The organism is Actinomadura madurae (genome assembly GCF_900115095.1).
GTDB classification, from domain to species: domain Bacteria; phylum Actinomycetota; class Actinomycetes; order Streptosporangiales; family Streptosporangiaceae; genus Spirillospora; species Spirillospora madurae.
This window is the reverse complement of record NZ_FOVH01000008.1, coordinates 1-55677: the sequence shown is the minus strand read 5'-3', so window position 1 is coordinate 55677 and position 55677 is coordinate 1. Positions and strand designations below refer to the sequence as shown.

The following is a 55677-nucleotide window of genomic DNA, read 5'->3' as shown; positions in this document are numbered from 1 at the left end:
GACACCAGCAGCCCGATGACGGCGGCGGCGGACGCGGCGACGCCCGCGGCGGCGCCGAAGCCCTTGGACACCCCGGCGGACAGCCCGCGCTTCGGGCGGTCCTCGGCCCGCGGGCCGATCACGACGAGCGGGCTCGGCGCGGAGACGCTCGGCAGCGGCCGGGTGGCCTCCGCCTCGCAGGCGGCGAGGACCTGCGCGCGCAGCCAGCGCGGCGCGCGGGACGGGGCCGTCCCGGCGAGCAGCCGCGGCAGCCTGCCCTTCTCGAACGCGGTGATGAGGTCGAGCCGCGGCTGCGCGGTGCCGCGCATCAGGATGTCGAGGACGGCCCGCTCCAGCCGCGTGCGGGCGGCGTTGAGCAGCTGCGCCACGGTGTCGGGCGCGACGCCGAGGACGCGGGCGATGTCGTGCGGTTCGAGCCACTCGCCCGCCCACAGCAGCAGGACCTCGCGGTGGTCGGAGCGCAGGGCGGCGGCGGCGCGCAGCAGCGGGTCGGAGCCGGCGAACAGCGGGCCGCCGCGGCCGTCGACCGTGGGCCCGCCGAGCTCGCCGGTGAACGCGCCGCGCTCGGCGCACGTCGTCCGGGCGAGCGAGTAGAGCCACAGCACGCTGTCGCCGCGCGGCGGCTGGTGCACGGCCGCGCTGAAGGTGTCGGCGATGGCCGCCGCCGCGTGCCGGTCTCCGACGAGCGACCAGCAGTACGCGTAGAGGCGGTCGGCGTGGGCGTCGTAGAGCGAGTCCAGGTCCCCGCGCATGTGACCTCCCGTTCCCCGTCCGGGTTCGCCAGCAGTCCGACAAATGGTGCATACCGCTGGCTGTCGGGACTCTAGCGCCTCAGATCAACCGGTGAGAAGTCTGGGATCGGACGTGACGTCGAATAGCACGGAAGGTAGCCGAGACAAGGGCGGACAGTGACGTTCACGGAGATTTAAGAAAGTTCACGAAAAGCGGCGGATATCTGATCCGGTTCAGCAGGGAAGGATTCGAACCCGTGATCGATTCACGTGAGGAGTCAACGGTGACCCGGCTGACGGTGGACGGCGTCTACCAGCACATTCGCGGTGTCTGCTTCAAGACGGGCCCACCCGGGACGGTCGGCGCCGAGACCGAGTGGTTCGTGGTCGATACCGCCGACCCCGCCGCGTACGTGCCGCGCGAGCGGGTGCGCACGCTCGTGGACGAGGCCGGGCCGCCGTCCGGCGGAAGCAGGATCACCTACGAGCCGGGCGGGCAGCTCGAACTCAGCTCCGCCCCGTTCGGCACGCTGGGCGCCCTGCACGCCGCGCTCGGCGGCGACATCGCCCACGTCCAGGACGCCCTCGCACCGGCCGGGCTCGCGCTCGCCGGGCACGGCGTCGACCCCGTCCGGCGGCCCCGGTTCCAGGCCGACCATCCCCGCTACGCCTGCATGCGCGACTACTTCCGCGCGGGGGGCTTTCGCGACGCGGGCCTGGCGATGATGTGCTCGACCGCGTCGGTCCAGGTGAACCTGGACATCGGCGCCGACGCCCGGGACGCGGCCCGCCGCTGGCGGCTCGTGCACGCGCTCGGGCCGGTGCTCGTCGCCGCGTTCGCCAACTCGCCGCTGCGGGCCGGCCGCCGCACCGGGATGCGCTCGTCCCGGCAGGCCATCTGGACCGAGCTGGACCCGTGCCGCACCCTGCCCGTCCTGCGGGACGGGGCGGACGGCGACCCGGCCGAGGCGTGGACGCGGTACGCGCTCGACGCCCAGGTCATGCTCGTCCACACCGCCGAGGGCGAGTGGGTGTCGGACCCCGGGATGTCGTTCCTGGAGTGGCTCGACAAGGGCGAGCCCGGCGAGGACGACCTGACCTACCACCTGTCCACGCTGTTCCCGCCCGTCCGCCCGCGCGGCTGGCTGGAGCTGCGCATGATCGACGCGCTGCCCGGCCCGTACTGGCCGGTCCCCGTAGCGGTCGCCACCGCCCTGCTGGAGGACCCGGCCGCGTCGCGCGCCGCCGAGGCCGCCGCCGAACCGGTGGCGCACCTGTGGGCGGAGGCGGCCCGGTGCGGGCTGTCCGACGCGTCGCTGGCCGCCGCCGCGGCGGCGTGCTTCGCGGCGGCGCTGGAGGCGCTGCCGCGGCTCGGCGCGCCCGGCCTCGTCCCGCTGGTCGAGGAGTACGCCCACCGGTACGTCGAGCGGGGACGCTGCCCCGCCGACGACCGCCCGTCTCTCTCCTTGGAGGATCCGACATGAGCTCGCCGACCGCCGACGAGGCGGCCTTGAAAGAACTGATCGCGGGCGAGCTCGGCGCCGTCCGGGATCGCAGCTTCGGCCTCACCACCGACGTCCTCGCCGAGGACGACCTCACCGCGCAGGTGTCGCCGCTGATGTCGCCGCTCGTGTGGGACCTCGCGCACGTCGGCAACTACGAAGAGCTGTGGCTGCTCCGCGCGGCCACCGGCCAGGAGGCGATGCGCCCGGAGATCGACGACCTGTACGACGCGTTCGAGCATCCGCGCTCGGAACGGCCGACCCTGCCGCTCCTGCCGCCGGAGGAGGCCCGCGCCTACATCGGGACGGTCCGCTCCAAGGTGCTCGACTCCCTGTCGTCCGTGCGGTTCGACACGGCGAACCCGCTGACGTCGGGCGGGTTCGTGTACGGGATGGTCGTCCAGCACGAGCACATGCACGACGAGACCATGCTTGCCACGCACCAGCTCCGCAAGGGCGCCCCCGCCCTGCTCGACCCCGTCGCGGAACCTTTGCAGACGCCGGGCGAGGGCACCGGAGCGCAGGAGGTGCTGATCGACGCGGGCCCGTTCCAGATGGGCACCTCGGACGAACCGTGGGCGTACGACAACGAGCGTCCGGTGCACATCGTCGATCTGCCCGCGTACTACATCGACGTCGAGCCGGTGACCAACGCGGCCTACATCGCGTTCATCGAGGCAGGCGGATACGACGAGCCGCGCTGGTGGGACCCCGCCGGATGGGAGTGGCGCAACCGCAGCGGCAAGCGCGCCCCCGCCTTCTGGGACCGCGAAGGGGGGCAGTGGGTGCGGCGCCGGTTCGGACGGACGGAACCCGTCCCGCCCGGCGAGCCCGTCCAGCACGTGTGCTGGTACGAGGCGGACGCCTACGCGCGGTGGGCCGGGAAGAGGCTCCCGACCGAGGCCGAGTGGGAGAAGGCCGCCCGCTGGGACCCCGCCACGGAGCGGTCACGCCGCTACCCGTGGGGCGACGTGTTCGAGGAGGGGCGCGCCAACCTCGGGCAGAAGGCGCTGCGACCGTCGGAGACCGGCTCCTACGCGTCGGGTGCTTCCGCGTACGGGGTGAGGCGTCTCCTAGGGGACGTGTGGGAGTGGACGTCGTCGGACTTCCACGGCTATCCCGGCTTCCGTTCGTTCCCTTACAAGGAGTACTCGGAAGTCTTCTTTGGGCCCGACTACAAGGTGCTGAGGGGCGGCTCCTGGGCGACGCACCCCCTCGCCATACGCGGATCGTTCCGCAACTGGGACTACCCCATCCGGCGGCAGATCTTCTCCGGCTTCAGGTGTGCCCGCACTCCTGGGGAGGCGCGCTAGATGTGCCGCCATCTGGGCTACCTCGGGCCTGAACGGACGCTGCACTCGCTCGTCTACGAGGGGAAGTACTCGCTGGAGACCCAGGCGTACGCACCGCGCATGACCCAGGGGAACCTCCTCAACGCCGACGGGTACGGCGTCGGCTGGTACCAGGACGAGGCGGCTCCGGTGCGGTTCCGCCGCGCCCAGCCGATCTGGACGGACCAGTCGTTCCGCGAGGTCGCCGGAGCCGTCCGGGCGTCCTGCGCGGTCGCGGCGATCAGGTCGGCGACGGTCGGGTTCCCGGTGGACGAGTCGTGCGCCCAGCCGTTCCGCGCCGGGCCGTGGCTGTTCAGCCACAACGGGAGGATCGAGGGCTACGACGGTGTCGAGGCGAAGCTCCGGGACCTGGCCGGGGACGTCGCCGGCGTGCCCGACGCCCGCGCCCCGGTCGACTCGGCGCCGCTGTTCGCGCTCGCCGTCCGGCACTGGCGGGAGGGGCTCCCGCTCGGCGACGGCCTCGCCGCCTCCGTCGCCGCGGTCACCGCGCTCGCCCCCGGCCGCTACAACCTGCTCGCCTCCGACGGGACGTCCCTGGCCGCCACGACCTGGGGCGACTCCCTGTTCGTGCGCGAGGACGGGGACGCGATCCAGATCGCGTCCGAGCCGCTCGACGACGGCCCGGGCTGGCGCCCCGTCCCCGACCGCACGCTCGTCACCGCAGGGCTCGCCGCCGGCGTGCGCCTGGACCCGCTGTGAAGGAGAACCACGTGGACCGGTTCCTGACCGCCGACGACCTCGCCAAGACGCTCCGCCAGGACGTCCGGGACGGGCTCACCGGCACGCCCAAGACCCTGCCGCCCAAGTGGTTCTACGACGAGCGCGGCAGCGCGCTCTTCGAGGAGATCACGAAGCTGGAGGAGTACTACCCGACCCGGCGGGAGCGGGAGATCCTCGTCGCCCGGGCGCCCGACATCGCCGCGGTCACCGGCGCCCGGACGCTGCTGGAGCTCGGCGCCGGGTCGGGGGAGAAGACCCGGCTCCTCCTCGGCGCCCTGGCCGGCACGCTCCGCGCCTACGTGCCGGTGGACGTGAGCGGCGACTTCCTGGAGGAGGCCGCCGCGGGGATCGCCGCCGACCACCCGGACCTGACCGTCCGGACGGTCGTCGCCGACTACGAGCAGCACCTGCACCTGCTGCCCGGCGGGGACCGCCGCCTCATCGCCTTCCTCGGCGGGACCATCGGCAACATGCCGGCCGCCGAGCGGATCGGGTTCCTCGGCGGGCTGCGCGCCACCATGGCCGGCGGCGACTTCCTGCTGCTCGGCGCCGACCTCGTCAAGGACCCGGGACGGCTCGTCCGCGCCTACGACGACGCGGCCGGCGTCACCGCCGAGTTCAACCGCAACGTCCTGTACGTCATCAACCGGGAGCTCGGCGCCGACTTCGACCCGGAGGCGTTCGAGCATGTCGCGGTCTGGGACGCGGCCGAGGAGTGGATCGAGATGCGGCTGCGGTCCGTCCGCGACCAGGACGTCCGCGTCGGCGGCCTCGACCTGGAGGTGTCGTTCGCGGCGGGGGAGGAGATGCGCACCGAGATCTCCGCCAAGTTCCGGCGGGAGCGGATGGCGGCCGAGCTCGGCGCCGCGGGCATGGAGCTCGCCCGGTTCTGGACCGACGAGGCCGGCGACTTCTCCCTCACCCTCGCGCGGCCCGCGTCCGGCTGAGGTCGCCCGTCCGGCCGAGTCGGCGCGTCCGGCCGAGGGTCAGCCCTTGCGGACGGGGTGCGCGAGGCCCATCCGCTTGAGGTCCGCCGCCAGGCGGGTCGCCACGTACAGGTGGCCCGCCGGCGTCGGATGGGTGCGGTCCTTCTTGATGAGCCGCGGCGCGTTGCCCTGCCCGGTCACCAGGTCGCCGGTGATCCACTGCTCGCCGATCGGGTCGACGAACGGGACGCCGACCTGCCCGGCCAGGTTCTTCAGCGCGTCCCGGACCGCGACCGCGCCCGGCACCGGCGTGCCCGTCCCCCAGAGCGGGCCCATCAGCACGATGTGCGTGCCGGGCCAGCGCTGCCTCGCGCGCTGGAGCAGCAGGTGCGCCGCCGCGGCGACCTGCGGCGCCGGGGTCCGCCAGTCGTTGTGGCCGCCGGACACGATCAGCATGTCGGGCGCCGGACGCCAGCCGAGCTGGCTCTCGAACTGGCCGAGGAACGCGTACGGCGTGCGGCCCCGGACGACGAAGCCGGTGCCGGACCTCCCGCCCACCACGACCTGCCAGCCGAGCAGCCGCGCCGTCGCGGACGCGTACGTCGACTCCGGCTCGACGCCCCGGTCCCCGACCGTGTAGCTGTCGCCGAGGAACATCACCACCGAGGGGGCCTTGCGGGACGCGCCGTCCTTCTTCGGCCCGTCCGCCGCCGCCCGCTCGTGCACCGACTCCGCGAGCAGCGAGCAGCCCGCGAGCGCGGAGACCGCCACCAGGCTCAGGCACAGCACCAGGGTCGCCGCGCCGCGTCGGGTGCGGCGAGATGTCATGGAGAACCACCAAATATTCGGGAGACCATCCGCATCTTACTGACCCTCCGCCGCCGCCGTGGGCGATGTGCGATCGCGGCCTGGACGACATCCGCCGTTCACTTCGCGGCCCGGGACGGGCCACCCGGCGGCGAGAGGGTTCCGCGGTGACCCGACGGGAACGGCTGCGCGAACTCGATCTGCTGCGCTTCTTGGCGGCGCTGGCGGTGGTGCTCTATCACTTCACGGGATTCGGCGGCGCCGGCGCGTGGCCGGCCCCCGCACGGGAGGTGTTCCCCGAGATCGCCCCGGTCACACGGTTCGGCTACCTCGGCGTCGACCTGTTCTTCATGATCAGCGGGTTCGTGATCCTGATGAGCGCGTGGGGGCGCGGCCCAGGGGAGTTCGGCGTGTCCCGGCTGGTCCGGCTGATGCCCGCGTACTGGGTGAGCGTTCTGCTCGGCGGCGCCGTGTACGCGGTGTTCCGGCTGGGGCACGGCGTACCGGGGCTGGTCGTCCCGAACCTGACCATGCTGCAGGGCGGGCTCGGCCTGAAGAACGTCGACGCCGTCTACTGGACGCTCTGGGTCGAGCTGCACTTCTACGTCCTCGCCGCCGTCCTCGCCGCCATCGGCATCACCTACCGCTCCTGCCTGGTCTTCATGGCGGCCTGGCTGCTCGGCGGGATCTTCGCCGACGAGGCCGGCAGCGATCTGCTCCAGGTGATGCTGATCCCGACCTGGAGCTGCTACTTCATCGCGGGCATGGCGCTCTACATGATCCACCGGTTCGGGCCGACGCTGCTGCTCTGGGGCTACGTGGCCGTGTGCTACCTGATCGCGTTGCACTGGGGCGCCTGGCGCGCCGAGCACGTCTTCCGCGGCGCGAACGAGATGGCGGCCGGCGCCGTCATCACGGCGATCTTCGCGGTGATGATCCTCGTCGCGACCGGCCGGCTGCACCGGCTGCGCTGGCGGGGCCTCACCGTGCTGGGGGCGCTCACGTACCCGCTGTATCTGGTCCACTCGCAGTTCGCGCTTCCGCTGCTGGACGCGGTCTACCCGGAACTCGGCAGGTGGGCCGCGCTCGCGGTGACCGTCGGGGTCTCGCTGCTGGCCGCCTACGCGGTGCATCGCCTGGTCGAGCGTCCCGGCGCGGCGTGGATGCGCGCGCGCCTCAAGGCGTCGCTGGAGCCGATGCGCCCGCCCGCGCAAGCGTCTACCTTGGTCGGCCATGGCGATCGGGGTGGACGGGGCGATCGGGGTGGACGGGGCGGTCCTGGTGTCGACGGCGCTGAGCCTCGCGCTCGCACCCCGGTTGACGCGGGACACCACTGACCCTCCGCCCGGCTCCACCCGTGGCTGGGCTCGCCCAGAGGTCTTCCTTGGCCTGGTAGTGCTGCTGGTCTATGTGAACCAGGTGCTGTTCAACGTGTACGTGCTGCGCGTGCACGGCGGGGACGCCTCGTTCATCGCCAGATACCTGCCGGAGGGCTGGTTCGCGCTTGAGGACGGCCCTGCCATGCGCGGCCTGGCAGACCACTTTCCGCTGCCGGAGTTGCTGGCGCCGTCCGTACTGCGGGTGCAGGCGTTCCTTGAACTGCCCCTCGTCCTGCTGGCTTATTGCACGGTGCTGCGGTGGCTGGATCGGGGGCTCTACCGGCGCCTGGCCGGCTCGTGGCTGGTGTGGGCGGCGTCGATCTCGTACACCTCCGTCTTCTGCACGGTCGAGTGGGATCTGCACAACCCCTACACGGTGGACGACATCGTCATTCGGGTGTGCTCCGCCATAGCGACCCCACTGCTTCTTCAGTGGCTGGCCAGGCAGGAGGGCGCCGATTCCAGAACCCTGTCGTTCGCGCAGATGCTGCTCTTCGCGGTCTCCGTCGGGGCCTTGGGGCACCTGGTGCTGACCGTGTACGACACGGCCTTGCTCTACAACCTCGGCCATACGAGCGGACGCCTGCCGGGTGCGGCGAGCGCCTTGTGCGTTCTTGTGGGAGCGCGCTGGGCGTCGTCCAGGGTGAGCGCTAGCGAGTGCGGTGCGGCCCTGTCGTCCGTTGTCTTCGGGGTGCGCTGGGCGCTGCTGCTCTTCTTCGTCCCGGCGCTCGCCGTCCGGTACGGCGTGAACTTCGGCACCCCGCTCATCGCCGCGGCGGCCGGACTGGTCATCGCACTGGTCGCCGCGGTGTGCGCTCTCCGGGACGCGCTCGCCGGTGAAGCGAGGACCCGCATCGCGCTCTGGGCCGTCCAAGCCCTCGTCGCCGTTTTCGCCGGAGCGGCCACCGGCTACGCGGCCGTGCGCCTGGTGACCGACACCTACTACGAGGCGGGTCTCCTGCGAGGCGCCGCCACAAGCTTCGCCGTCGTCATCGCCGTGGCGGCCGTCACCGACCGGTGGTGCGCTCGCACGGCTCCGGCCGCCGCCCCGGTGACCGCTCCCCGCTCTCGGGGCGGTGTGACACATCCGAAGTGAGGGGCGCTGAGTGGGTATGGGCGTCCGGCCGATGTGAGCGGGCTTCGGCCGGGCGTGCTTCCCCCGGCGGGCCCATCTCCCCCGGTCGGGCCCGCCGGGGGCTCCACTCTCAGGCCGGGTCCGCCGGTGGCTGCAGCTCGTCGGTGTAGCTGACCGGCATCCGGCGCATCACGCCCGACGCGTCGATGGAGTACTGGCCGAGCCGGACGAGCGGCGGCGAGTAGGCGTGGATCGAGACGCTGGTGTCGTCCACCCCGGTGAGCCGGTGGATGTGCTCGGGGCCGAAGCAGAACGACCGCCCCTCATTGACGACGGTCCGCACGGGCTCGCCGCCGATGCGCGGGTTGTCCTCCTCGATGGCCCCGGCGACGACGCGGACGGCCCCGGACGAGACGTCGTGGTCGTGCCAGCCGGTGTCGTTCTGAGGCGTCCAGCACAGCAGCCAGACGTCCACGTGCTCGTCCCGGTACAGGGAGGCGTAGTGGCGCCGCCCCTCCGGGAACGCGACGTGCTGCCGCCACAGGCCGGGCTGCTCGGCCAGGGCGTCCACCAGCTCGCGCAACTCCCGCTTGTCGAGGGGGCGGCCGGGCAGGCTCTCGAAGCCGGTGGCGCGGGGCAGGACCTCGGAAGACACGGGTTCGCTCCTCTCCGAAACGGTCGTCGGTCGCGGTCCGCTTCGCTCGTGAATCCCCTGCGACATCGCCGGCAGGGGTACTGAACCGCATCAGTTAACCGTTTCAGTGAACCGGTTCAGCGATCATTAGTCAAGTACGGGTCCCCTGGTTCGTCGGTGGCGACCTCTAGGGTTGGAGGGATGTCGGAGAAGCGCAAGCGCGCGACCATCCGCGAAGTGGCGCAGGCGACCGGGCTGTCGCCCGCGGCGGTGTCGTACGCGCTGCGCGGCATCCAGACCTCGGAGGAGACGCAGGAGCGCGTCCGCGCGGCGGCCGAGGAGCTCGGGTACGAGGCCCATCCGATCGCCCGCGCCCTCGCCAGCGGCCGCACCGACCAGGTCGGGCTGCTGTGCGGCTCCCTGGAGGACTACTGGCAGCAGTCCCTCGCGGTCGGCATCGGCCGGGCGCTGCTCGCGCGCGACCGGTACGCCCTGATCGTGGACGCCGGCGGCGATCCCGAGCGGGAGCTGGCCCTCGCCCGGCGGCTGCGCGACCAGCGGGTGGACGGGCTCATCGTCCAGCCGCTCGACCCGTCCGCCGCGCTGTGGACCGAGCTCGCCGGGACGATCCCCGTGGTGTCCATCGGCGACGCCCTGCACGGCGGCCAGTCGCAGGGCGAGGTCGTGTTCGACAACCGGCGCGGCGTCACGCTCGCGCTGGAGCACCTGCGCGACCTCGGCCACCGCCGCGTCACCGTCTTCACGCCGACCCGTGCCAGCACCCCCGACCGTCCCGCCGACGTGCACGTCAACGCGGAGGCCGAGCGGCTCGGCCTGCGGGTCGACGTGGTCGTGGTGCCGCAGTCGCTCGGCGAGGCCACCGAGGTCGCCCTGGGCGTGCTCGGCGGATCCGACCGCCCCTCGGCCGTGTTCTGCTTCGCCGACTCGATCGCCTACGGCGTCTACGCCGCCACCCGCGAGCTCGGCCTGGCCGTCCCCGGCGACGTCGCCGTCTGCGGGTACGACAACCACCCGATGTCGGAGCTGCTCACCCCGCCGCTGACCAGCGTCGACTGGGACATGGACGGCATCGTGCACTCCGCCGTCCGGCTCGTCGTCGACGTCATCGACGGCAAGCCCCGCAAGCGCCGCGTCGTCCGCGAGCCGTCCCTGCGCGTGCGCGCGTCCACCGGCGAGCCCGAGCCGGCGGGCTGAGGGTCAGGGATGGAGCCGGGCCAGGTGGGGGAGCAGGTCCGCGGCGGCGGCGATGTCGGCGTCCAGCGGCCGGTCCTCGATGCGCGGGTCGAGGACCGACTCCGCGAGGTCGGCCGCCGACCGGAGCGGCCCGCCGGACGGCGCGCGCCCCTGCATCCGCAGCGCCCGGACGGCGGCGACCAGCTCGCAGCCCAGCCCGAGCCGGTAGGCGGCGACGGCGTCGGTCGTCGCGCGGGCCGACTGGGTGGAGAAGCCCGCGTGCTCCTCGACGCCGCGCGACAGCACCGCGCTGCCGAGCGCCGCCGGGGTCGCGAGGCGCCGGACGTCGGCGAGGCACGAGTGCGCCACGTACTCCAGGATCATGATCCCGGAGGACGCCTCGGTCTCCCCCTGGAACGGGTAGAGGCCGGTGAACGACGGCTCGGCGAGCGTCCCGAGGCGGGCGGCGGCGAGCGCCATCGTCTGGAACAGGGCGGCGCGGGCCGCGTCGAGGGCGAGGCCGGCGTAGGCGGTGTGGAAGTTGCCGTTGTGCCAGACCGTCCTGCCGGGGACGTCGACGAGGGGGTTCTCGGCGGCGGCGTTGATCTCGCGGGTGACGACCTCCTCGGCGTATCCCGCCGCCTCCAGCGCCGGCCCGTGCACCTGCGGGAACGCCCGGTACCCGTAGGGGTCCTGGATGCGCATCGGGGCCGGCCGGTCGAAGGCGAGCAGCGCCCGCATCGCCGCCGCGGCCTCCTGCTGGCCCGGGTGCGGGCACGCGTCCTGCACCGGCTGCGCGTACGGCTCCTCCGAGCCCCGGACGGCGAAGTGCGACAGCGCCGCGACGACCGTGGACGCGCGGAGCGCCTCCCGCAGGTCGGCGACCGCGAGCGCCGACTCCCCGAGCGTGGCCGCGTTGGAGCTGATGAACGCCAGCGCGTCGGCGGAGCGGAGCCGGTAGCCGGGGCCGCGCTCCTGGACGCCGTCCGGCCCGGCCAGCCACGACCGCTCGCCGAGCAGGCACAGCGCCGTGGAGGCCAGCGCCGTCAGGTCGCCGGTGCCGATCGCCCCGTACACCGGGACCGGGGGCAGCAGGCCCAGGTTGAGGACGTCCGCGAGGGCGCGCAGCACGCCCGGTTCCACCCCCGAGCCGCCCGCCGCGATCTGGTTCAGCCGGACGGTGAGCATCGCCCGGACGATCTCCGGCGCGACCAGCGGCCCGGCGCCCGCCGCGTGGCTGCGCAGGAGCCGCAGGCCGTGCGCGTCGGCGTCCTCCCACTCCACGTCGACGACGCGGTTGGCGCCGACACCGGTCGTCCGCCCGTACACCGGCTGCGACGCCGCGACCTCGCGGGCGACCCGCCACGCGGCGCGGGCCCGCTCGACGCCCTCGGGCGCGGTGAGGACCGTCACGTCCTCGCGGGCCGCGCGCACGACCAGCGCGCAGGTGAGATTCGTCCCATCGATAACGATTCGGCTGTTCTCCACGCCGCAACGCTACTTTCCCGGGTTTCCCGGTAGTTATGCTCCAGATCGGAAGTTTCCGGACATGCCGGGATGCTGAAATGACGGTACCCACTGGTTACGGTTGGGGAGAAGGCCGAATCGATCACCGGCGTCGCGGGCGCCCGACGAGGACGTGAATCGTTGATCACCTTTGAGGGCGTCACCAAGCGCTACCCGGGCGGCACCGTCGCGCTCGACGACGTCAGCCTCGAATGCCCCACCGGGCGCATCACCGTGTTCGTCGGCACGTCCGGCGGCGGCAAGACCACGGCGCTGCGGACCATCAACCGGATGGTGGAGCCCACGTCCGGGCGCGTGCTCATCGACGGGCGGGACGTGCGGGAGCGCAAGCCCGCGGAGCTGCGGCGCGGCATCGGCTACGTCATCCAGCACGCCGGGCTGTTCCCGCACCGCACCATCATCGACAACATCGCGACCGTCCCCTACCTGCTGTCCTGGAACAAGAAGGAGGCGCGGGACCGGGCGGCGGAGCTCATGAAGCGGGTCGGGCTCGACCCGTCCATGGGCAAGCGGTACCCGTTCCAGCTGTCCGGCGGCCAGCAGCAGCGCGTCGGCGTCGCCCGCGCGCTCGCGGCCGACCCGCCGATCATGCTGATGGACGAGCCGTTCAGCGCCGTCGACCCCGTCGTCCGCGCGGAGCTGCAGGACGAGTTCCTGCGCCTCCAGGACGAGCTGCACAAGACGATCGTGTTCGTCACCCACGACATCGACGAGGCCATCAAGCTCGGCGACCGGATCGCGGTGTTCCAGACCGGCGGCAGGCTCGTGCAGCTGGACAGCCCCGAGAACATCCTCGCCCACCCCGCCGACGACTTCGTCGCCGGCTTCATCGGCCAGAACCGCGGGATCCGAACCCTGTCCTTCGCGGGCACGGACGGGCTCCGGCTGAGCGACCACGCGATCCGCCCGGCGAGCGCCGGCGCGGCGGAGGCCGCCGGACTGGAGTGGGTGCTGGTCGTCGACGACGAGCGCAGGCCCCTCGGCTGGGTCCGCCCGGCGGAGGCCGCCGGGCCGCTCGGGGAGGCGCCGCTCAGCCCGGTCGGCCCCACCTTCCAGGTCGGCGCCGACTCGGTGCGGGTCGCGCTGGACGCGGCCGTCCTGTCCCCGTCCGGGCTGGCGGTCGGCGTCGACGCCACCGGCGCGGTGGCCGGCACCGCCGCGGGCACCGACCTGCTCGCCGTCCCCACCCACGGCGCCCGGACCGCGAACGGAGCCGCCGGGGACGACGCGGTTGCCGAGGACGACGCGGTTGCCGAGGACGACGACGGCGCGGAGGCGCCGTCGTTGTCGAAGGACCGCGGCTGATGGACATCGACTGGGGCTGGATCGGCGAGCACACCGACACCCTCACCGAGCACGCCCTCATCCACCTGCGGCTCGCGCTGCTGCCGGTCGTCTTCGGGCTGCTCATCTCGCTGCCGCTCGGCGTGCTGTGCCGCCGCTGGGGCTGGCTCTACCCGCCGACGCTGACGATCTCGAACGTGCTGTACGCGATCCCGTCGCTCGCGCTGTTCATGCTCTTCATCGACTACACCGGCCTCACCGCGGCCACGGTCATGATCCCGCTGACCCTCTACAGCCTGTCGGTGCTGGTGCCGAACGTGGTGGACGGCCTCGCGTCGGTGTCCGAGCCCGTCCGGCAGGCGGCCACCGCGATGGGCTTCGGGCCGCTGCGGCGCCTACTGCGGGTCGAGCTGCCGATCGCCGTGCCGATCGTCATCGCCGGGACGCGCGTCGCCGCCGTCTCGTCCATCAGCCTCGTGGCCGTCGGCCAGCTGATCGGCCAGGGCGGGCTCGGCGCCGACATCATCCGCGGCTACCAGCTCCAGTTCCAGACGCAGATCGTCGCCGCGACGGTCCTGATCATCCTGCTGGCCCTGGTCACGGACGCGATCCTGGTCGCCGTCCAGCGCCTGCTCACCCCCTGGGCCAGGGCGAGGAAGACCTCATGAACGACGTGTGGCACCAGATCGACCTGTTCTGGACGTGGCTGACCGCGTCGTCGCAGTGGCACGGCGGCGACGGCATCCCGCACCGACTGCTCCAGCACGTCTACTACAGCGGCGTGTCGCTGCTCTGCGCCGCCGTCATCGGGCTGGCGGTCGGCCTGCTCATCGGCCACACCGGCCGCGGCGGCTTCCTGGCGATCACGCTCGCGAACTTCGCCCGCGCGATCCCCACCTTCGGGCTCATCCTGTTCGTCGTCGTGATCGAGTACAGCATCACGCCGGTGCTGGTCGCGCTCGTGGCGCTGGCCGTCCCGCCGATCCTGGTCAACACGTTCGAGGGCGTCCGGGGCGTCGACGCCGACGCCAAGGACGCGGCCCGCGGCATGGGCATGACCGGCTGGGGCGTGCTGGGGCGGGTCGAGCTGCCGATGGCGCTGCCGCTGATCCTGCTCGGGCTCCGCACGTCGGCGATCCAGGTCGTCGCCACCGCCACCATCGCCGCCTACCCCGGGTTCGGCGGCCTCGGCCGCTACATCATCGACGGCCTGGCCCGCAACGACTACCAGCTCGTCGTCGGCGGCACGGTCCTGGTGGTGCTGCTCGCGGTCATCGTCCAGCTGGCCTTCGCGGCGCTGCGCCGCGTCGTCGTCTCGCCGGGCCTGCTCGGTTCCCCCCGTTCCTCCTGATCTAAGGAATAGAACAATGAAGAAACTCATCCGTGGCGCGGTCGTCGGCCTGGTGGCCGCACTGACGCTGTCCGCCTGCGGCGGCGGGGACTCCGGCGACGACGAGAACCCGCTCGCCGGGGGCGGCGGGAACGGCACCGTCACCGTCGGCGGCGCCAACTTCCCCGAGAGCAACCTGCTCGCCGAGCTGTACGCGCAGGCCCTGGAGGCCAAGGGCGTCAAGGTCACCCGCAAGTTCAACATCGGCGCCCGCGAGATCTACTACGACCAGGTCGTCAAGGGCGGCATCAGCGTGATGCCCGAGTACAACGGCGCCCTGCTGACCACGTCGGTCGACGAGAACAGCACCGCCGCCACCACCGACGCGATCAACACGGAGCTGAAGGCGAAGCTGCCGCCCTCCGTCGAGATCCTGAACTCGGCGCAGGCCGAGGACAAGGACTCGGTCACCGTCAACCCGCAGACGGCCGCGAAGTACAACCTGAAGTCCATCGCGGACCTGAAGCCGGTCGCGAAGGACCTCACCATCGCCGGCCCGTCCGAGTTCAAGACGCGGCAGCAGGGCCTCGTCGGCCTGAAGAAGGTCTACGGCCTCGAGTTCAAGAAGTTCCAGCCGTTCGACGCCGGCGCCCAGGCGACCCTGGTGAAGCTCCTCACCGAGAACAAGATCCAGGCCGCCGACCTGTTCACCACCGACCCGACGATCCAGGAGAACAAGCTGGTCGTCCTCGAAGACCCGGAGAACGTCTTCAGCGCCCAGAACGTCACGCCGCTCATCAACAAGTCCGCGGTGAACGAGGAGGCGAAGGCGGCTCTGAACGCCGTCTCCGCCAAGCTCACCACCCAGGACCTCCTCGACATGATGAAGCGGGTCGCCATCGACAAGGACGACCAGGAGAAGGTCGCCGAGGATTGGCTCAAGAAGGCCGGCCTCGTCTGACGCGCATGCTCGGGAAAGCCCGCCGCACGCCCGTGCGGCGGGCTTTCGCATGCTCGCCGCTCCGGCGTTGATCCGTAGGCGAGGCGGGCAGGGACACGGATGGCGGATCCGCACGGCACAGGGAGAGGGCATGTCACCGGACGAGTGGACGCTGGGCAAGGGCTTCGGCGGCACGCTGGGGGAGATCCGATGGGAGCGCCTGGGCGATCCGGACGCCGAGCCCGTCGTCCTGGTGCACGGCACGCCGTTCTCCTCGTTCATCTGGCGTGACGTCGCCCGCGCGCTGGCGGCCGCCCGCTCGGTGTACGTCTTCGACATGCCCGGCTACGGCGCCTCGTCCATGGCCGACGGGCAGGATCTCTCCCTGGACGCCCTGGCCGGTGCCTTCGCCGAACTCCTGGAGCACTGGGGACTGGCGCGTCCGGACGTCGTCGCGCACGACTCCGGCGGTGCGGTCGCGCTCGGCGCGCACGTGGACCGCGGCGTCGCCTACCGGCGGCTGGCCCTCGTCGACGCGGTGTCGCTGCCGCCGTGGGGGAGCGGGTTCTTCGCCGTGGTCGGCGAGCATGCCGGCGTGTTCCGGTCGCTGCCGGGGCCGCTGCACCGGGCCCTGCTCCGCGAGTACGTCGCCACGGCCAGCTCGCCCGGCCTGCACCCGGACGTGCTGGACGCCCTGACGGCCCCGTGGCTGGGCGCGGACGGTCAGGACGCCTTCTACCGGCAGCTCGTCCAGCGCCGCGACGACCCGTCCTACATCGACCGCATCCGGGCCGGCTACGCCGCCATCGACCTGCCGGTCCTGGTGTGCTGGGGCGCCGACGACGGGTGGGTCCCCGCCGACCGCGGCCGGGAACTCGCCGCCCTCATCCCCGGCGCGGGCCTGCGCGTCATCGGGGAGGCCGGGCACCTGCTGCCCGAGGACCGCCCGGCCCAGCTGACCGCGGCCCTGCTCGGCTTCCTGGCCTCGTGACGGTCAGGGGGAGATCTTGACCCGGGCGATCACCGGATGGTGGTCGGAGGCGTAGATCGCGCCGGCCCGGTACGGGTCGACCTCGGACCAGACCGTCCTGACCGGTCCCCGCGCGAGGATCCAGTCGATCCGCTCGCCGTCGCGCCGCGGGGGCAGGTAGTGGTTCTCGGTGCCGTACAGCGGGCCGCGCCGCTCGGCCGCCGTCCAGGTGTCGCGGAAGGCGTCCGGCCCGGTGAGGATCGAGTACACCGGCGACGCCCCGGCCGCCGCGTTGAAGTCGCCGGTGAGGATGACGGGCGCGCCCGCCTGGAAGTCGCGCACGCGGTCGAGGATCAGGCGGGCGCTCTTCACCCGGGACTCCGCGGACAGGTTGTCCAGATGCGTGTTGGCCTGGTAGAGCACCTTCCCGGTGCGCCGGTCGCGGAACTTGGCCCACGTCACCATCCGGACGTACCGGTTGCCCCAGGTGGCCGAGCCGATCACGGCGGGGGTGTCGGACAGCCAGAAGTGGTCGAAGTCCAGCACCTCGAACCGCTGCTTCCGGTAGAAGATCGACAGGAACTGGTCGCGGGTGCCGCCCTGGCTGCCCAGCCCGATCCACCCGTAGTCCGGCAGGAGGCGGGCGAGGTCGCGGATCTGCCGCCATCGCCCCTCCTGGACGCCGAGCAGGTCCGGGTCGTGCTCGTCCAGGAGGTGCTCGACCAGCGGCCGCCGGGTCTTCCAGTCCCTCGGGGGCGGTTCGTTCACGCCGCGCAGGTTGTAGGTCATCACGCGGATCGTCCCGTCGCCGTCCGCCCTCGGCTCGGCCAGCACGAACCCGGAGATGAGGACGATCGCCGCCGCCGCGACCACCGGCCAGAACCACCTGCGGCGGAGGACGCGTCCGAGCATCCCCCCGCTCACCGTCCCCCGGAGGCCCGCGGCGCCGTCCGGTGCCGGGGCAGGCCGCCTTGCGCCGTCGTCATGTCGCCACCCGCCGTCCCTGCTGCCACATTGAGCATAGATCGTCTTATCTTTTTTGTCCATTCTTAATAGTTAATTTGGCCGTCTTCTCGCGGTCACGACGAATTCGGATGGCCTTTGCATTTCTCGTTCGGAGAAAGTCGTTCGAATTGCCGGGGCGCGAGATCCGCGCTCGTGGCACGCCGCTGCTCGATCACCGGAGAACGGCCGTCCACGGGACGGCCCGTCAGTCGGGGAGCAGCTCGATCCAGCCGCGGATGTCGTCGGCGGTCTCGATGCCGACGAGCTCGGGGTGGTCGGCCGCGAGGTGCGCGAGCACCTGGGAGATCACGGCGTCGTCGGTGTCGCCGCGGGCGACGTAGCCGCATTCGCATCGAACCTGGCGGGTCATGGGGTGCTCCTTTCCCAGCAGGGTAGCCTCCAGGGTCAATGCGGCAGGTCGAGGTGTCGGATGGACGGATCAGCGGAGCCGGCGGGCGCCACGCGCGTGCAGCTCTGCGGCGCGTTCGCGGCGGAGGTGCGCGGCCGGCGCGTCGATCACGCCCTGCCGGGCCGGCAGGGGCGGCTGCTGCTGGGCTTTCTGGTCCTGTCCCGGCCGCGGCAGGTGCCCCGAGAGGCGCTCATCGAGGCGTTGTGGGGCGACTCGCCGCCGCCGGGGGCGCCCGCCGCGCTCAGCGTCCTGGTCTCGAAGGTCCGCGCGGTGGTGGGGCCGGAGGTGCTCCGGGGCAGGGGGACGCTGTCACTCCGGCTGCCCGAACCGGCGTACGTCGACGTCGAGGTGGCGGCCTCGGCGCTGCACACGGCCGAGTCCGCGGTCGCTCTGCGCGAATGGCGGCGGGCGTGGACCCTGTCGTTGACCGCCCAGTTCGTGGCGCGCCGTCCGTTCCTGCCGGAGGCCGACCGCCCGTGGGCGGAATCGTGGCGCCGACGCCTGGAGACCATGCATGTCCGGGCCCTGGAGTGCTACGCCACGGCGTGCCTGGAGCTGGGCGGCCCGGAGCTGCCGGGAGCCGAGCGGGCGGCGCGGGACCTGCTGGAGGTGGCGCCGTTGCGGGAGACCGGGCATCTGCTGCTGATGCGCACGCTCGCGACCAGGGGCAACGTCGCCGAGGCGCTCACGGTGTACGAACGCCTGCGCGTCCTGCTGCGGGAGGAACTGGGCGTCGACCCGTGCCGTGACGTCCAGGACGCCTACACCGACCTGCTCGGATAGCGCGCGTTAAGGTCGCGCCAAGGTCGGCGCAACGGCGGCCCAATGTCGCCGGCGCAGGGTGGGGGCATCAGATTCGCCGCATCTGCGGGAGGATGCCATGACCACCATCGACGAATCCCGGCTCGCCGAGCTGCTGGACCGCTTCGTCAACGACCTCGGCGCGACGATGTCGGCCGGGAACGTGCTCATCGGCGACAAGCTGGGGCTGTACCGCGCGCTGGCGGAGGCGGGACCGCTGACCGCCGCCGAACTGGCCGGGCGCACCGGCACGTCCGAACGGTACGTCCGGGAGTGGCTGCCCGGGCAGGCCGCGAGCCGCTACATCACCTACGACGCCGGTAGCGGGCGCTACCGGATGACCCCCGAGCAGGCGCTGGCCTTCGCCGACCCCGGCGGGCCGGGACTCCCCGGCGCCTTCCAGCTGGCGCTGTCGAGCCTGGCCGCCGAGCCGAAGATCGCCGAGGCGTTCCGGACCGGCCGGGGGATGGCCTGGGGCGAGCATCACCCGGGCGTGTTCACCGGGTGCGAGCGCTTCTTCCGCCCGGGGTACGTCGCGAACCTGCTGAGCTCCTGGGTCCCGGCGGTGGACGGGCTGGCCGGCCGGCTCGGCGCCGGCATCGCGGTGGCCGATGTGGGATGCGGGCTCGGCGCCTCGACCCGCATCCTCGCCGACGCCTACCCGGCCTCGTCGGTGCGCGGGTTCGACTCGCACGCGGAGTCCGTCGAGCTGGCCCGCAAGGCGGCGGCCGAGGCCGGGCTGGACGGCCGGTGCGACTTCGCGGTGGCGCGGGCGCAGGACTTCCCGGGCACCGCGTACGGGCTGGTCGCCACGTTCGACTGCCTGCACGACATGGGCGACCCGGTCGCCGCCGCGCGGCACATCCGGTCGGCGCTGTCCGACGACGGTGTCTGGCTGATCGTCGAGCCGTTCGCGGGCGACGTCCCGGAGGACAACCTCACTCCGGTCGGACGGGTCTACTACTCGGCTTCCACGTTCCTGTGCGTGCCGCACGCCATCTCCGAGGGCGCCGACGACGCGCTGGGCAACCAGGCCGGGGAAGCCGGCATCAGGCCCGTGGTGCAAGCGGCCGGGTTCCGGACGTTCCGCCGGGTGGCGGAGACCCCGTTCAACCTGGTCTACGAGGCCCGCCCCTGAGCCCGCGCCCGTGCCGCGCCGTGAGATCTACGCTCGTGGCATGCTGCTTGAGCATCGAGGAATGCGTCCCGTCGTCCCCGAGTCCGCGTACGTCGCGCCTTCGGCCGTGCTGTGCGGTGCGGTCACCCTGGGGGAGGGGGCCCGGGTCCTGCACGGTGCCGTCCTCACGGCGGAGGACGGCACCGTGACGACGGGTGCGGACGTGGTGGTGATGGAGAACGCGCTGATCCGCGGCCGGGCCGGTCATCCGGTGACGCTCGGGGACGCGGTGCTGGTCGGCCCGCACGCGCACGTCAACGGCGCGACCGTCGAGGACGAGGTCTTCGTGGCGACCGGGGTGTCGCTGTTCCCGGGGGCGGTGGCCGGCGCCGGCTCCGAACTCCGCGTCAACAGCGTCCTGCACGTCAACTCGCGCCTGGAGCCCGGCACGGTCGTCCCGATCGGCTGGATCGCGGCCGGCGATCCGGCCGAACTGTTCTCGCCGGACCGGCACGACGACCTGTGGGAAAAGCAGCGGGCCCTGGACTTCCCCGGCACGGTCTACGGCGTCCGGCGCGGCACCTCGATGCGCACCCTCATGGCCCGCCAGGCCGAGTTCTACGCCGCCCACAAGGACGACCGCCGCCTCGACGGCTGACCAAGGACGATCACCTGGGCTTCCGGGAAACGGGGAGGAAACCCGCTCCGCGGTCTCCTTCCCCCATGGTCGAAAACACCTCATCGACAGGAGGGGCGCGGCCCTCGCGCCGGACCGCGCTCAAGTCCCTGGGCGGCGCCGTCGCCGCCGGTGGCGCGGTCATGGCGGGCAGCTCCTCCTCGGAGCGATCGTGGCCGCGGTATCGGACCATTCGTACTACGACTACATCGCCGAGCGCGTCTTCAAGACCGCCGATATGCACGACAGCGCCTTTCACACCAAGCCCGAATGGCGGACCGACCCGCGGATCGCCCACCCCTACTTCAAGAAGAAGGGGCATACGGAGTGGACCGACGGTCTTGAAGAGCACGCATATATCGGGCTTCCGGCGGCCAATTCCTTCGCGACGTGCGCGGACCTGGAACGCTTCGCGCGCGTGCTGCTGGAGAACAAGCTGATGGAGGCCCCCTATACCCAGCTCATGCTGGGCATAGAAGCTTCCACCCAGTGGTCCGGAGACCAGGTCGGGCGGCGATGCGCCGGAACGGAGCCCGCTCGGCTTCATCGGATACGGCTCGCTCGCCGTTCTCGACCACGGGCAATGGATACACGGACACGGCGGTGGGAGCAGCATCGGACTGTCCGCCAACATCGACATCTTCCCGGACAGTGACTGGGTGGTCGTCGTCCTCAGCGGCTACGCGGACAGGGCGAGCAACCCCCTGGCCACGCTCGCCCGAGGGGTGATCGTCCAGCGATAACGAGAAAGGCAGGGAGTCGCGCTCCCTGCCACTTTCAATCTATAGCGCACCTGGGGGCTTGCGGCAAGACCCGGGGCGTCCTGCAGAATCTCCGCCCGAAGGCGCGGTCCGCGGAAATCAGGCGCGCTTTCGACGCACGGCCGAAACGCGGCCTGCGCACTTGGGGGTTTTCGTGATCGACGTGATCATCGTGGGCGGCGGGCCCACCGGCCTGATGCTGGCCGGCGAGCTGCGGCTGCACGGCGTTCGGGTGCTCGTGCTGGAGAGGGACCCGGAACCGGCCAATGTCGTCCGATCGCTCGGGCTGCACGCGCGCAGCATCGAGGTGATGGCCCAGCGCGGCCTGCTGGAACGGTTCCTCGCCAGTGGCAAGACGTTCGCCATGGGCGGCTACTTCGCCGGCATCGGCAAGCCGTGGCCCGAGCGGATGGACACCGCGCACTCCTACATCCTCGGCATCCCGCAGCCCGTCACCGAGCGCCTGCTGACCGAGCACGCGACCGCGGTGGGCGCCGAGATCCGGCGCGGATGCGAAGTGGCCGGCCTGAGCCAGGACGAGGACGGGGTGACCGCCGGGCTGGCCGACGGCACCCGGCTGCAAGCGCGCTACCTGGTCGGCTGCGACGGCGGCCGCAGCACGGTGCGCAAGCTGCTCGGCGTCGGCTTCCCCGGCGAGCCCGCCGAGAACGAGTGGTTGCTGGGCGAGGTGCAGGTGACCATGCCGCTGGAGGAGCTGGCGGCGGTGGTGGCCGAGGTCCGCAAGACCCACCGCGGCTTCGGCGTCGGGCCCATGGGGGACGCGTACCGCGTCGTCGTGCCCGCCGAGGGGGTGGCCGAGGACCCGAGGGTCCCGCCCACGCTGGACGAGCTCAGGCAGCGGTTGCGGGCGTTCGCCGCCACCGATTTCGGCGTGCACTCGCCGCGCTGGCTCTCCCGGTTCGGCGACGCCACCCGGCTGGCCGATCGGTACCGGGCCGGCAGGGTCTTCCTGGCCGGCGACGCCGCGCACGTCCACCCGCCGCTGAGCGGGCAGGGCCTCAACGTCGGCCTCCAGGACGCGTTCAACCTGGGCTGGAAGCTGGCCGCCGAGATCAACGGCTGGGCCCCGGACGGGCTGCTGGACGGCTACCAGGCCGAGCGGCGCCCGGTCGCCGCCGACGTGCTGGACAACATCCGCGCCCAGTCCGAGCTGCTGTCGGAGGCGCCGGGCCCGCGGGCGCTGCGCCGGCTGATGACGGAGCTCATGGACTTCGAGAACGTGAACCGGTACCTGATCGAGAAGGTCACCGCGATCGGCGTCCGCTACGACTTCGGCGAGGGCCACGACCTCCTGGGCCGGCACATGCGGGATCTGCGACTGGAGCGGGGGCGCCTCTACGAGCTGATGCACGACGGCCGCGGGCTGCTGCTCGACCAGACCGGCACCCTCTCGGTCGCCGGATGGGCGGACCGCGTGGACCACGTCGTCGACGTCAGCGAGGAGCTGGACGTACCCGCGGTACTCCTGCGTCCGGACGGCCACGTCGCCTGGGCCGGCGACGACCAGCAGGACCTGCTCACCCACCTCCCCACATGGTTCGGCACCCCCGCCGACCACCCCTGAGTCACGAGGCCCGCCCTCGCATGCCACCGCCGGCACTGGCCACCTCACGCGTTACGTGTAATAATTTTCTGACAGGTGAAGGATGTGGCTTACAGGAGCGCCGGGACGATGCGTGCGGACGGGGAGCGGCTGGATCCGCTGCGGTTGCCGCTCGTGATGGCCGCGCTGGACCATCCGCTGCGGCTCAGGGTGATCGCCGCGCTGCGGCCCGGCCGCCAGTACGTGAGCGCGCTCGCCCGCGAGCTGCGGATCAGCCGGCCGCTGCTCTACCTGCACCTGGAGAAACTCGAGAAGGCCGGTCTGGTGACCGGGACGCTGGAGCTCGGCGAGGACGGCAAGGCCGTCAAGTGGTACGAGCTCCAGTCGTTCGACATCCGGCTGACGCCCGAGGTGGTGGCCGAAGCCGCGGCGGCCGCGGTGGACGACAACGGAGAAGGCGATGGATGAGAACTGGATCCCGCTCCTGGTGGTCTCGGCGGTCGTGATCATTGTGATCGCCGTCATGGGAGGTCTCGTGGGGAGGGCCGCGATGAGGGCGAACGCGATCAAGGCGCAGGCGCAGGCCGACGCCGAGAACGGCCTGCGCTACCAGGAACTCGCCGAGCGGTGTGCGGCGGGGGAGCAGCGGGTGGCGGCGGAGCTCGCGAAACTCGCCGAACGGGTCGGCGCGATCGAGAAGCTCCTCCGGGACGTGGGGTGAGTCATGGCCGCGATGACGGCATCCGCCGGTCAGAGCACCGGCATCGCCTCCCGTGCCGTTGAGATCAGCAAGAGGTACGGCACCGATCCGAGCGGCGTGACCGCCTTGGACCGCGTGTCGGTGGAGTTCGGGCGCGGGCGGCTCAGCGCCGTGATGGGGCCGTCCGGGTCCGGCAAGTCGACCCTCATGCACTGCTTGGCGGGCCTGGACGCCGTCGACGAGGGCACCGTCCTCCTCGGCGGCACCGACCTGACGAGGCTCGGTGACCGCCGGCTGACCCAGGTGCGCCGGGAACGCGTCGGGTTCGTGTTCCAGTCCTTCAACCTGCTGCCCACGCTGACCGCCGCGGAGAACATCGCGCTGCCGTCGCGGCTCGCCGGGCGCGCGGTCGACCCGGCGTGGCTCGACCGGCTGATCGGCGCCGTCGGGCTCGGCGACCGGCTCGGGCACCGGCCGTCCGAGCTGTCCGGCGGGCAGCGGCAGCGGGTCGCCGCGGCGCGGGCGCTGGCGGGCCGGCCGGAGATCGTCTTCGCGGACGAGCCGACCGGGAACCTCGACTCCAGGTCGGGCGCCGGGCTGCTGGGCTTCCTGCGCCGGTCGGTGGACGAGCTCGGGCAGACCATCGTGATGGTCACGCACGATCCGATCGCGGCCGGGTACGCCGACGAGGTCGTCTTCCTGGCGGACGGCCGGGTCGCCGACACCATGCCCCGCCCGACCGCGGACCGCGTCCTGGACCGGATGAAGGCGCTGGGGGGCTGAGCCGTGCTGCGCTACACGGTGCGGAGCGTCCTCGCGCACAAGGCGCGGCTGCTGCTCACGGCGGCGGCGATCGTGCTCGGCGTCGCCATGGTGGCGGGAACGTTCATCCTCCTCGACACCGCCGAGGCCGGCGGCCGGGACCTCGCTCAGGGCCGTCACCGGGTCGACGTCACGGTCCGGGCCGTCCCGAGCGAGGAGGAGGTCTTCTCGGACGAGACCGGCGAGTTCGTCCCCGGACCGCCGATGCCGCTCTCGACCGTGGAACGGGCGGCGCGGATCGCCGGGGTCGCCTCCGCGGTCGGCGTGACCGTCGGGGACGCCCGGCTCATCGCGCGGGACGGCCACGTGGACGGCGGCAGGGCACCGCTCGGGCGCTCGATCGACGCCTCCTTCGTCCCGGATCTGCGCGCCGGGCGGGTGCCGGGCCGGGCGGGCGAGATCGTGGTCGACCGGGCCACGGCCGACGACGAGGGGATCGGCGTCGGGGACCGCGTCCGGATCCTGGTCTCGGGCGGCGAGCCGCGGGACGTCGCGGTCGTCGGCGTCCTGGACTCCCCGGAGTTCACCGACGAGGTCGCCCTGGTCGGCTTCGACCCGGCCACCGCCCGCCGGCTGCTCGGCCCGTCCGGCACGGTCGGCTTCATCGAGGTGCACGCCGCTCCCGGCATCGGTGAGCGGCGTTTGCGGGACGGCGTCGCGTCCGCCCTCGGCGGCGGCCACCAGGCGTTCACCGGGGCCGCCCTGGCGTCGGAACGGACCAGGCCGGACGACCTGATCAGGCAGATCCTGCTGGTCGCGAGTGCCGTGGCGCTGTTCACGGGCGCGTTCCTCATCCGCAACACGTTCTCGATCACCCTTGCCGCGCGCACCCGCGAACTTGCGCTGCTGCGCTGCGTCGGTGCCGGTCGCGGTCAGCTGCGCCGCTCGATCCTGCTGGAGGCGGCGATCGTCGGGGCCGTCGCCGCGGCGCTCGGCCTCGTGGCCGGCGTCGGGGTCGCCTGGGTCCTCGGCGGGCTGCTGCACGCCGGGGGCGCGATCGTCACGGACGTGTCCGGTGCCGCGCCGCGGATCCTGCCGCGCACCGTCGCCACCGCGATGGCGGTCGGCGTGATCGCCGCGGCGGCGTCGGCATGGGGGCCGGCGCGACGCGCGACGCGGGTGCCGCCCGTCGCCGCCCTGCGCGCGGACGTGTTCACCCTCGATCGTCGTGCGAGCCGGATCCGGACCGCGGTGGGGGCGGTGGCGACCGCCGGCGGGGTCGCGGCCGTGCTCGCGGGAGTGTCGAGCGACCCGGCGCGATCGTCCTTTCTGCAGGCCGGTGCCATCGCGACCGCGTTAGGCGTGCTGATACTCGGCCCGGTACTGGCGCGGACCCTGTCGCACGTCATCGGCGCTCCCGCCGGACGGGCCCGGGGAATCGTGGGCGAACTGGCGCGCGGCAACGCGGCGCGCAACCCGGTCCGTACGGCGGCGACCCTGCTGCCGCTCACGATCGGACTCGCCCTGACGGGTTTCCTCGTCACCCTGGCCGCCGGCACCGAGGCGTCCTCCCTGGACGACTTCGACAGGACGATCCACGCGGACGTGCACGTCGCGGCCGCCGGCTTGGGCCCGCACCGGCCCCGGATGAGCCCGGCGGCACTGGACCGGCTGGCCGCGGTCCCCGAACTCGACGCCGTGAGCCCTTTCCGCAGCACGGAGGCCACCGTCGCCGGCCGCGAAGGCACGGTCACCGGCGCCGACCCCGCGCTGGCGGGACGGATGCTGGCGCCGAAGGTGACCGGGACCCCACTGTCCGATCTCGGCCCCGGTGGCATGGCCGTGAGCCGCGAGGCGGCCGATGACCGGCACCTCGCGGTGGGCTCCCCGGTCACCGTGCGGACCGCGCGCGGCGAGCGCGCCTACACCGTCCGAACGATCTTCGATGCCCCCAGGGGCTACTTCGCCCTTCCGTACGGCGACTACTTCCTCACTTCTTCCGACTACGCGAACCTCACCGAGGACCGGGGCGTGACCGAGATCTACGCGACGGCACGGGACGGGGTCGGCCAGGACGCCGCGCGGGCCGCCGCCGCCCAGGCCCTCGCCGCCCACCCCGGCGTGGAGGTCACCGACCGGGGCGAAATGCGCCGCGAGGTGGCGGCCGAGCTCGATCCGGCCCTGCGGGTGTACTACAGCCTGCTCGGGCTGGTCATCGTGATCGCCCTGTTCGGGGTCGCCAACACGCTGTCGCTCTCCATCCTGGAACGGGTGCGCGAGCTGGGGCTGCTCCGCGCCGTCGGGATGGACCGGCGGCAGGTGCGGTCGCTGATCCGCTGGGAGGCGATCATCATCGCCGGGATCGCCGCCGTCACGGGGCCGGTCCTCGGCGCCTTCCTCGGCTGGGCCACCACCGTCGCCCTCGGCCTGCCCGAAACGGCCGTGCCCGTCGCGAACCTCGCGCTGTTCACCGCCGTCGCGATCGCGATGACCGCGGTCGCCGCCGCCCTCCCGGCCCGCCGCGCCGCCCGCATCCCCATGCTCCGCGCCCTCTCCGCGGACTGACCCGCCATCCGCGCCCCGGACCAGATCCGCGGGATCGACGCGTACCGCAAGCCGGCCCAGTCGCTCGCAGCAACAGTCATTCGACCGATGCGAGCGCGGCTGGCTCGCTCCTAGCGTCGCGGGCATAGGAAAAGAGTCGAGTCTGGAGGCGCAGTGATGGACACGTCCGCATATCTGAATGCCGTCGTGGAGCAGACGAACACGTTCGCCGACTGGGTGGACGGCCGGGACGCGGCGACCCCGGTGCCGACCTGCCCGAAGTGGACGCTGGCCGATCTCGTCGACCATGTCGGCGCGACGCAGCGGATGGTGGCGATGCTCGTGGGTGAGCGGATGAGCGAGCCGAGCAAGGCGTACGAACGCTACGTTCCGGCTCCGGCCGACTCGACCCAGTGGCGCGCCTGGCTGACCGAGGGCGCGGCCCAGGCGAAGCAGGCGTTCGACTCGGTCGATGACGACACGCCGGTGTGGGACCCGTCCGGCGCCGCCGCGGGCGTGCCCTTCTGGTCCCGCCGGCTGTTCGGCGAGGCCAGCGTGCACCGCGCGGACGCGGCCTCGGCGCTCGGGACGCAGTACGAACTGGCCCCGGAGCACGCCGTCGCGGCCATCGAGGACTGGCTGGACACGCTGACCTCCCGCGGCTACTGGGAGAACAGGCCGGACTTCGCCAAGGCGATGGCGGGCAGCGGCCAGACCCTGCACTTCCACGCCACCGACGCGTCCGGAGAGTGGGTGGCGCGCCGGGAACCGGACAAGGTCGCCCTGGAGCACACGCACATCAAGGCGGACGTCGCGGTACGCGGCCCGGCCACCGATCTCCTGCTCGTGCTCAGCAGGCGCCGCCCGCTGGACGCCGCCCCCGCGCTGGAGATCCTGGGCGACCGGGACTTGTTCGTCCACTGGATCGACCACATGGACTGGGTCACCGACTAGGCGGACCGAACGGCCTGGAGGAACGAGGCCCACTCCCGCCCCGAGAACTCCAGGACGTCCCCACCGTCGCCTCGCTTGCTATCCCGCACCCCGACAGTGCCGCGCAACGAACGACCAACCTCGACGCAATCACCGTCGGGCGCGCTGTGGCTCGACTTATGCCAGCCGCTGTACTGGGTCTTCACTGCACCCGCCCTACCTGGTTGCTTAGGAGTCGATGGAGCGGAGTGCCTGTGTGAAAGCAGTCCACTCGTGGGGAGAGAATTCAAGGACTGGGCTGTTCTGTGCCTGCTTGCTATCCCGGACGCTGATCGTGTCGGCGGCAGAGCGCGCGATCTCGACGCAGTTGCCATCGGCTTCGCTGTGACTCGACTTGCGCCAACTGATGTGCTGCTTGGTCATGGGGAGCGTCCGATCCTGTTTTCAAGACGGTCGGCTGCATCTGTCAGCAGGCCGATGCTTGCGGCACCGGAGTGCGCGGCCTGCCGGAGATGCTCGTACCGTTGGTTATATCGCATCACCTCCTCACGCTCGGTGTGAATGATGTCCGTGCTAACGGTGTCGACTACCGCCATGGGTGGGTCAGCGGGGTCTGGGAAGGTGTAGAGCGAAAATGCCGACTTCGGCAGCAGCCGACCTGTGAAGTCGGCTTCCACAGGAAGAACGAGCACCGTGGCCCGCGGGTGCATGAGTGCTGTCTCGATCAAGTAGCGCAGCTGGTCGAGCATCACATGCGAAGGTGCGGTGGGCCGTCTTATGACGACCTCATCGAGGATGGCTTCGTATCTTGGGCCGTGCGGTCCCAGCGCGTGCTCCTGTCTGCGTATCCGGGCTTGCAGCAAGCGGTCCGGGATGAAGTCGATCGCTCCCTCGTTTCGTGCCATCTCGATCAGGAACTGGATCAATCTGGGGGTCTGCAACGTTCCAGGGATCGTGAACTGGTTGTACTCGCGAATGGAGGCGGCGCCGGATTCGAGGTCGGCATAGATGCGCTGGCGGGGGCCCATGGCGTCGCCGTAGTTGTCCCACCAGCCGCGTTCGGCGGCGTCGCATGCGATCTTGAAGAGGGCGTCGAACCTGTCGCCGGTGACGCCGAGGATCTTCATGATCTTCACGATGTCGCCGATGTCGGGGCGGCAGCGGGCGTTCTCCAGTTTCGAGATGGTCATGCGGGAGCGGTAGATGCGGCGGGCCAGCTCGTCGGCGGTCATGCCGCTCTGCTCGCGGAGGGTCCGGAGTTCGGCGCCGAGGCGGCGGCGCCGGACGAACGGGCTGGTCACCGAGGACCTCCAGGGGCGGGTCGGCGGGTGGGGGCGCCGCTGGCCGGGGGCGGCATGTCCACTCTGTGTTATCACGCGATCTCCGAGCGTGTCATCGATAGACGCGCTGTTCGAACACGTGAAAGCCGCCGGGCTGTTCGTCTCGGTGGCGTTCCGGAAATGAACGTTCGCCGCGCGAACCGTTCGCTTCGTTTACGTAAACGGAGGTGAACGTTCGCGGGGAAGGCGTGCTCAACCACCGGAAAGGGCGCTGGCCTGGCCTTTCGGCACAGCGAAGCCGCATGGTTACGGAGGATGGGGCGGCCGACACACAGCGTTCACGAGAGGTGATCAATGCTGCTCGCCGTTCCCATTCCCGCCGAGCACGAGTCCCCGATGTACTGGCGGCGCGAGTTCCAGGGCAGGCCCGGCCAGGTCCGGCTCGTCCGGGCGTTCGCGGCGCATCTGCTTGCCGACTTCCCGGCCCTGGACGACGTGCTCCTCGTCCTGGACGAGCTGGCCGTCAACGCGATCCGGCACACCCGCTCCGGGGAGGACGGCGGCCGGTTCACCGTGGACCTCAGCATGGACGTCGCCGGTGTCATCGCCTACGTCACCGACCAGGGCGGTCCTAACGAGCCACGCCTGCGCGACCTCGCCGAGCTGGCGGAGGGCGGTCGCGGCCTGCTCACGGTGGACGTCCTCGCCGCAACCTGGTCCTGGACGGGCACATCTCAGGGCCGCACGATCCGCGCCACCTTCCCGGCCCGGCCAGGGAGGTGAACCGGGCTCAGGCGTGCAGGGTGAGGCGGTAGATGAGCTCCTGGGTGTGGCCGTCGAGGGTTCGGTGCTCGATCAGTTCGAGGTCGAAGTCGGCGGCGCCGCGGAAGATCGGGTCCGCGCCCGTCCGGCCGCTGATCACCGGGAAGATCGTCAGCTGGACGCGGTCGACCAGGCCGGCGGCCATCAGGGCCCGGTTCAGTGACAGGCTGCCGTGCGAGCGCAGCGACACCGCGGACTCCTCCTTGAGCCGGGCGACGACGTCGACGGCGTCCCCGCTCGCGACGTCGGCGTCTGGCCAGGCCTGGGGTCCCTCCAGGGTGGTCGACACGACCGTCGTCGGCAGGTTTCTCATCCGGGTGTTCACCGGGTCGGTCACCTTGGCCGGGTCCAGTGCCTCCACGAACTGCCGGAAGGTGGTGGCCCCGAGGACCAGCCGCTGCTCCTCGCTGTAGAGGGCGAGGCGGCGGTCGAGGAACTCGGGGCCCTGCTTGCCCCAGTAGCCGCCCCAGTCGCCTTCGCTGGTGTAGGAGCCGTAGCCGTCGAGGGTGGAGAAGACGTCGAACGTGTAGGTCGCGGTCATGATGCGCTCCTTGAGAGTGATAACCGGTGTATCGACAAACTAGGTAGACCGGTCTAGATTTTCCTTCATGGATGTCATGGAGGACGAGGGCGTGCGGGCTGACTGCCTGGTGGTGGGGGCGACGGGGTTCATCGGGCGGTGGCTGGTGGCGGAGCTGCTCGGTCAAGGGCGGGCGGTCGCGGTGACCGTCCGGGGAGGGGACGCGCGTGGTGGCGAGCTGCGGTCCTGGTTGCGCGAGCATGGCGCCGACGTTCGCGGGCTCACCGTCGTCGACGCCGACATCACCCGGCCCGATCTCGCGATCAGTGCTGCCGACCACGAGCGGTGGGAGAACGTGCGGGACGTCTTCAGCACCGCCGCGCTGTACCGGTTCGGGCTGGAGCGCGAGGAGGGGCGGCGGGTGAACGTGGACGGGGCAGTGAACGTCGTGCGGTGGGCCGCCGGGCTCCCGCGGCTGCGGCGCCTGGTCCACGTCTCCGGCTACCGGGTAGGGGCGGACGGCGCGCTCTCCTATCCGGTGCCGGAGGCGGAGCTGGACGCGCTCTACCGGAAGTACGGCGTGTACGAGGCGTCCAAGCGTGAGGGGGACGCGGCGGTGCGGGCCGTCGCCGCGAAGGGGGGCGTCCCCCTCACCGTGGTCAATCCGGCCACTGTGATCGGGCACTCGGTGACCGGCGAGGCCGGTCAGTACATCGGGCTGGCCGAGCTGGTGAGGAACCTCTGGCAGGGGCGGCTGCCCGCGCTGGCCGGGACGCGGCGCACGTTCGTCCCCGTGGTGACCGTCGATCACCTCTCCCGGTTCATGGCCGCCGTTCCCGCGCATGACGCGGGGCCGTACCGGGCGCACTGGGTCCTGGACGACGCGACGCCGAACCTGCCCGACCTGATCGGCCTCCTCGCGCGGCACTTCGGGCGGCGCCCGCCGCTGGTCCTGGTGCCGGTCGGCCTGGTGCGGCGGCTGCCGGGGGCGATCGTCGGCGTCTCGCCCGAGACGCTGCCCTTCCTGTCCGAGGAGCGGTACGACACGTCCTCCGCCGACGCCCTGGGGCTGGGCCATCCGCCGGTGGAGGACGCGCTGCGCCGCTGGGCCGACCGGCTCGTCGCGGAGCGGTTCGGTGAGGCGCCGCCGCTCCGGCCGGGTGCTCACGTGTGCAAAGTGGGCCGGTAGACGAGCTCCTGGATGTGGTTGTCGAGCGTGCGGTGCTCGATCAGTTCGAGGTCGAAGTCGGCCGCGTTCTCGAAGACCGGGTCGGCTCCGCTCTGGCCGGTGATGACCGGGAACAGCGTCACCTGGACGCGGTCGACCAGGCCGGCGGCCATCAGGGCCCGGTTCAGCGAGAGGCTGCCGTGCGAGCGCAGCGGCACCGCGGACTCCTCCTTGAGCCGGGCGACGACGTCGACGGCGTCCCCGCTCGCGATCTCGGCGTCCGGCCAGTCCAGGGGGCCCTCCAGGGTGCTCGACACGACCGTCGTCGGCAGGTTCCTCATCCGCGTGACCCACGGGTCGCGCACGTCGGAGTCCTCGGTGCTCTCCGCCACCATCTGCGCGAACGCCCGGTAGGTGGTGGCCCCGAGGATCAGCCGCTGCTCCTGGTTGTAGACGGCGAGGCGGTGGTCGAGAAGTTCGGGACCCTGCTTGCCCCAGTAGCCCGTCCAGTCCCCGGTGGCGGCGCCGAAGCCGTCGAGGCTGGAGAAGACGTCGAAGGTGTAGGTGGCGGTCATGATGTGCTCCCTGCGAGTCTGCGACCGGCTCTGTTCCGGTCTCTCACCCTGGCTACGAACGGGCTCGGCGGCATTCGACACCCCGGCACGACGAATTCAAAGATTTCTTTCCGGGGTTCAGCGGGCCGGGGGGCGGCCGGTCAGGCGGGTGGTCAGCGCGGCGGCGGTGGTGCGGATCGGGGCGGCGAGGGAGGGCCACGTCTCCGGCGGGTGGTCCTCGCGGCGGAACGTCACGGTGATCGCCGCGGTGGGGTGGCCGGTGTGGTCGAAGGCGCAGGCGGCGATGCTGGCGAATCCCTCGGTGACATGGCCGTCCTCGGCCGACCAGCCGCGGCGCGCGTCCTGCGCGAGGGTGCGGCGCAGCTCGCGCAGGGACGCCGGGCCCCGGCCGGTGCGGTCCACGAAACGGCCCGGGAACAGGGCCCTGACCTGCGCGGGCGGCAGGTGGGCGAGCATCGAGCGGCCGCTGGCGGTGAGGTGGGCGGGCATCCGGACGCCCACGTCGGTGACCAGGGTGGCGTGCCGGGGCGGCTGCTCCTTGAGCAGGTACAGCGTCTCGGCGCCGTGCAGGACGCCCAGCTGCGCGATCTCGCCCACCCGGTCGACGAGGCGCCGCAGGAGGGGCCGGGCCAGGCGCTCCAGGGGCTCGTGGCGCAGGTAGGCGGAGCCGATCTCGAAGGCGGCGACGCCGAGGCCCCAGCGGCGCTCCTCGGGGATGGAGGTGACGAAGCCGTCCTCGGCCATCGCCGTCAGGAGGTGGTAGGTGCTGGAGCGGGGCAGGTCCAGGGCGCGGGCGATCGCGGACGCGGGGAGCGGGCCGGGCGCGCCCGCCAGCAGGCGGAGCACCGCGAGGGCGCGGCGGGCGGCGGGCACCTGGCTCATGCTCCGATTGTCTCGTATGTGAGACACAGCGGCCTGTCCGGGCCTGGGGGCACGGCCCGGAAGGCGTTCCAATGGTGGGTATGGGTCTTGGTATGGGGGACGCAGGCGTCGAGGTCGGGCCGGAACCGCTGGCGTTCGAGCAGGTGGTCGCGGTGGCCCGGGACGGCGCCCGCGTCGCGCTGTCGGACGGGGCGCTGAAGCTGATCGGCGAGGCGCGCGCGCACATCGAGGAGCTGTCGGCCCGTCCCACCCCCGTGTACGGGGTGTCGACGGGCTTCGGGGCGCTCGCCACGCGGCACATCGCCCCCGAGATGCGCGCGCAGTTGCAGCTCAACATCGTCCGGTCGCACGCGGCGGGGTCGGGGCCGGAGGTCGAGCGGGAGGTCGTCCGGGCGCTGATGCTGCTCAGGCTGCGGACGCTCGCCACCGGCCGGACCGGCGTGCAGCCGACGACGGCGCGCACGCTGGCCGAGCTGCTCAACGCGGGCATCACCCCGCAGGTCTTCGAGTACGGGAGCCTCGGGTGCTCCGGCGACCTCGCGCCGCTCGCTCACGTCGCCCTCGCGCTCATCGGCGAAGGATCGGTCAGGGACGCCGGCGGGAACCTCAAACCGGCGGCGGAGGCGTTGAGCGAGGCCGGGATCGCGCCGGTCATGCTCGGCGCCAAGGAGGGGCTCGCCCTCCTGAACGGGACGGACGGCATGCTCGGCATGCTCGTGCTGGCCATCCACGACCTGCGCAGGCTGCTCGTCGCCGCGGACGTGGCCGCCGCGATGACGGTCGAGGCGCTGCTCGGCACCGACCGGGTCTTCGCCGCCGACCTGCAAGCCCTGCGGCCGCATCCGGGGCAGGCCGCGTCGGCCGCGAACCTGCGGGCGCTGCTGGACGCCTCGGAGATCATGGAGTCGCACCGCGGGCCCGACTGCACCCGCGTCCAGGACGCGTACTCGCTGCGCTGCGCCCCGCAGGTCAACGGCGCCGCCCGCGACACGCTCGCGCACGCCGAACTGGTGGCCGGCCGGGAGCTGGCGTCCGCGATCGACAACCCCGTCGTGCTGCCGGACGGGCGCGTCGAGTCGAACGGGAACTTCCACGGCGCGCCCGTCGCCTACGTGCTCGACTTCCTCGCGGTGCCCGTGGCGGACGTCGCGTCGATGTCGGAGCGGCGCACCGACCGGATGCTCGACCGGGGACGGTCCGGGGGCCTGCCCGCCTTCCTCGCCGACGACCCCGGCGTCGACTCCGGCCACATGATCGCCCAGTACACGCAGGCGGGCATCGTGTCCGAGCTGAAGCGGCTGGCCGCGCCCGCGAGCGCCGACTCGATCCCGAGCTCGGCCATGCAGGAGGACCACGTCTCGATGGGGTGGACCGCGGCCCGCAAGCTGCGCCGGGCCGTGGACGGGCTGGCGCAGGTGGTCGCCATCGAGATCCTCACCGCCGCGCGGGCGCTGGACCTGCGCACCCCGCTGCGGCCCGGCCCGGCGACCGCCGCCGTGGTCGCGAAGCTGCGCGAGGCCGTCCCGCCGCCCGGCCCGGACCGCTACCTCGCTCCCGAGATCGCCGCCGCGACCGCGCTGGTCCGGGACGGCTCACTGGTCGCCGCCGCCGAGGCCGTCACCGGCCCGCTCTCCTGAAGGAGCCCGACATGTCCGAACCCCGTCCCGTCCGCGCGCCGCGCGGCACCTCGCTCACCGCCGCCAAGGGCTGGCCGCAGGAGGCGGCCCTGCGCATGATCCAGAACAACCTCGACGCCGAGGTGGCCGAGCATCCGGACGAGCTGGTCGTCTACGGCGGCTCCGGCAGGGCCGCCCGGAACTGGGACGCCTTCGACGGCATCCTCCGCTCGCTGGCCGATCTGGAGGGCGACGAGACGCTGCTCGTCCAGTCCGGCAAGCCGGTCGGGATCTTCCGCACGCACGAGTGGGCGCCGCGCGTGCTGATCGCGAACTCCAACCTCGTCCCGCAGTGGGCGACGTGGGAGGAGTTCCGGAGGCTGGAGTCGCTCGGCCTGACGATGTTCGGCCAGATGACCGCCGGGTCGTGGATCTACATCGGGACGCAGGGCATCCTCCAGGGCACCTACGAGACGTTCGCCGCCGTCGCCGAGAAGCGGTTCGGCGGCACCCTGGCCGGGACGATCACGCTGACCGCGGGGCTCGGCGGGATGGGCGGCGCGCAGCCGCTCGCCGTCACCATGAACGGCGGCGTCGCGATCTGCGTCGAGTGCGACCCGTCCCGCATCGAGCGGCGCGTCGCGCACCGGTACTGCGACGTCCGCGCCGACTCCCTGGACGAGGCGCTGCGCCTCGCCGGGGAGGCGCGGGACGAGCGGCGCCCCCTGTCGATCGCGGTCCTCGGCAACGCCGCCGACATCGTCCCCGAGCTGCTGCGGCGCGGCGCCCAGATCGACATCGTCACCGACCAGACCAGCGCGCACGACCCGCTCGCCTACCTGCCGCGCGGCGTCGCGTTCGAGGACATGGCCGCCGAACGCGACAAGGACCGGGACGACTTCATCGCCAAGGCCCGCGAATCCATGGCCGTCCACGTGGAGGCGATGGTCGGCTTCCAGGACGCGGGCGCCGAGGTGTTCGACTACGGCAACTCCATCCGCGGCGAGGCGCAGCTCGCCGGCTACGCGCGCGCCTTCGAGTTCCCCGGCTTCGTGCCCGCCTACATCAGGCCGCTGTTCTGCGAGGGCAAGGGGCCGTTCCGGTGGGCGGCGCTCTCCGGCGACCCGAAGGACATCGCCCGCACCGACCGGGCGATCCTCGACCTGTTCCCGGACAACGAGCCGCTGACCCGCTGGATCCGGATGGCGGGGGAGAAGGTCCACTTCCAGGGCCTGCCGTCCCGGATCTGCTGGCTCGGCTACGGCGAGCGCGACAAGGCGGGCGAGGCGTTCAACGACCTGGTCGCGCGCGGCGAGATCAGCGCGCCGATCGTCCTCGGCCGCGACCATCTCGACTGCGGGTCCGTCGCCAGCCCGTACCGGGAGACCGAGGGCATGAAGGACGGGTCGGACGCGATCGCCGACTGGCCGCTGCTCAACGCCATGCTCAACACCGCGTCCGGCGCGACGTGGGTGTCGATCCACCACGGCGGCGGGGTCGGCATCGGCCGCTCCATCCACGCCGGCCAGGTCTGCGTCGCGGACGGGACGGCGCTCGCGGGCGAGAAGCTGCGGCGCGTCCTGACCAACGACCCCGGCACCGGCGTCATGCGCCACGTCGACGCCGGCTACGACCGCGCCGCCGAGGTCGCGGCCGAGCGCGGGGTCCGTATCCCGATGAAATGAGCGAAGCGAACCAGGGGGTGTGGGGGGTCGGCCCCCCGCAGGGAGAGGGTCCATGAGCTTCGAGGAGATGTGGGCGGCGCTGCTGCCGGTCGGGCGGGACGAGGCGACGGGCGGCTACCACCGGTTCGCGTGGACGCCGCCCGAGATGGAATGCCGTGCCTGGTTCCTGGACGAGGCGCGCCGCCGCGACCTGGCGGTCGAGCACGATCCCAACGGCAACCTGTTCGCCTGGTGGCTCCCGCCGGACGGCTCGCGCGGTGACGCCGTCCTGACCGGCAGCCATCTCGACTCCGTCCCGGGCGGGGGCGCGTTCGACGGGCCGCTCGGCATCGTGTCGGCGTTCGCCGCGATCGACCTGCTCAGGGAACGCGGCGTCACCCCCGCGCGGCCGATCGGGGTCGGGGCGTTCGCCGAGGAGGAGGGCGCGCGGTTCGGCGTGGCGTGCCTGGGGTCGCGGCTGCTGACGGGGGCGATCGACCCGGCGCGGGCGCGCGGCCTGACCGACGGCGACGGCCACACGTTCGCCGAGGTGATGCACAACGCCGGCTTCGACCCGGACTCGATCGGCCCGGACGAGGACCTCCTCGGGCGGATCGCCTGCCACGTCGAGCTGCACGTCGAGCAGGGGAGGGCCCTGGCGGAGCCCGTCGGGGTCGCGAGCACGATCGTCCCGCACGGCCGGTGGCGGTTCGAGTTCACCGGCGAGGGCGACCACGCGGGGACGACCCGGCTGCCCGACCGGCGCGACCCGATGCTGCCGTTCGCGCACATGGTGACCGCCGCGCGCGCGGCGGCGGAGCGCCACGGCACCGTGGCGACGGTCGGGAAGGTCCGGGTCGTGCCGGGCGGGGTGAACGCCGTCCCCTCGTCGGTCACCGCCTGGCTGGACGCGCGGGGACCGGCCGACGAGGACGTCCGGCGGACCGTCCAGGACGTCGACGAGGCCGCCCGCGTCGCCGCGCGCCCGCACCGGGTGAGCGTCGACCTCGCCGAGGAGTCCTACTCCGAGATCGTCGACTTCGACCGGGCGCTGCGGGACCGGATCGGCCGGACGCTCGGCGGGGTGCCCGTCCTGCCGACGGGGGCCGGGCACGACGCGGGCGTCCTCGCGGCGCGGCTGCCGGCCGCGATGCTGTTCGTCCGGAACCCGACCGGGATCTCGCACGCGCCCGCCGAGTACGCCGAGCCGGCGGACTGCCTCGCCGGAGTGGAGGCCCTCGCCGCGGTACTGGGCGACCTGGCCCGCGGGTAGGACTTCCGATATGCAGTGGCATGCCCAGTTCGCCTGGCTCGGTGACGGTGTCGCGGCCGACGTGCTCATCGAGGCCGACGGCGAGCGGATCACCAGGCTCCAGGCCGGCGTCCCCTCCGCACCGAACGCCCAGCGGCTCCCCGGCCTGACCGTGCCGGGCCTGGCGAACGCGCACTCCCACGCGTTCCACCGCGCCCTCCGCTCCCGCGTCCAGGCCCATGCCGGGACGTTCTGGACGTGGCGCGAGCAGATGTACACGGTCGCCGACCGGCTCGACCCCGACTCCTACCGCGCCCTCGCCGCCGCCGTGTTCGCCGAGATGGCCCTCGCCGGGGTCAGCTGCGTCGGCGAGTTCCACTACCTGCACCACCGGCCGGGGGGCAGCCCCTACGGCGACCCGAACGCGATGGGCGAGGCGCTGATCGCCGCCGCGGCCGACGCGGGCATCCGGATCACCCTCCTCGACGCCTGCTACCTCGCCGGCGGCATCGGCCGCCCGCTGAAGGGCCCGCAGCTGCGCTTCGGCGACGGCACCGCCGGCAACTGGGTGCGCCGCGTCGAGTCCCTGCACGAGCGGACCGACAAGGCGGGGCGGCTGCACGCCCGCGTCGGCGCCGCGATCCACTCCGTCCGGGCCGTGCCGCGCGAGCAGCTGCGGGCCGTCGCGTCCTGGGCGAGGGAGCACCGCGCGCCGCTGCACCTCCACCTGTCCGAGCAGCCCGCCGAGAACCAGGACTGCCGGGACGCCTACGGCATGACGCCGACGCGGCTGCTCGCCGAGGCGGGGGCGCTCGGTGCGCTCACCACGGCCGTGCACGCGACGCACCTCACCGAAGAGGACATCGGCCTGCTCGGGGCGACGATGACCGGCGTGTGCATGTGCCCGACGACCGAGCGAGACCTCGCCGACGGCATCGGCCCGGCCCGCGCCCTCGCGGACGCCGGCTCCCCCATCTGCCTCGGCACCGACCAGCACGCGTTCATCGACCTGTTCGAGGAGGCCCGCGCGGTCGAGCTGGACGAGCGGCTCCGCACCCGGGTCCGGGGTCACTGGACGGCCGGGGAGCTGCTCGCCGCCGCCACCTGCGACGGCCACTACGCGCTCGGCTGGCCCGAGGCGGGACGCCTGGAGCCCGGCGCGTACGCCGACCTCGTCACCGTCTCCCTCGACTCGGTCCGGACGGCGGGCGCCGGCCCGGACCACACCGCCGAGGCCGCCGTCTTCGCCGCGACCGCGGCCGACGTCCGGCACGTCGTCGTCTCCGGCCGGCAGATCGTCCACGACGGGCGGCACCTGCTGATCGACGACGTGCCCGGCGCGCTCACCGCGGCCATCACCGCCGCGACGGCGCCCGACCAGGACCGCCCCGACCAGGACCGGCCGGGCCCCGCTTGACCGGCCCGCCTGATTGGCCCCGTCTGACCGGGCCCGTCTGACCGGCCCCGAGTGACCGGACCCGGACGCCCGGTCCCGCCTGACGGGCCCCGCCTGATCGGCCCCGCCTGATCGGGCCCGTCTGACCGGCCCCGTCTGATCGGGCCCGAGTGACCGGACCCGGACGCCCGGCCTCGGCGTGCGGGGAGGGGCGCCCCGCCGCGGTGACCTCGGACGACGCGGCCGTGCGTCCGGTGGGGCCGCCGGGAACGGTGACACTGTCGGTGCCCTCCGGTTAGGGGGCGGCGCCGCGCGCCCATGCGATCATGCGGTGGTTGATCTTGAGTGCCGCATTCCGAACGCGTGTGGGGCGCCGATGTTGCAGGGCAGGGCCGCCGAGTGCGCGGAGATCGAACGGCTGGTCGCCGGGGCGCGAGCCGGCGCCGGCGGGGCCGCCGTCATCCGCGGCGAGCAGGGCATCGGCAAGAGCGCCCTGCTCGACCACGCGGCCGGCCTGGCGGACGGCGCCCTCGTCCTGCGCTGCTCCGGCTACCGGCCCGAGGCCGAGCAGCCGTTCGCCGCCCTTGACCTGATGCTGCGGCCGGTGCGCGACCTCGGCGGCCCCGACGCCGAGCGGCTGCGCGCCGTGAGCGAGTCCGGCGGGGCCGGCCGCGAGGACGTCTTCACCGCGCGCCGGGCCGTTCTGTCGCTGCTGCGCCGGGCGGGCGCCGGACGTCCCGTGCTCTGCCTCGTCGACGACGCGCAGTGGCTGGACGCCGCCTCGGCGGACGCGCTCGTCTACGCGGCCCGCAGGTTCGGCGCCGAGCCGGTCGCGCTGCTGGCGGCGGCCCGCGACGACGCGACGTTCGGGTCGTCCGGGCTGGCCGAGATCCGGCCCGCGCGCCTCGGCCCGGACGACGCCGCCGCGCTCCTGCGCGCGCTGCTCCCGCCGCCCGCGCGGGACCGCGTCCGCGCCGAGGCGGACGGGAACCCGGCCGCGCTGCGGCTCCTCGCGTCCTGCCTGTCCTCGGGCCAGCGGGCGGGGCGCATCAACCCGTTCACCTTCCACGACGGCACCTCGCCCCTCGGCGGAACGGTCCAGGCCGAGGCGGGCGCGCGGCTCGCCGCGCTGCCGCCCGCCGCGCGGACCCTCCTGCTCGTCGCCGCCGCCGACGACACCCGGGACGCCGCCCGCATCACGGCGGCGGCCGGACGCCTCGGCTCGACGGTCGCCGACCTCGCGCCCGCCGAGCGCGCCGGGCTGCTCGAGACGACCGGCCTGACCATCGGGTTCGCGCACCCGCTGGTCAAGGCCGTCGCCTACCACCACGCGACCACGTCCGAGCGCCGGGCCGTCCACCGCGCGCTCGCCGACAGCGCCGGGGACGGCGAGCCCGAACTGCGGGCCTGGCATCTGGCGGCCGCCGCCGTGGGGCACCGCGCGTACGTCGCGGCGGAACTGGAACGTGCCGGGGAGTGGTCGGGCGACCGGCGGGCCCACATCTGCTACGCCCGCGCCGCCGAGCTGACCGCCGACGGCCGCACCCGGGCCCACCGGCTCGCGGCGGCCGCCCGCGCGGCGAGCCAGGCGGGCCTGCTGGACGGCGCGGCCGACCTGGTCGCGCGGGCCGCGCCGCTCGCGGCCGACCCGCTGACCCGCGCCGAGCTCGCGCAGGCCGAGGCCGCGGTGGAGTTCGAGCGCGGGTCGCCGCGGCGCGCCGCCCGGACCCTGATCGACGGCGCGGCCCCGATCCGCGGGCGGGATCCGGCGGAGGCGGCGCTGATGCTCGCCGAGGCCGTCCGGTGCGGCTGGCACGCCGGCGACCCGCGGCTCGTGCGGGAGGCGGCCGGCGCGCTGCGGGCCGTCCCGCTCCCCGCGGGGCCCGTCCCGGCGGAGCTGCCGCGGGTCGTCGACGCGGCGGTGAGCGCCGCCCGCGGTACGAGGGCGCCCGCCGGGCCGCGGCCCCCGCTCCCGCACGAGCCGGACCGCCGGCTCGCGGCGTCCCTCATCCCCTTCACCGACTCCTGCGAGACGGTCTCGCGGTTCGCGCGGGACTGCCGTGACGTGCCCGGACGGCTGCCGTACGCGCTGCAGGCGCTCGCCCGCGCCCTGATCGGCCGGGGCCGGCACCGCGAGGCGCGGGCGGCCGCCGAGGAGGGGCTGCGGCTGGCCGGCGAGGCCGGCGCGCGGTACCGGGCCGCCCACCTGAGCTGCCTCCTCGGCTGGCTCGCCGCGGTCGAGGGGGACGAGGGGCGATGCGCGGCCCTCGTCGCGGAGGGGCTGGAGCACGCCCGCGCGGAGGGCATCGCCCCGACCGTCTCGCTCGGCACGTGGGCCCTCGCGCTGCTCGACCTCGGCGCCGGGCGGCACGCGGGCGCGCTGGCCCGGCTGGAGGAGCTGCCCGAGGACGCGCCGGAGGGCGGCCCGGTCGCGAGCCTCGCCCGCCAGGCGGCCGACCGGGCCGAGGCGGCGGTGCGGTCCGGACGCCCCGAGCGGGCGGAACCTCCCCTGGCCCGGCTCGAAGGGTGGGCGCGGCGGACGTCGTCCCCGGGCATACGCGGGCTCGCCGCGCGCTGCCGTGCGCTCCTGGCCGATCCCGCCACGGCCGAACGCCATTTCGCGGACGCGGTCGAACTGTTCCGCCGGAACGAGGCGAACGTTTATGAGCGGGCGCGCACAGAATTGCTTTACGGCGAGTGGCTGCGGCGGACGCGGCGTCGCGCGGAGGCCGGAAGGCATTTAGGTCTCGCGTTGAAGACCTTCGAGGAACTCGGCGCGCGGGCCTGGGGCGAACGAGCGAAAGCGGAACTGTTCGCGACCGGTGCGCGCACCGCGGAGCGGCCGGAAAAGGACGGCGGGCTCGGCCGGCTCACCCACCAGGAACTCCAGATCGTGCGGCTCGCCGCGGCGGGCGCGAGCAACCGCGAGATCGCGGCCCGGCTCTTCCTCAGCCCGCGGACCGTCGGGAACCACCTCTACCGCGCGTATCCCAAGCTGGGCGTGCGGACCCGCGTCGAACTCCGGCGGCTCGACCTCGGCGCCGCGGCCGGGACGGGGAGTGCCGGGCCGCCGGTTGAGCAACCCGGGCGGCCCGGTTGAGCAATACGACTCAGAGCACGCCTGCGGAAAATGTGTATTGACTACTTGATCAAGCCGGGTTAGAAAGATCACATCGACCCCCTGCCCTGATCGAATCATTTCCGCGAGGTCGGCCACGCCATGGCTGTTCACGATTCTGTCCTCGTCGCCGTCAACTCCGCGGCCGCTTCCGTGCTGTTCGTCGCGGGCGTCGCCAAAACCGTTTCCCCGGCGCGGCTGAGCCGCGCGCTGAACGCGCTTTTCCGGAGATCCGGAAAAGGCTTCACCCGGGGCCATGTCCGCCTCTTCGCCGGGGTGGAGATCCTCGCCGCCCTGGCGCTGGCCGGCACCGCCACGCGCCCGGCCGGTGCCTGGGCCGCGGGCGTCCTCGGCGCGAGCTTCGCGCTGGCCGGCGTCCTCGGCCTGGTGCGCGGCGGCGGCACCGCCTGCGGCTGCCTCGGCGCCGCCGGCGGCCGTCCCCTCGGCTGGCCCAACGTGCTCGCCGGGTCCCTGCTCATGACCGTCCCGGTGCTGAACCGGGCGGCCGGGACCGCGGAGCCCGCCGCCTACTTCTTCCAGGTCAGCACCGGGCTGGCCTGCGGTGCGCTGCTGCTGTGCCTGTGGGCGCACCGCGGCCTCGTCAAGGACCTCACCCGCCCCCTGCCGGCCTCGCGATAGACGGAGGAACACCCTGATGGAGATCTTCTTCGGTGCCGTGCTGCTGATCCTCGTCGCCGCGGTCGTGCTGCTCTTCGCGATGCTCGGCGAGCTCGGCTCCCGGCTGCCGACCGAGCGGGAGACCGCCGCCGCCCGCGACACCGAGATCTGGCCGCTGGACGACGCGCGGCTCGGCGCGGAACCCGGCCGGTGGCCCGCCGAGCTGACCGGCCTCGCCGCCGGGTCCGCCGGCCTGGACGCGGCCCAGACCGTCCTCGTGCTCAGCACCGCCTGCTCGACCTGCAAGGACGTCGCCCAGCAGCTGTCGGACGAGCTGGACCGCGGCGCCGGGAACGGCATGGCGGTCGTCGTCTCGACCGGCGAGCGGGCCCGCGGGGAGCGGTTCGTCCAGCAGTACGGGCTGGAGAGGCTCACGCACTACGTCGACGAGGGCGGCAGCTGGGTGGCGGACGAGTTCAACGTCCGGATGAGCCCGACCGCGCTCGTCATGCGGGGCGGGCGGCTCGAATCCGCCCTCGTCTTCCAGGACGTCCAGGCGCTCAGGACGAAGGTCAACGAACCGAAGGGAGTGTCATGACCACGAAGACCGGACGGGTCGGAAAGGCCACGGGGAGGTTCGCCCGGCGCGGCTTCCTCGGCGCCCTCGGCGCGGGCGGCCTGACCGCCGCGTCGGCGGTGTTCGGCCGGTCCGAACCCGCCTACGCCATCTGCAAGAAGAACTGCTGCAACCTCGCGGTGTGCCCCAACGTCTCCATGACCACGTGCAGGAACAACATGGACTACCTCTGGGGCTGCTCCATGAGCGGCACCCTGCACTGCTCCTGCTGCGAGGCCTACTACAGCGGCAAGCAGCACTCCGCGTTCGAGTGCCGCTACAACTGACGGGATCCGGATGGTCACCTGGGTGGTCATCGGCGGGATCGGCGCGGTCCTGCACGTCCTGAGCCCATGAGGCCGGTCGATGGCCGGAGTCTCCGGCCCCATGATGCGCCGCCGTCCGGCGGACGGCGCGCGCTTCCTGGCCGGCCTCGCCGCGGGCGGGGTGCTGTCCGGGTTGCTCGTGGCACTGCTGCTGTACGTGGCGGGACGCGGGCTGCACGCGGCGCTGCCCGAGACCCCGCGGACGCTCGCCCTGGCGGCCGTGGCGCTCGGGTTCGGGATCGCCGACCTCGCCGGCCGCACGCCGCACGCGTGGCGGCAGGTCCCGCAGGTGCTCGTGCACCGGCTGAGGCCCGGGTTCCTCGGCGTGGTCTGGGGCTTCGACCTGGGCCTGCTCGTGACGACGCAGAAGGCGGCGTCGCTGGTCTGGGCCGGGGTCGCCGCGGTGGTCCTGCTGGACCCGTGGGCGGCCGCGCCGGTCATGGTCGGCCTGGCGCTGCTGTCCAACCTCAGCGTCGCGCTGGCCAGCGTGCGCTTCACGCCGGCGCTGATCGACATGGGCACGAGAAGGGAACGGCTGTGGCTGAGATCGGTGCGCGCCCTGTCCGGGACGGCCCTGGTGACGCTGGCCGCCGTGACGGCCGTCCAGGCGCTGTGAAGGACGGCGTGATCGTCGTGACGCGGTTCGAGTGCCCCGGCCTGTGGGCGCTGCTCGTCCTGCTCGTCCTGCACAAGCGGCTGGCGCGGGACGTGCGGCGGGACGCCACCGGGTTCCTCGGGACGTCCCTCATGGTCGGCTGGCGCACCCGGACGCTGCTCAACGTCTCGCTCTGGCAGGACATGGACGGCGTCCACTCGATGGGGCGGGTGCGCCGGCACGTGGACGCGACCCGGGTCCCGTCCCGGCTCGGGGTCGCGACCTCCGGCGGCGTCTTCGCGTTCGCCGGCGACTGGAGGCAGGTGATGTTCGGGATCGACTGCGACGGCGACTCGCCGGTCCGCCCGCTCTGACCACCACACACCAAGGAAAGGACGGTCACATGAGTTCGGACTACTATCTGCCCACCGACCACGGTTACGCGGTCGTGGAGGACATGGAGGACGGCACGAAGAAGGTGATGGTGTGCGACTCCGTCGTCGCCGGCGTCCCGCAGAACGTCTACGCCATCCACTTCAAGTGCACGTCGCTGCGCGTCGGGCCGGGCGTGCGGATGGAGCACGCGTCGACGGGCAGCCACACCCGCCAGGTCGTCGAGGTCTTCGCCGAGCGGCGCGGCGTCGTGCATCTGCGGGCCATGAAGCGCGGCACGAGCCCGATCCTGGAGGAGGCGGCCCGGCGCCGCTGACCGTCGCCGCGACGGCGCTCCTGCTCGCCGTCGCCGGATGCTCCACCGGAGGGCGGGACGACGGCGCCGCACCGTCCGCCCGCCCGCCGGCGTCCCCCGCGGGCACCGCCGGCCCCGCCGGTCCGGACGGGGCGCCCGGATGCCGCCCCGCGTCACCGGTCGCCCCGTACGGCGCCGCCGACTTCGCGGACGGCATGCCCGAGGTGCGCGGCACGGGCCGCGGCCTCCAGGCGTGGGGGCTGATGATGACGCGGGAGCGGTACCCGCCGCTCCGCGCCGGCCAGGACCTCAAGATCGTGTGGCGGGTGACCGGCTCGGGGCCGCTCCGGCTCACGGCGTTCGATCCCGGCGGCGCCGAACACGACGTCGTCTGGGGGCCGGAAGCGCACGGCGGCAGTAGTTTCAAGCGCCCCGGCGACGAGTGGGGCGCCGGCTACCGGCTCGGCGAGCCCGGCTGCTGGCGGCTGCGGCTGGCCCGCGGCGCGGCAACCGCGGACGTCTGGTTGCGCGTTGCCACTTGAAGACCTGCCCGGGGCCGCGTGAGATCCTGCCCGGGTGAGCACGGTCATCACGAACATCGGGGAACTGGTCACCAACGATCCCGCCGTTGGCGACGGCCTGGCCGTCGTCCGCGACGCCGCCCTGGTGATCGAGGACGGCACGGTCGCCTGGACCGGCCCGTCCCGGGACGCGCCCGCCGCCGACGAGGCGTTCGACGCGCAAGGGCGCGCCGTCCTCCCGGGCTTCGTCGACTCGCACGCCCATCTCGTCTTCGCTGGCGAGCGCGCCGAGGAGTTCGCCGCCCGGATGAGCGGCGAGAAGTACGCCGCGGGCGGCATCCGCACCACCGTCGAGCGCACCCGCGCCGCGTCCGACGACGACCTGCGCGCCAACCTGCGCCGCCTCATCGGCGAGATGGCCCGCCAGGGCACCACGACCGTCGAGTGCAAGTCCGGCTACGGCCTCACGGTCGAGCAGGAGGAACGCGCCGTCCGCATCGCCGCCGAGCAGGCCGACGAGGTCACCTACCTGGGCGCCCACGTCGTCCCCGCCGGCCACGACGCCGCGTCCTACACCCGGCTCGCGGCGACCGACATGCTCGCCGCCTGCGCCCCGCACGCCCGCTGGGTGGACGTCTTCTGCGAGCGGGGCGCCTTCGACGCCGACCAGGCCCGCGAGGTCCTCCAGGCCGGCATCAAGGCGGGCCTGGCGCCCCGCCTCCACGCGAACCAGCTCACCCAGGGCCCGGCCGTGCGGCTGGCCGTCGAGCTGGACGCCGCGTCGGCCGACCACTGCACCTTCCTCGGCGACGCCGACGTGGACGCCCTGGCCTCGTCCCGGACGGTCGCGACCCTCCTGCCCGGCGTCGAGTTCTCCACCCGCCAGCCCTACCCGGACGCCCGCCGCCTCCTGGACGCCGGAGCCACCGTCGCCCTCGCCACCGACTGCAATCCGGGCTCCTGCTACAGCTCCAGCATGGCCTTCTGCATCGCCGTCGCCGTCCGCGACATGCGCATGACCCCGGCCGAGGCCGTCTGGTCCGCCACCGCCGGCGGCGCCCGCGCCCTCCGCCGCACCGACGTGGGCCACCTCGCCCCGGGCGCCCGCGCGGACGTCCACGTGCTCGACGCCCCGTCCCACATCCACCTCGCCTACCGCCCCGGCGTCCCCCAGACCCACGCCGCCTGGAAGCGAGGCCGCCGCGTCGAGGCCCGCCCGGAGCCGGCGTAGGGCTCACTCCGTGGTGACGTAGCGGCGGTTGACTCTTATCAGGGGCTTCCGATCCCCGGCGGTGTAGTCCGTGGAGAGGACCTCGGCGGCGAAGAGGGTGTGGTCGCCCGCCTCCAGCGTCTGGCGGGTTTCGCATTCGAGGGCGGTGACGCCCGTTTCGGGGATCAGGGCGTCCGTGCGGGGGCCGCGGTGGTGGGGTTCGGCGGCCAGGAGGATGCGGGCGCTCGGGCGGCCCTCGCTGGCGAAGCGGCCGGCGAGGGCGCGCTGGGAGGTGGACAGGATCGTCGCCGCCCAGCGGTTCTGGCGGGTCAGGACCTCGGTGAGGTAGGAGACCGTCGCCACGCTCGCCAGGACCATCGGGGGGTCCAGGGAGAGCGACATGAACGAGGAGATCGTCGTGCCGAGGTCGTCGCGGCCGTCGCGGACGGTCAGCACGACCACGCCCGTGGCGAAGCCCGCGACGGCCTCCGCGAACTCGCCGCTCAGCGGATCTCCCAGGTGCCCGGCAGGGTGAGGGGGCCGGCGGAGGGGAGGCCGAGGCGGGCGGCGAGGCCGGACAGCGAGCCCCACGCGTCGAAGCGCGCGGACGCGGCGGCGCGGTCCTCGCTGGACTCCGGCGGGCGCAGCCGCTCCAGCGGCGAGCTGTGCGGGTACACGCGGACCGGGGCGTCGGCGGCCAGGCCCGCCTTCTTGCGGGCGATCTCCAGGGCCGTGTCGACCCCGCCCAGCTCGTCGACCAGGCCGCGGTCCCTGGCGTCCGCGCCCGTCCAGACGCGGCCCCGGGCCAGCTCGTGGACGCGCTCGCGGGACAGCTCGCGGCCCTCGGCGACCTTCGCGGTGAAGTCGTCGTAGATCCGGTCGAGGGAGGCGTTGACGCGCTCCCACTCGGAGTCGCTGAAGTCCTTGGTGGCGCTGAACATGCGGGCGTGGTCGCCGTCGGCGACGGAGCCGAGGCCGATGCCGACGCGCTCCAGCAGGTCGTTCACCACGGCCTTGCCGACGACGACGCCGATCGAGCCGGTGATGGTGCCGGGCTGCGCGACGATCGTGTCCGCGGCCATCGAGACGTAGTAGCCGCCGGACGCGGCGACGTTGCCCATGGAGACGACCACCGGCTTGCCGGCGCGGCGCGCGAGCACCACCTCGCGCCAGATGGCGTCGGACGCGACCGCGGAGCCGCCGGGGCTGTTCACCCGGAAGACGATCGCCTTGACGCGGTCGTCCTTCACGGCGGCGCGGAACGCGGCGCCGATCGTGTCCGCCCCCATCGCGGGGCCGGAGTTCGGCAGCGGCCCGCCGCGCCCGCTGCGGCCGAGCCGGATCGGGCCCTGCCCGTTGATGTAGGCGACGACGTCCTGCCTGCCGGGCTGCGGGATGCGGCTCGCGAGGCCGTGCGCGCGGTTGTAGCGGGACACGAAGCGCAGCTGCGCCTCCTCGCCGAACTCCTCGCGCAGGTCGCCGTACACCTCGTCGCGGTAGCCGAGGCGGTCGACGAGGTTCTCCTCCAGGGCCTCGGCGGCGAGGAGGGGGCCGCGGTCGGTGAGCTCGCGGACCTTGTCCTCCGGCAGGCCGCGGGCGGCGGCGATGCCGGCGGTGATCTGCTCGCCGAGCGAGGTGACGAGCCGCTGCGACGACTCCTCGTGTTCCGGCGTGTACGTCTTCTCCATGAACGTGTTCGCCATGGTCTTGTACTCGTACCGCTTGGCGAACCGCGGCCGGACGCCCGCCTTCTCCAGGGCGCCCGCGAAGAACGGCTCCTCCAGCGCGACGCCGGTGAGGCCGACCTCGCCGGTGGGCTGCAGGTAGATCTTGTCGAACCCGGTGGCCAGGTAGAACGGGACGGTGCCGCGGCCGCCCTCGCCGAACGTCTCCGCCCACGCGACGGTGAGCTTGCCGGCGTCCCGCATGGCCTGGACGGCCTCGCGCAGCTCCTGGGCGAGGGCGAGGCCGACGGTGCCGGTGACCTTCACGACGAGGGCGCGCACCCGGTCGTCGGAGCGGGCGCGGCGCAGCCCGTCCAGGACGTCGCGCAGGCTCGTCCGCCGCATCGACAGGATCGCCGAGATCGGGTCGGACGGCGCGGTCTCCACGATGCCCTCGGTGAGGTCCAGTTCGAGGATCAGCGGGGCGGTCCGCCGGTCGCGGGCCTGTTTGATCGCGTTGACGACTGTGCCGGGATCAACCATGCGCACCAGCCTATGCGCTCGCCGGCGGCGGCCCCAGGGCGCGACGGGACGGCGGTGCCCCGTCCGTCGCGCGCGTCCGGCGCTATCGTCGGACCCATGGGTGACGGGGACGGCTGGGCGAACTGCGGGCAGGGGCACACGCACTGGGGACGGTTCGGCGCGGCCGGCCTGCTGGCCTACCACCGCGACGCCGGCGGCCAGGTGTGGATCCTGCTCCAGCAGCGCGCGTGGTGGGGGCTCGGCGGCGGGACGTGGGGCATGTTCGGCGGCGCCCTGCACAGCCACGAGGACGCCGTCACGGGCGCGCTCCGGGAGACGTCCGAGGAGTGCACGCTCGACACCGGAACGGTGACGGTGCACGGCACGAGCGTCGAAGACCATGGCGGCTGGTCGTTCACGTCCGTGATGGGGTCGCTGACGAAGCGCGCCGATGTGAGGGCCGCGTCGAGGGAGACGCGCAGAGCGGAATGGGTGCGCGTGGAAGAGGTCACCGACCGCAAGCTGTTCGAGCCGTTCGCGCGCTCATGGCCCCGCCTCCAGGGCGCCATGACGAACGTCGTCCTGGTCGTGGACGCGGCCAACGTCGTCGGAGCCCGCGCCGACGGCTGGTGGAAGGACAGGGTGGGGGCGAACGCGCGGCTCCGCGACGACCTGAAGAAGCTGGACGGCGGCGTGCGGGGGCTGCCGGACGGGCTGTTCCCGTTCGACCGCTGCTTTCCCGAGGTCGTGCTGGTGGTCGAGGGCGCGGCGCGGCGCGTCGCGGACGAGCCGTCCGGCGGGGTGCGGGTCGTCGCCGCGCCCGGCAGCGGGGACGACCAGATCGTCGACCTCGTCGAGCGGGCCGGCCCCGGCGCGCACCACCTCGTGGTGACGGCCGACCGGGAACTGCGCGCCCGCTGCGAGGCCGCCGGGGCCGCCGTCACCGGCCCGCGCTGGCTCCTCGGACGCCTCTAGTCCCCGGTCAGTCCCCGACGCGGTGCCCGGCGTCGCGCAGCGCCGCCGTGGCCTCCTTCAACCGGTGCTCCGGGACGAGAACCAGGTCGGCGTGGTAGGTCGAGGCGACGAAGACGGACACCCCCGCCTCGGCGAGCGGGCCGACGATGGCGGCGAGCATGCCCGGAGTGTCCAGGCTGTGCTCCGTCTCGCCGTAGAAGCCGACCCACCGTTCCGCCTCGGAGAAGGGTGACGCGTCCCGGACGACGGTGAGGCCCTCGGGCGCGCGCACCATGGCGATCCACTCGTCGTCCTCCGGGAGCGTCGCGTGCGGCAGATGCTCGACGGTGAACTGGCCGGGGACGATGTTCAGGCGCTGCGCGACGGTCATCCCGTCACCCTATTCAGGGACGAGCCACACCGCTCCGAGCGGCGGGACGCGCATCACCGTGGACGCGGGAAGCCCGTGCCACGGTTCACCGGACGCCTCGACCCGGCCGAGGTTGCCGACGCCGCTGCCGCCGTACTCGAAGGCGTCGGTGTTGACGACCTCGCGCCAGCCGCCCTCGCGGGGGAGCCCCAGCCGGTAGTCCTCGTGCGGGGCGCCCGAGAAGTTGACGACGCACGCCATGACCGGCGGGTCGCCGCCCTGGGACGTCCCGTAGCGCAGGTAGGAGAGCGTGTTGCCGCCCGCGTCGTTGCCGTCGATCCAGCGGAACCCGTCGTGGTCGCTGTCGCGCGTCCACAGCGCGGGTTCGGCCTGGTAGGCGTGGTTCAGCTCGCGGACGAGCCGCTGCAGCCCGAGGTGGTGGGCGCCCTCGGCGGCGTTCTCCAGCAGCCACCAGTCGAGCGGGCGCTCCTCGGCCCATTCGGCGCCCTGCCCGAACTCCTGCCCCATGAACAGCAGCTGCTTGCCGGGATGCGACCACATGTAGGCGAGCAGGGCCCGCAGCCCGGCGAACTGCTGCCAGGCGTCGCCGGGCATCTTGCTGAGCAGCGACCCCTTGCCGTGGACGACCTCGTCGTGCGACAGGGGCAGGACGTAGTTCTCCGAGAACGCGTACACCAGCGAGAAGGTGATCTCGTTGTGGTGGTAGTGCCGGAACACCGGCTCGTGGCGCAGGTATTCGAGCGTGTCGTGCATCCAGCCCATGTTCCACTTGAACCCGAACCCGAGCCCGCCGAGATGGGTCGGGCGGGACACCCCGGGCCACGCCGTCGACTCCTCCGCGATCGTCATGATCCCGGGGCTGCGCTTGTAGACGGTCGCGTTCATCTCCTGGAGGAAGGAGATGGCCTCCAGGTTCTCGCGCCCGCCGTAGATGTTGGGCGACCACTCGCCCTCCTTGCGCGAGTAGTCCAGGTACAGCATCGAGGCGACGGCGTCCACGCGCAGCCCGTCGATGTGGAACTCCTCCAGCCAGAACGACGCGTTCGCCACCAGGAAGTTGCGGACCTCCGCGCGGCCGAAGTTGAAGACGAGCGTGCCCCAGTCGGGATGCTCCCCGCGCGCCGGATCGTCGTGCTCGTACAGCGCGGTGCCGTCGAAACGGGCCAGGGCCCACTCGTCCTTGGGGAAGTGGGCCGGCACCCAGTCGATGATGACGCCGATACCCGCCTGGTGGAGGCGGTCGACGAGATGCCGGAAGTCGTCCGGGTTCCCGAACCGTGCCGTGGGCGCGTAGTAGGACGTCACCTGGTAGCCCCAGGACGGGCCGTAGGGGTGTTCGGCGACCGGCAGCAGCTCCACGTGCGTGAAACCCATGTCGCGCACGTACTCGGTCAGTTCCTCGGCCAGTTGCCGGTAGCCGAGCCCGGGACGCCACGACCCGAGATGCACCTCGTACACGCTCATCGGCTCGTGCAGCCAGTCGTGGTCCTTGCGGGCGTCCATCCACTCGCCGTCGGCCCACTCGTGGGACGAGGTGAAGACGCGCGACGCGGTCGCCGGCGGGCGCTCGGTCGCCTGCGCCATCGGGTCGGCCTTGGTGCGCCACACCCCGTCCGCGCCGAGGATCTCGTACTTGTAGCACATGCCGTCGCCGATGCCGGGGACGAACACCTCCCAGACGCCGGTGGAGCCGAGCGAGCGCATCGGGTGGGCGCGGCCGTCCCAGTGGTTGAAGTCGCCGACGACCCGGACGCCGCGCGCCGTCGGCGCCCACACCGCGAAGGCCGTCCCGTGCACCGTGCCGAACGCGGAAGCGTAGGAGCGGACGCGGGCGCCGAGCGCCCGCCACAGCTCCTCGTGGCGCCCCTCGCCGATCAGGTGCAGGTCGAGCTCGCCGAGCGTCGGCAGATGCCGGTACGGGTCGTCCTGGACCGTCTCGACGCCGTCCCCGTAGGTAACGGCGAGGCGGTAGTCCGGGACGGCGAGCGGCGCCGCGCGGTCGTCGTCGCCGGCGAGGGACGAGCCGGCCGGCAGCGTCCCGGTGAACAGGCCCTGGTGGAAGTGGCGCAGCGGATGCCGGTCGCCGTTCGGCAGGACGACCTCGACCTTCTCCGCCATCGGCCGCAGCGCCCGGACCTGCGCGCCGTCCCGGCCGGGATGCGCCCCGAGGACGCCGTGCGGATCGTGGTGGTCGCCGCCGACGAGCCGGTCGATCTCCGCGCGCGTCACCCGTGCCATGAGCTCATGGCCTCCCGTCACTGAGTCCTTTACCCAATGGGGTGCCCCGAGAAGCGGCGGTCTCACATGGCGCGCCCACCTGTTTCCGCGAGCTTGAACGGGACCGCGAGCGAAGATCGTCGATCGGGAGGCGGCGGGAGGGTCCGGAGGAAGGGGTTGCGACCGCACGGGCGGCGCGACTCTTCGTCGTGGGGTCGCGCCGAATGCGCCGTCCGTGCGGTCACGTCTTCTCGCCCCAGGGGTGACATCGACCCCACCGCCCTGGGCTCCACTCCTGTGTCACCTGAGCGACACAGGTACCTGCCGTACCGGAACGTCCCGGCCCGGTCCGCCCCCGCTCGCGGACCGGGCCGCGCCGTTCCCCATGTGGTCCTCTCGTCACTCGCCGTGCTCCCCGCGCGTCTGGTCGAGCAGGAGCCGGCGAAGCCCCTCCGGGTCGTCGGCGGCCACCGTCATCGCACATCCCGCCTGTAGCTGGGCGTCGGTGAGGTCGCCGCTGCGCGTCGCATACCACCGGCCCGCGTCGCTGCGCCACACCTGCCAGCCCGGAAAGTCCCCCTCGATGGCCGCCTTCAGATCCTCGAAGTCGCCCATCAAGGTCGTCCCTTCCCCGAGGCCGCTCTTCTGTATACAAAAGTCTTACTCGGTCTAAGAGGTGTCAAGCTGTCCGTAAGCGGACCGTGCCCCCGCGGATAGCGCGTGAAAGGTATGGATGACCGGAGGGCGGAGCCAGGATCGAACGCCGAGTCGAGCCGGGTTCGAACGCGGCGCCGAGCCGGACGAGGGTGGGGCACGGCGGAAGAAGGGAGGTGACGCCGGTGCCGGATCGTCCCGCCTACCTGCGCATCGCCGACACGCTTCGGGAGGGGATCCGGGGCGGCAGCCTTCCGCCCGGGACGCGGTTGCCGACCATCGCCGAGCTGTGCGACGCCCACGGCGTCTCGGAGATCGTCGTGCGGCAGGCCATCGCGCTGCTGCGCGGCGAGGGTCTCGTGGAGACCCGCCGCGGGGGCGGCACGCTCGTCCGGGTCGTCCCGCCGGCGCGCCGGGTGGCGATGGACCGGTACCGCGCGGTGACCCGCCCGATGGCGGTCCCCGAGACGACGTTCACCCGCGACCAGAACATCGGCTGGGCGGAGTACCGGCTCGACAGGGAGTTCACCCGCGTGCGGGCGGACGACGAGCTGGGCGCGCTGTTCGAGCGGCCGACCGGGATCGAGCTGCTGCGCCGCCGGTTCGTCTTCTATGCGCGCGGCGAGCCGCAGCAGATCTCCGTCAACTACCTGCCGTGGGACCTCGTCGGCGACACGCCCGTCTCCGACCCGGCGCGCGAGCCGTGGCCCGGCGGGACCCTCGCGCAGCTGGCCTATCTCGGCCACCCGCCGACCCGCGTCGAGGAGTCGGTCCGCTCCCGGATGCCGACGCCCGAGGAGGCCGAGACGCTCCGGATGACCGGCGGGGTGCCGGTCCTCGCCATCACCCGCAGGATGCTGTCGCGCGCCGACGTCATGGAGGTCTGCCGCGACATCGTGCTGCCCGCCGACCGGGTCGTCCTCGACTACTCCATCGACCTGTGACGCCGCGGCGGGTCAGCCGGCCAGCCGGGCCAGGGACCGCAGCGGGACGGGCAGCCAGGCCGGCCGGTTCGCGGCCTCGTAGCGGATCTCGTAGACCGCCTTGTCGAACTCGAACGCCCGGACGAGCGCGGCGTGCGCCGCCGGGTCGGGCCCGCCCGCCGCCGCGTAGCCGGCGCAGAACGCCGCCCGGTTCCGCTCCGCCCACGCCTGGGCGCGCCGTTCGAGGACGTCGGCGGTGTGGGACGGGAGGTCGGCGTCGCGCACCAGCAGGAAGCGCGCCGCGTACTCGAACGAGCGGAGCATGCCGGCGACGTCGCGCAGCGGGTGCGCGGGGGCCCGGCGCTCGTCGGGCGTGCGGGCCGGCTCGCCCTCGAAGTCCAGCAGCGTCCAGCCGGACTCGGTCCGCAGGACCTGGCCGAGGTGGTAGTCGCCGTGGACGCGCTGGACCGTCAGCGGCCCCGCGTCGGCGGCGACCTCGTCGAACACCGCGCGGATCGCGTGCGCGTACGGGCGCAACTGCGGCACGGCGGCACTGACCTGGTCGAGCTGCTCGTTCATCGCGAACACGATCTCCCGCAGCAGCCCGGGCGGCGCCTGCGTCACGCCGAACGCGTCCGCGAGCGCGCGGTGCACCGCGGCGGTGGCGGCGCCGAGCCGCTCGGCCTCCGCGGCGAAGTCGCCGCCGGCCTCGCCCGCGTCGGCCGCGGTCGGGCCGCCGTCCGCCGTGGGCGGCCACGGCTGGGCGAGCCAGTCCCGGACGCTGGTCAGCGCGAGGTGCCAGCCGTCCGTCGCGGTGCGCAGGAACTCCGACAGCAGCGCGAGCGTGACGGGCTCGTCCCCGGCCGGGCCGGAGACCGCGTGCGCGCCCGGTTCCAGCTCGATCCAGCCGTGCACGGCCGGGACGTGCTCGCAGCCCTCCCGGGACAGCGCGAGGTTGATCTCCAGATCGGGGTTGACGCCGGGGGACAGGCGGCGGAACAGCTTGCAGATGTAGGCGTCGCCGAAGATCAGCGAGGTGTTGCTCTGCTCGGCGGAGGCCGGCGCGGCGTCCAGGTCCGTCCGGATGCCGGTCCCGGGCGCGCGGTGGAAGTGCAGCGGCCCGATCGTCCGCTCGTCCGCCATGTGCGCCAGGAGCGGGCGGGTCAGCCGCGGATCGTGCGCGCCGTCGTAGACGTGCCCGGTGATCCCGTGCTCGCGCCCGTCCAGCCGGCCGATCGCGTGCGGCTCCAGCGCCTCGGGCAGGTCGCGGCGGACGCCGAGGAGGACCTGGTAGTGGTCGGTGCCGGTGTTCTGGCGGACGTCGATGACGAGGTGGTGCAGGGCGGGGTCGCCGGGGAGGAGTTCGGTGGCGGTGGCGATGGCCAGGTCGTCGATGGGGCCGTCCTTGCCGCCGAACCACCGCTGCCGGGGCAGCCAGCCGGCGAGGAGCCGGGCGAGCGAGGTGTCGGACGGCGGGTAGGACGGCTGCACGGTCACGTCACACCTTCTCCCGGTTCGGTCTCCTCGGGCGGAGGCGCGAGCAGGAACCAGTAGAAGCCGTGCCCGGGAAGCGTCAGCAGATAGGGCAGCTCACCGATGGCCGGGAACTGGACGCCGCCCATGCACTCGATCGGGGCCGACCCCCGGAAGCGCCGCAGGTCCAGTTCGACGGGCTGCGGGAACCTGGACAGGTTGTTCACGCACAGGACCGTGTCCATGCCGCCCCACTGGTTGGCGTCCGCGCCGTTGATCTCGCGGGTGAAGGCCAGGACGGAGGGGTTGGAGGCGGACAGTTCGACGTAGGAGCCGACGCCGAAGACGGGGTGGCGTTGGCGGATCTCG

General features: G+C 73.1%; 58 protein-coding genes (1 of these 58 only partly in view). 39 read left to right on the top strand and 19 right to left on the bottom strand.

Annotated elements, in window-relative coordinates; translation table 11 throughout:
- Nucleotides 1–752 carry the 5' portion of an RNA polymerase sigma factor gene (locus tag BM339_RS22310; protein ID WP_075022106.1) on the bottom strand. It extends 499 nt beyond the left edge of the window, so only the first 752 of its 1251 coding nucleotides appear in the window; it begins with the start codon at nucleotides 750–752; its stop codon lies off the left edge, out of view.
- A 263-nt stretch (nucleotides 753–1015) separates the two neighbouring features.
- Here BM339_RS22310 and egtA point away from each other — a divergent pair, with 263 nt between their 5' ends.
- From egtA to egtD, 4 genes are read left to right on the top strand one after another with little or no spacing between them, the layout of a single operon-like run.
- On the top strand, nucleotides 1016–2215 hold the full coding sequence (gene egtA / locus BM339_RS22305) for an ergothioneine biosynthesis glutamate--cysteine ligase EgtA (protein WP_075022105.1): 1200 nt from the start codon (nucleotides 1016–1018) through the stop codon (nucleotides 2213–2215).
- On the top strand, nucleotides 2212–3546 hold the full coding sequence (egtB, locus tag BM339_RS22300) for an ergothioneine biosynthesis protein EgtB (RefSeq protein WP_075022104.1): 1335 nt from the start codon (nucleotides 2212–2214) through the stop codon (nucleotides 3544–3546). The genes egtA and egtB overlap by 4 nt, the downstream gene beginning before the upstream one ends.
- On the top strand, nucleotides 3547–4284 hold the full coding sequence (gene egtC / locus BM339_RS22295; RefSeq protein WP_075022103.1) for an ergothioneine biosynthesis protein EgtC: 738 nt from the start codon (nucleotides 3547–3549) through the stop codon (nucleotides 4282–4284).
- Between the two features lie 11 nt (nucleotides 4285–4295).
- A complete protein-coding gene (egtD, locus tag BM339_RS22290) occupies nucleotides 4296–5252 on the top strand; it encodes an L-histidine N(alpha)-methyltransferase (protein ID WP_021598049.1) in 957 nt (318 codons plus the stop codon).
- 39 nt (nucleotides 5253–5291) lie between these two features.
- Here egtD and BM339_RS22285 read toward each other — a convergent pair whose 3' ends face one another.
- Nucleotides 5292–6059, bottom strand: a complete 768-nt coding sequence (locus BM339_RS22285; RefSeq protein WP_021598050.1) for an SGNH/GDSL hydrolase family protein — start codon at nucleotides 6057–6059, stop codon at nucleotides 5292–5294.
- 146 nt (nucleotides 6060–6205) lie between these two features.
- Here BM339_RS22285 and BM339_RS22280 point away from each other — a divergent pair, with 146 nt between their 5' ends.
- On the top strand, nucleotides 6206–7375 hold the full coding sequence (locus tag BM339_RS22280; RefSeq protein ID WP_075022102.1) for an acyltransferase family protein: 1170 nt from the start codon (nucleotides 6206–6208) through the stop codon (nucleotides 7373–7375).
- Nucleotides 7272–8513 carry a hypothetical protein gene (locus BM339_RS22275; RefSeq protein ID WP_143118558.1) on the top strand — a complete coding sequence of 414 codons (1242 nt, stop codon included), beginning with the start codon at nucleotides 7272–7274 and terminating at the stop codon, nucleotides 8511–8513. The genes BM339_RS22280 and BM339_RS22275 overlap by 104 nt, the downstream gene beginning before the upstream one ends.
- 109 nt (nucleotides 8514–8622) lie before the next feature.
- On the opposite strand, the gene BM339_RS22270 is transcribed toward BM339_RS22275, so the two are convergent.
- Nucleotides 8623–9147, bottom strand: a complete 525-nt coding sequence (locus tag BM339_RS22270; protein ID WP_021598055.1) for a cysteine dioxygenase — start codon at nucleotides 9145–9147, stop codon at nucleotides 8623–8625.
- Between the two features lie 180 nt (nucleotides 9148–9327).
- Here BM339_RS22270 and BM339_RS22265 point away from each other — a divergent pair, with 180 nt between their 5' ends.
- Nucleotides 9328–10341 carry a LacI family DNA-binding transcriptional regulator gene (locus tag BM339_RS22265; RefSeq protein WP_021598057.1) on the top strand — a complete coding sequence of 338 codons (1014 nt, stop codon included), beginning with the start codon at nucleotides 9328–9330 and terminating at the stop codon, nucleotides 10339–10341.
- Between the two features lie 3 nt (nucleotides 10342–10344).
- Here BM339_RS22265 and BM339_RS22260 read toward each other — a convergent pair whose 3' ends face one another.
- A complete protein-coding gene (locus BM339_RS22260) occupies nucleotides 10345–11808 on the bottom strand; it encodes an aromatic amino acid ammonia-lyase (protein WP_024935882.1) in 1464 nt (487 codons plus the stop codon).
- 159 nt (nucleotides 11809–11967) lie between these two features.
- On the opposite strand from BM339_RS22260, the gene BM339_RS22255 reads away from it, so the two are divergent.
- The 5 genes from BM339_RS22255 to BM339_RS22235 all read left to right on the top strand — a co-directional run bounded on the left by BM339_RS22255 (nucleotide 11968) and on the right by BM339_RS22235 (nucleotide 16392).
- Nucleotides 11968–13152, top strand: coding sequence for an ABC transporter ATP-binding protein (locus BM339_RS22255; RefSeq protein ID WP_075022100.1), 1185 nt, complete (start codon nucleotides 11968–11970; stop codon nucleotides 13150–13152).
- Nucleotides 13152–13799: an ABC transporter permease gene (locus BM339_RS22250; RefSeq protein WP_021598017.1), complete on the top strand. Its 648-nt coding sequence runs from the start codon at nucleotides 13152–13154 to the stop codon at nucleotides 13797–13799. The genes BM339_RS22255 and BM339_RS22250 overlap by 1 nt, the downstream gene beginning before the upstream one ends.
- Nucleotides 13796–14482 (top strand): ABC transporter permease, encoded by a 687-nt coding sequence (locus BM339_RS22245; protein WP_021598018.1) that lies wholly within the window; start codon nucleotides 13796–13798, stop codon nucleotides 14480–14482. Before BM339_RS22250 ends, BM339_RS22245 begins: the two co-directional genes overlap by 4 nt.
- Before the next feature lie 16 nt (nucleotides 14483–14498).
- Nucleotides 14499–15422 carry an ABC transporter substrate-binding protein gene (locus BM339_RS22240; RefSeq protein WP_021598019.1) on the top strand — a complete coding sequence of 308 codons (924 nt, stop codon included), beginning with the start codon at nucleotides 14499–14501 and terminating at the stop codon, nucleotides 15420–15422.
- A gap of 130 nt (nucleotides 15423–15552) precedes the next feature.
- Nucleotides 15553–16392: an alpha/beta fold hydrolase gene (locus BM339_RS22235; RefSeq protein WP_075022099.1), complete on the top strand. Its 840-nt coding sequence runs from the start codon at nucleotides 15553–15555 to the stop codon at nucleotides 16390–16392.
- Between the two features lie 3 nt (nucleotides 16393–16395).
- On the opposite strand, the gene BM339_RS22230 is transcribed toward BM339_RS22235, so the two are convergent.
- The gene (locus BM339_RS22230; RefSeq protein WP_075022098.1) at nucleotides 16396–17283 is read right to left on the bottom strand and encodes an endonuclease/exonuclease/phosphatase family protein; all 888 of its coding nucleotides are present in this window, start codon (nucleotides 17281–17283) and stop codon (nucleotides 16396–16398) included.
- A 298-nt stretch (nucleotides 17284–17581) separates the two neighbouring features.
- Nucleotides 17582–17746 (bottom strand): DUF1059 domain-containing protein, encoded by a 165-nt coding sequence (locus tag BM339_RS47800; protein ID WP_021598022.1) that lies wholly within the window; start codon nucleotides 17744–17746, stop codon nucleotides 17582–17584.
- A 60-nt stretch (nucleotides 17747–17806) separates the two neighbouring features.
- Between BM339_RS47800 and BM339_RS22225 the strand changes: the two genes are divergently transcribed.
- From BM339_RS22225 to BM339_RS22180, 10 genes are all read left to right on the top strand, one after another.
- On the top strand, nucleotides 17807–18568 hold the full coding sequence (locus BM339_RS22225; RefSeq protein WP_021598023.1) for an AfsR/SARP family transcriptional regulator: 762 nt from the start codon (nucleotides 17807–17809) through the stop codon (nucleotides 18566–18568).
- Between the two features lie 97 nt (nucleotides 18569–18665).
- Nucleotides 18666–19724 (top strand): class I SAM-dependent methyltransferase, encoded by a 1059-nt coding sequence (locus tag BM339_RS22220; RefSeq protein WP_021598024.1) that lies wholly within the window; start codon nucleotides 18666–18668, stop codon nucleotides 19722–19724.
- Nucleotides 19725–19764: 40 nt separating this feature from the next.
- Nucleotides 19765–20361 carry a gamma carbonic anhydrase family protein gene (locus BM339_RS22215; RefSeq protein ID WP_075022097.1) on the top strand — a complete coding sequence of 199 codons (597 nt, stop codon included), beginning with the start codon at nucleotides 19765–19767 and terminating at the stop codon, nucleotides 20359–20361.
- Between the two features lie 82 nt (nucleotides 20362–20443).
- Nucleotides 20444–21034, top strand: a complete 591-nt coding sequence (locus BM339_RS22210) for a serine hydrolase (protein ID WP_083597830.1) — start codon at nucleotides 20444–20446, stop codon at nucleotides 21032–21034.
- A gap of 260 nt (nucleotides 21035–21294) precedes the next feature.
- Nucleotides 21295–22725 (top strand): rifampin monooxygenase, encoded by a 1431-nt coding sequence (rox, locus tag BM339_RS22205; RefSeq protein WP_075022095.1) that lies wholly within the window; start codon nucleotides 21295–21297, stop codon nucleotides 22723–22725.
- Between the two features lie 84 nt (nucleotides 22726–22809).
- Nucleotides 22810–23172, top strand: a complete 363-nt coding sequence (locus BM339_RS22200; RefSeq protein WP_235206483.1) for an ArsR/SmtB family transcription factor — start codon at nucleotides 22810–22812, stop codon at nucleotides 23170–23172.
- Nucleotides 23165–23425, top strand: coding sequence for a hypothetical protein (locus tag BM339_RS22195; protein ID WP_021598029.1), 261 nt, complete (start codon nucleotides 23165–23167; stop codon nucleotides 23423–23425). The genes BM339_RS22200 and BM339_RS22195 overlap by 8 nt, the downstream gene beginning before the upstream one ends.
- A 12-nt stretch (nucleotides 23426–23437) precedes the next feature.
- Nucleotides 23438–24187 (top strand): ABC transporter ATP-binding protein, encoded by a 750-nt coding sequence (locus BM339_RS22190; protein WP_218163725.1) that lies wholly within the window; start codon nucleotides 23438–23440, stop codon nucleotides 24185–24187.
- A gap of 3 nt (nucleotides 24188–24190) precedes the next feature.
- Nucleotides 24191–26731 carry an FtsX-like permease family protein gene (locus BM339_RS22185; RefSeq protein WP_075022093.1) on the top strand — a complete coding sequence of 847 codons (2541 nt, stop codon included), beginning with the start codon at nucleotides 24191–24193 and terminating at the stop codon, nucleotides 26729–26731.
- A gap of 156 nt (nucleotides 26732–26887) precedes the next feature.
- The gene (locus BM339_RS22180) at nucleotides 26888–27664 is read left to right on the top strand and encodes a maleylpyruvate isomerase family mycothiol-dependent enzyme (protein WP_021596704.1); all 777 of its coding nucleotides are present in this window, start codon (nucleotides 26888–26890) and stop codon (nucleotides 27662–27664) included.
- On the opposite strand, the gene BM339_RS22175 is transcribed toward BM339_RS22180, so the two are convergent.
- The 3 genes from BM339_RS22175 to BM339_RS22165 are packed head-to-tail and all read right to left on the bottom strand — an operon-like array spanning nucleotide 27661 to nucleotide 28944.
- Entirely contained in the window at nucleotides 27661–27849 is a 189-nt protein-coding gene (locus BM339_RS22175; protein WP_075022092.1) for a DUF397 domain-containing protein, read from the bottom strand. The genes BM339_RS22180 and BM339_RS22175 overlap by 4 nt on opposite strands.
- Nucleotides 27850–27871: 22 nt before the next feature.
- Nucleotides 27872–28066, bottom strand: a complete 195-nt coding sequence (locus BM339_RS22170) for a DUF397 domain-containing protein (RefSeq protein ID WP_075022091.1) — start codon at nucleotides 28064–28066, stop codon at nucleotides 27872–27874.
- A complete protein-coding gene (locus BM339_RS22165) occupies nucleotides 28063–28944 on the bottom strand; it encodes a helix-turn-helix domain-containing protein (protein WP_075022090.1) in 882 nt (293 codons plus the stop codon). The genes BM339_RS22170 and BM339_RS22165 overlap by 4 nt, the downstream gene beginning before the upstream one ends.
- 333 nt (nucleotides 28945–29277) lie before the next feature.
- Between BM339_RS22165 and BM339_RS22160 the strand changes: the two genes are divergently transcribed.
- The gene (locus BM339_RS22160) at nucleotides 29278–29706 is read left to right on the top strand and encodes an ATP-binding protein (protein WP_075022089.1); all 429 of its coding nucleotides are present in this window, start codon (nucleotides 29278–29280) and stop codon (nucleotides 29704–29706) included.
- A 7-nt stretch (nucleotides 29707–29713) separates the two neighbouring features.
- Here BM339_RS22160 and BM339_RS22155 read toward each other — a convergent pair whose 3' ends face one another.
- Nucleotides 29714–30286 carry a dihydrofolate reductase family protein gene (locus BM339_RS22155; protein ID WP_075022088.1) on the bottom strand — a complete coding sequence of 191 codons (573 nt, stop codon included), beginning with the start codon at nucleotides 30284–30286 and terminating at the stop codon, nucleotides 29714–29716.
- Nucleotides 30287–30353: 67 nt separating this feature from the next.
- On the opposite strand from BM339_RS22155, the gene BM339_RS22150 reads away from it, so the two are divergent.
- Nucleotides 30354–31454, top strand: a complete 1101-nt coding sequence (locus tag BM339_RS22150) for an SDR family oxidoreductase (protein ID WP_083597829.1) — start codon at nucleotides 30354–30356, stop codon at nucleotides 31452–31454.
- Here BM339_RS22150 and BM339_RS22145 read toward each other — a convergent pair.
- The gene (locus BM339_RS22145; protein ID WP_021596698.1) at nucleotides 31430–32008 is read right to left on the bottom strand and encodes a dihydrofolate reductase family protein; all 579 of its coding nucleotides are present in this window, start codon (nucleotides 32006–32008) and stop codon (nucleotides 31430–31432) included. The genes BM339_RS22150 and BM339_RS22145 overlap by 25 nt on opposite strands.
- Before the next feature lie 117 nt (nucleotides 32009–32125).
- Nucleotides 32126–32890 carry an IclR family transcriptional regulator gene (locus BM339_RS22140; protein ID WP_075022086.1) on the bottom strand — a complete coding sequence of 255 codons (765 nt, stop codon included), beginning with the start codon at nucleotides 32888–32890 and terminating at the stop codon, nucleotides 32126–32128.
- Nucleotides 32891–32982: 92 nt separating this feature from the next.
- On the opposite strand from BM339_RS22140, the gene hutH reads away from it, so the two are divergent.
- From hutH to hutI, 13 genes are all read left to right on the top strand, one after another.
- Nucleotides 32983–34527 (top strand): histidine ammonia-lyase, encoded by a 1545-nt coding sequence (gene hutH, locus BM339_RS22135; protein WP_021596696.1) that lies wholly within the window; start codon nucleotides 32983–32985, stop codon nucleotides 34525–34527.
- Between the two features lie 11 nt (nucleotides 34528–34538).
- Nucleotides 34539–36191 carry a urocanate hydratase gene (hutU, locus tag BM339_RS22130; RefSeq protein WP_075022085.1) on the top strand — a complete coding sequence of 551 codons (1653 nt, stop codon included), beginning with the start codon at nucleotides 34539–34541 and terminating at the stop codon, nucleotides 36189–36191.
- A gap of 52 nt (nucleotides 36192–36243) precedes the next feature.
- Nucleotides 36244–37443, top strand: coding sequence for an allantoate amidohydrolase (locus BM339_RS22125; RefSeq protein WP_075022084.1), 1200 nt, complete (start codon nucleotides 36244–36246; stop codon nucleotides 37441–37443).
- Nucleotides 37444–37453: 10 nt separating this feature from the next.
- Nucleotides 37454–38839 (top strand): formimidoylglutamate deiminase, encoded by a 1386-nt coding sequence (locus BM339_RS22120; protein WP_075022083.1) that lies wholly within the window; start codon nucleotides 37454–37456, stop codon nucleotides 38837–38839.
- Between the two features lie 355 nt (nucleotides 38840–39194).
- Entirely contained in the window at nucleotides 39195–41918 is a 2724-nt protein-coding gene (locus tag BM339_RS22115; protein WP_075022082.1) for a helix-turn-helix transcriptional regulator, read from the top strand.
- 120 nt (nucleotides 41919–42038) lie between these two features.
- On the top strand, nucleotides 42039–42575 hold the full coding sequence (locus BM339_RS49980; protein ID WP_021600000.1) for a MauE/DoxX family redox-associated membrane protein: 537 nt from the start codon (nucleotides 42039–42041) through the stop codon (nucleotides 42573–42575).
- Nucleotides 42576–42591: 16 nt separating this feature from the next.
- Nucleotides 42592–43152, top strand: a complete 561-nt coding sequence (locus BM339_RS22105) for a hypothetical protein (protein ID WP_021600001.1) — start codon at nucleotides 42592–42594, stop codon at nucleotides 43150–43152.
- Nucleotides 43149–43457, top strand: a complete 309-nt coding sequence (locus tag BM339_RS22100) for a twin-arginine translocation signal domain-containing protein (protein WP_021600002.1) — start codon at nucleotides 43149–43151, stop codon at nucleotides 43455–43457. Before BM339_RS22105 ends, BM339_RS22100 begins: the two co-directional genes overlap by 4 nt.
- A gap of 79 nt (nucleotides 43458–43536) precedes the next feature.
- Nucleotides 43537–44112, top strand: a complete 576-nt coding sequence (locus tag BM339_RS22095) for a hypothetical protein (protein WP_024935891.1) — start codon at nucleotides 43537–43539, stop codon at nucleotides 44110–44112.
- Nucleotides 44113–44120: 8 nt separating this feature from the next.
- Nucleotides 44121–44465, top strand: a complete 345-nt coding sequence (locus BM339_RS22090) for a hypothetical protein (protein WP_021600004.1) — start codon at nucleotides 44121–44123, stop codon at nucleotides 44463–44465.
- Between the two features lie 29 nt (nucleotides 44466–44494).
- Entirely contained in the window at nucleotides 44495–44800 is a 306-nt protein-coding gene (locus BM339_RS22085; RefSeq protein ID WP_021600005.1) for a hypothetical protein, read from the top strand.
- 194 nt (nucleotides 44801–44994) lie between these two features.
- A complete protein-coding gene (locus BM339_RS22080) occupies nucleotides 44995–45321 on the top strand; it encodes a hypothetical protein (RefSeq protein ID WP_024935893.1) in 327 nt (108 codons plus the stop codon).
- Nucleotides 45322–45355: 34 nt separating this feature from the next.
- Complete coding sequence (gene hutI, locus BM339_RS22075; RefSeq protein WP_075022081.1) at nucleotides 45356–46531, top strand: imidazolonepropionase; 1176 nt, start codon at nucleotides 45356–45358, stop codon at nucleotides 46529–46531.
- A gap of 3 nt (nucleotides 46532–46534) precedes the next feature.
- Here hutI and BM339_RS22070 read toward each other — a convergent pair whose 3' ends face one another.
- On the bottom strand, nucleotides 46535–47017 hold the full coding sequence (locus BM339_RS22070; protein ID WP_256255429.1) for a flavin reductase family protein: 483 nt from the start codon (nucleotides 47015–47017) through the stop codon (nucleotides 46535–46537).
- Nucleotides 47014–48717, bottom strand: a complete 1704-nt coding sequence (sppA, locus tag BM339_RS22065; protein ID WP_075022080.1) for a signal peptide peptidase SppA — start codon at nucleotides 48715–48717, stop codon at nucleotides 47014–47016. The genes BM339_RS22070 and sppA overlap by 4 nt, the downstream gene beginning before the upstream one ends.
- A 96-nt stretch (nucleotides 48718–48813) precedes the next feature.
- Here sppA and BM339_RS22060 point away from each other — a divergent pair, with 96 nt between their 5' ends.
- Complete coding sequence (locus BM339_RS22060) at nucleotides 48814–49671, top strand: NUDIX domain-containing protein (RefSeq protein WP_075022079.1); 858 nt, start codon at nucleotides 48814–48816, stop codon at nucleotides 49669–49671.
- 7 nt (nucleotides 49672–49678) lie between these two features.
- Here the strand turns inward: BM339_RS22060 and BM339_RS22055 are convergent, their stop codons facing one another.
- The 3 genes from BM339_RS22055 to BM339_RS22045 all read right to left on the bottom strand — a co-directional run bounded on the left by BM339_RS22055 (nucleotide 49679) and on the right by BM339_RS22045 (nucleotide 52873).
- Nucleotides 49679–50041, bottom strand: coding sequence for an ACT domain-containing protein (locus BM339_RS22055; protein ID WP_021598651.1), 363 nt, complete (start codon nucleotides 50039–50041; stop codon nucleotides 49679–49681).
- A gap of 9 nt (nucleotides 50042–50050) precedes the next feature.
- Nucleotides 50051–52279 (bottom strand): 1,4-alpha-glucan branching protein GlgB, encoded by a 2229-nt coding sequence (gene glgB, locus BM339_RS22050; protein ID WP_075022078.1) that lies wholly within the window; start codon nucleotides 52277–52279, stop codon nucleotides 50051–50053.
- Nucleotides 52280–52657: 378 nt separating this feature from the next.
- The gene (locus tag BM339_RS22045) at nucleotides 52658–52873 is read right to left on the bottom strand and encodes a hypothetical protein (protein WP_075022077.1); all 216 of its coding nucleotides are present in this window, start codon (nucleotides 52871–52873) and stop codon (nucleotides 52658–52660) included.
- A gap of 224 nt (nucleotides 52874–53097) precedes the next feature.
- Here BM339_RS22045 and BM339_RS22040 point away from each other — a divergent pair, with 224 nt between their 5' ends.
- The gene (locus tag BM339_RS22040; protein ID WP_075022254.1) at nucleotides 53098–53856 is read left to right on the top strand and encodes a GntR family transcriptional regulator; all 759 of its coding nucleotides are present in this window, start codon (nucleotides 53098–53100) and stop codon (nucleotides 53854–53856) included.
- Between the two features lie 12 nt (nucleotides 53857–53868).
- Here BM339_RS22040 and BM339_RS22035 read toward each other — a convergent pair whose 3' ends face one another.
- Nucleotides 53869–55332, bottom strand: a complete 1464-nt coding sequence (locus tag BM339_RS22035; protein ID WP_083597828.1) for a maltokinase N-terminal cap-like domain-containing protein — start codon at nucleotides 55330–55332, stop codon at nucleotides 53869–53871.
- Nucleotides 55329–55677: alpha-glucosidase C-terminal domain-containing protein (locus BM339_RS22030; RefSeq protein WP_177287752.1), on the bottom strand; the 349-nt coding region annotated here is incomplete at its 5' end. The genes BM339_RS22030 and BM339_RS22035, both read right to left, overlap by 4 nt.

Coding starts and splice junctions, on each gene's coding strand:
- BM339_RS22080 (WP_024935893.1), top strand. CDS start 44,995: ATGCCCGAGGTGCGCGGCACGGGCCGCGGCCTCCAGGCGTGGGGGCTG.
- BM339_RS22250 (WP_021598017.1), top strand. CDS start 13,152: ATGGACATCGACTGGGGCTGGATCGGCGAGCACACCGACACCCTCACC.
- egtB (WP_075022104.1), top strand. CDS start 2,212: ATGAGCTCGCCGACCGCCGACGAGGCGGCCTTGAAAGAACTGATCGCG.
- egtC (WP_075022103.1), top strand. CDS start 3,547: ATGTGCCGCCATCTGGGCTACCTCGGGCCTGAACGGACGCTGCACTCG.
- BM339_RS22265 (WP_021598057.1), top strand. CDS start 9,328: ATGTCGGAGAAGCGCAAGCGCGCGACCATCCGCGAAGTGGCGCAGGCG.
- BM339_RS22150 (WP_083597829.1), top strand. CDS start 30,354: ATGGATGTCATGGAGGACGAGGGCGTGCGGGCTGACTGCCTGGTGGTG.
- BM339_RS22045 (WP_075022077.1), bottom strand. CDS start 52,873: ATGGGCGACTTCGAGGATCTGAAGGCGGCCATCGAGGGGGACTTTCCG.
- BM339_RS22215 (WP_075022097.1), top strand. CDS start 19,765: ATGCTGCTTGAGCATCGAGGAATGCGTCCCGTCGTCCCCGAGTCCGCG.
- BM339_RS22180 (WP_021596704.1), top strand. CDS start 26,888: ATGGACACGTCCGCATATCTGAATGCCGTCGTGGAGCAGACGAACACG.
- glgB (WP_075022078.1), bottom strand. CDS start 52,279: ATGGCACGGGTGACGCGCGCGGAGATCGACCGGCTCGTCGGCGGCGAC.
- BM339_RS22055 (WP_021598651.1), bottom strand. CDS start 50,041: ATGACCGTCGCGCAGCGCCTGAACATCGTCCCCGGCCAGTTCACCGTC.
- BM339_RS22160 (WP_075022089.1), top strand. CDS start 29,278: ATGCTGCTCGCCGTTCCCATTCCCGCCGAGCACGAGTCCCCGATGTAC.
- BM339_RS22170 (WP_075022091.1), bottom strand. CDS start 28,066: ATGACCAAGCAGCACATCAGTTGGCGCAAGTCGAGTCACAGCGAAGCC.
- hutU (WP_075022085.1), top strand. CDS start 34,539: ATGTCCGAACCCCGTCCCGTCCGCGCGCCGCGCGGCACCTCGCTCACC.
- BM339_RS22155 (WP_075022088.1), bottom strand. CDS start 30,286: ATGACCGCGACCTACACGTTCGACGTCTTCTCCACCCTCGACGGCTAC.
- BM339_RS22060 (WP_075022079.1), top strand. CDS start 48,814: ATGGGTGACGGGGACGGCTGGGCGAACTGCGGGCAGGGGCACACGCAC.
- BM339_RS49980 (WP_021600000.1), top strand. CDS start 42,039: ATGGCTGTTCACGATTCTGTCCTCGTCGCCGTCAACTCCGCGGCCGCT.
- sppA (WP_075022080.1), bottom strand. CDS start 48,717: ATGGTTGATCCCGGCACAGTCGTCAACGCGATCAAACAGGCCCGCGAC.
- BM339_RS22275 (WP_143118558.1), top strand. CDS start 7,272: ATGGCGATCGGGGTGGACGGGGCGATCGGGGTGGACGGGGCGGTCCTG.
- BM339_RS22240 (WP_021598019.1), top strand. CDS start 14,499: ATGAAGAAACTCATCCGTGGCGCGGTCGTCGGCCTGGTGGCCGCACTG.
- BM339_RS47800 (WP_021598022.1), bottom strand. CDS start 17,746: ATGACCCGCCAGGTTCGATGCGAATGCGGCTACGTCGCCCGCGGCGAC.
- BM339_RS22285 (WP_021598050.1), bottom strand. CDS start 6,059: ATGACATCTCGCCGCACCCGACGCGGCGCGGCGACCCTGGTGCTGTGC.
- BM339_RS22245 (WP_021598018.1), top strand. CDS start 13,796: ATGAACGACGTGTGGCACCAGATCGACCTGTTCTGGACGTGGCTGACC.
- hutH (WP_021596696.1), top strand. CDS start 32,983: ATGGGGGACGCAGGCGTCGAGGTCGGGCCGGAACCGCTGGCGTTCGAG.
- BM339_RS22220 (WP_021598024.1), top strand. CDS start 18,666: ATGACCACCATCGACGAATCCCGGCTCGCCGAGCTGCTGGACCGCTTC.
- BM339_RS22100 (WP_021600002.1), top strand. CDS start 43,149: ATGACCACGAAGACCGGACGGGTCGGAAAGGCCACGGGGAGGTTCGCC.
- BM339_RS22225 (WP_021598023.1), top strand. CDS start 17,807: ATGGACGGATCAGCGGAGCCGGCGGGCGCCACGCGCGTGCAGCTCTGC.
- BM339_RS22230 (WP_075022098.1), bottom strand. CDS start 17,283: ATGCTCGGACGCGTCCTCCGCCGCAGGTGGTTCTGGCCGGTGGTCGCG.
- BM339_RS22125 (WP_075022084.1), top strand. CDS start 36,244: ATGAGCTTCGAGGAGATGTGGGCGGCGCTGCTGCCGGTCGGGCGGGAC.
- BM339_RS22085 (WP_021600005.1), top strand. CDS start 44,495: ATGAGTTCGGACTACTATCTGCCCACCGACCACGGTTACGCGGTCGTG.
- BM339_RS22105 (WP_021600001.1), top strand. CDS start 42,592: ATGGAGATCTTCTTCGGTGCCGTGCTGCTGATCCTCGTCGCCGCGGTC.
- BM339_RS22145 (WP_021596698.1), bottom strand. CDS start 32,008: ATGACCGCCACCTACACCTTCGACGTCTTCTCCAGCCTCGACGGCTTC.
- BM339_RS22195 (WP_021598029.1), top strand. CDS start 23,165: ATGGATGAGAACTGGATCCCGCTCCTGGTGGTCTCGGCGGTCGTGATC.
- BM339_RS22115 (WP_075022082.1), top strand. CDS start 39,195: ATGTTGCAGGGCAGGGCCGCCGAGTGCGCGGAGATCGAACGGCTGGTC.
- BM339_RS22190 (WP_218163725.1), top strand. CDS start 23,438: ATGACGGCATCCGCCGGTCAGAGCACCGGCATCGCCTCCCGTGCCGTT.
- BM339_RS22140 (WP_075022086.1), bottom strand. CDS start 32,890: ATGAGCCAGGTGCCCGCCGCCCGCCGCGCCCTCGCGGTGCTCCGCCTG.
- BM339_RS22095 (WP_024935891.1), top strand. CDS start 43,537: ATGGCCGGAGTCTCCGGCCCCATGATGCGCCGCCGTCCGGCGGACGGC.
- BM339_RS22235 (WP_075022099.1), top strand. CDS start 15,553: ATGTCACCGGACGAGTGGACGCTGGGCAAGGGCTTCGGCGGCACGCTG.
- BM339_RS22120 (WP_075022083.1), top strand. CDS start 37,454: ATGCAGTGGCATGCCCAGTTCGCCTGGCTCGGTGACGGTGTCGCGGCC.